The 54,695-nt window shown below is 63.4% G+C and carries 56 protein-coding genes and 1 riboswitch (2 of these 57 cut by a window edge); of the genes, 31 read left to right on the forward strand and 25 right to left on the reverse strand.

What is annotated here, in order from left to right; genetic code table 11:
- Positions 1 to 102: the final stretch of an MBL fold metallo-hydrolase gene (locus tag AAFN84_RS02745; RefSeq protein WP_347512974.1), read on the forward strand. It extends 540 nt beyond the left edge of the window; only the last 102 of its 642 coding nucleotides appear in the window; its start codon lies off the left edge, out of view; the stop codon is at positions 100 to 102.
- A gap of 99 nt (positions 103 to 201) precedes the next feature.
- Here the strand turns inward: AAFN84_RS02745 and AAFN84_RS02750 are convergent, their stop codons facing one another.
- Positions 202 to 414 (reverse strand): cold-shock protein, encoded by a 213-nt coding sequence (locus AAFN84_RS02750; protein ID WP_347512975.1) that lies wholly within the window; start codon positions 412 to 414, stop codon positions 202 to 204.
- Between the two features lie 624 nt (positions 415 to 1,038).
- Between AAFN84_RS02750 and AAFN84_RS02755 the strand changes: the two genes are divergently transcribed.
- The 3 genes from AAFN84_RS02755 to AAFN84_RS02765 all read left to right on the forward strand — a co-directional run bounded on the left by AAFN84_RS02755 (position 1,039) and on the right by AAFN84_RS02765 (position 4,791).
- Positions 1,039 to 1,251 carry a cold-shock protein gene (locus tag AAFN84_RS02755; RefSeq protein ID WP_347512976.1) on the forward strand — a complete coding sequence of 71 codons (213 nt, stop codon included), beginning with the start codon at positions 1,039 to 1,041 and terminating at the stop codon, positions 1,249 to 1,251.
- A 183-nt stretch (positions 1,252 to 1,434) separates the two neighbouring features.
- Positions 1,435 to 4,305: an excinuclease ABC subunit UvrB gene (gene uvrB / locus AAFN84_RS02760; RefSeq protein ID WP_347512977.1), complete on the forward strand. Its 2,871-nt coding sequence runs from the start codon at positions 1,435 to 1,437 to the stop codon at positions 4,303 to 4,305.
- 117 nt (positions 4,306 to 4,422) lie between these two features.
- A complete protein-coding gene (locus AAFN84_RS02765; RefSeq protein ID WP_347512978.1) occupies positions 4,423 to 4,791 on the forward strand; it encodes a hypothetical protein in 369 nt (122 codons plus the stop codon).
- A 57-nt stretch (positions 4,792 to 4,848) separates the two neighbouring features.
- On the opposite strand, the gene AAFN84_RS02770 is transcribed toward AAFN84_RS02765, so the two are convergent.
- From AAFN84_RS02770 to AAFN84_RS02780, 3 genes are all read right to left on the reverse strand, one after another.
- Positions 4,849 to 5,079, reverse strand: coding sequence for a hypothetical protein (locus AAFN84_RS02770; protein WP_347512979.1), 231 nt, complete (start codon positions 5,077 to 5,079; stop codon positions 4,849 to 4,851).
- 204 nt (positions 5,080 to 5,283) lie between these two features.
- A complete protein-coding gene (locus tag AAFN84_RS02775; protein WP_347512980.1) occupies positions 5,284 to 6,501 on the reverse strand; it encodes a mandelate racemase/muconate lactonizing enzyme family protein in 1,218 nt (405 codons plus the stop codon).
- The gene (locus AAFN84_RS02780) at positions 6,498 to 8,114 is read right to left on the reverse strand and encodes a GMC family oxidoreductase N-terminal domain-containing protein (RefSeq protein WP_347512981.1); all 1,617 of its coding nucleotides are present in this window, start codon (positions 8,112 to 8,114) and stop codon (positions 6,498 to 6,500) included. The genes AAFN84_RS02775 and AAFN84_RS02780 overlap by 4 nt, the downstream gene beginning before the upstream one ends.
- Positions 8,115 to 8,254: 140 nt before the next feature.
- On the opposite strand from AAFN84_RS02780, the gene AAFN84_RS02785 reads away from it, so the two are divergent.
- Complete coding sequence (locus AAFN84_RS02785; RefSeq protein WP_347512982.1) at positions 8,255 to 8,650, forward strand: acyl-CoA thioesterase; 396 nt, start codon at positions 8,255 to 8,257, stop codon at positions 8,648 to 8,650.
- A 2-nt stretch (positions 8,651 to 8,652) separates the two neighbouring features.
- Here AAFN84_RS02785 and AAFN84_RS02790 read toward each other — a convergent pair whose 3' ends face one another.
- Positions 8,653 to 9,018, reverse strand: a complete 366-nt coding sequence (locus tag AAFN84_RS02790) for a helix-turn-helix domain-containing protein (protein WP_347512983.1) — start codon at positions 9,016 to 9,018, stop codon at positions 8,653 to 8,655.
- A 111-nt stretch (positions 9,019 to 9,129) separates the two neighbouring features.
- On the opposite strand from AAFN84_RS02790, the gene AAFN84_RS02795 reads away from it, so the two are divergent.
- The gene (locus AAFN84_RS02795; protein ID WP_347512984.1) at positions 9,130 to 9,723 is read left to right on the forward strand and encodes an NAD(P)H-dependent oxidoreductase; all 594 of its coding nucleotides are present in this window, start codon (positions 9,130 to 9,132) and stop codon (positions 9,721 to 9,723) included.
- Positions 9,724 to 9,786: 63 nt separating this feature from the next.
- On the opposite strand, the gene AAFN84_RS02800 is transcribed toward AAFN84_RS02795, so the two are convergent.
- The 4 genes from AAFN84_RS02800 to AAFN84_RS02815 all read right to left on the reverse strand — a co-directional run bounded on the left by AAFN84_RS02800 (position 9,787) and on the right by AAFN84_RS02815 (position 13,266).
- Positions 9,787 to 11,094 (reverse strand): hemolysin family protein, encoded by a 1,308-nt coding sequence (locus AAFN84_RS02800; RefSeq protein WP_347512985.1) that lies wholly within the window; start codon positions 11,092 to 11,094, stop codon positions 9,787 to 9,789.
- 64 nt (positions 11,095 to 11,158) lie between these two features.
- Positions 11,159 to 11,995, reverse strand: coding sequence for an extensin family protein (locus tag AAFN84_RS02805; RefSeq protein WP_347512986.1), 837 nt, complete (start codon positions 11,993 to 11,995; stop codon positions 11,159 to 11,161).
- Between the two features lie 74 nt (positions 11,996 to 12,069).
- Positions 12,070 to 12,711: an extensin family protein gene (locus tag AAFN84_RS02810; RefSeq protein ID WP_347512987.1), complete on the reverse strand. Its 642-nt coding sequence runs from the start codon at positions 12,709 to 12,711 to the stop codon at positions 12,070 to 12,072.
- A gap of 126 nt (positions 12,712 to 12,837) precedes the next feature.
- Entirely contained in the window at positions 12,838 to 13,266 is a 429-nt protein-coding gene (locus AAFN84_RS02815) for a DUF3775 domain-containing protein (RefSeq protein ID WP_347512988.1), read from the reverse strand.
- A gap of 101 nt (positions 13,267 to 13,367) precedes the next feature.
- Between AAFN84_RS02815 and AAFN84_RS02820 the strand changes: the two genes are divergently transcribed.
- The 3 genes from AAFN84_RS02820 to AAFN84_RS02830 all read left to right on the forward strand — a co-directional run bounded on the left by AAFN84_RS02820 (position 13,368) and on the right by AAFN84_RS02830 (position 15,363).
- Positions 13,368 to 13,718 (forward strand): DMT family protein, encoded by a 351-nt coding sequence (locus AAFN84_RS02820; RefSeq protein WP_347513777.1) that lies wholly within the window; start codon positions 13,368 to 13,370, stop codon positions 13,716 to 13,718.
- Between the two features lie 197 nt (positions 13,719 to 13,915).
- Complete coding sequence (greA, locus tag AAFN84_RS02825; protein ID WP_347512989.1) at positions 13,916 to 14,389, forward strand: transcription elongation factor GreA; 474 nt, start codon at positions 13,916 to 13,918, stop codon at positions 14,387 to 14,389.
- Between the two features lie 20 nt (positions 14,390 to 14,409).
- Positions 14,410 to 15,363, forward strand: coding sequence for a hypothetical protein (locus tag AAFN84_RS02830; protein ID WP_347512990.1), 954 nt, complete (start codon positions 14,410 to 14,412; stop codon positions 15,361 to 15,363).
- A gap of 4 nt (positions 15,364 to 15,367) precedes the next feature.
- Here AAFN84_RS02830 and AAFN84_RS02835 read toward each other — a convergent pair whose 3' ends face one another.
- Complete coding sequence (locus AAFN84_RS02835) at positions 15,368 to 16,090, reverse strand: FkbM family methyltransferase (protein ID WP_347512991.1); 723 nt, start codon at positions 16,088 to 16,090, stop codon at positions 15,368 to 15,370.
- Positions 16,091 to 16,179: 89 nt separating this feature from the next.
- A complete protein-coding gene (locus AAFN84_RS02840) occupies positions 16,180 to 16,650 on the reverse strand; it encodes an Lrp/AsnC family transcriptional regulator (protein ID WP_347512992.1) in 471 nt (156 codons plus the stop codon).
- A 270-nt stretch (positions 16,651 to 16,920) separates the two neighbouring features.
- Between AAFN84_RS02840 and trxB the strand changes: the two genes are divergently transcribed.
- The gene (trxB, locus tag AAFN84_RS02845; RefSeq protein ID WP_347512993.1) at positions 16,921 to 17,895 is read left to right on the forward strand and encodes a thioredoxin-disulfide reductase; all 975 of its coding nucleotides are present in this window, start codon (positions 16,921 to 16,923) and stop codon (positions 17,893 to 17,895) included.
- Between the two features lie 32 nt (positions 17,896 to 17,927).
- On the forward strand, positions 17,928 to 18,824 hold the full coding sequence (locus AAFN84_RS02850; RefSeq protein WP_347512994.1) for a LysR family transcriptional regulator: 897 nt from the start codon (positions 17,928 to 17,930) through the stop codon (positions 18,822 to 18,824).
- A gap of 657 nt (positions 18,825 to 19,481) precedes the next feature.
- Here the strand turns inward: AAFN84_RS02850 and AAFN84_RS02855 are convergent.
- The 3 genes from AAFN84_RS02855 to AAFN84_RS02865 form a co-directional block, all read right to left on the reverse strand.
- A complete protein-coding gene (locus AAFN84_RS02855) occupies positions 19,482 to 21,527 on the reverse strand; it encodes an elongation factor G (RefSeq protein WP_347512995.1) in 2,046 nt (681 codons plus the stop codon).
- A gap of 152 nt (positions 21,528 to 21,679) precedes the next feature.
- A complete protein-coding gene (locus AAFN84_RS02860; RefSeq protein ID WP_347512996.1) occupies positions 21,680 to 23,212 on the reverse strand; it encodes a bifunctional diguanylate cyclase/phosphodiesterase in 1,533 nt (510 codons plus the stop codon).
- Between the two features lie 136 nt (positions 23,213 to 23,348).
- The gene (locus AAFN84_RS02865) at positions 23,349 to 24,551 is read right to left on the reverse strand and encodes a pyridoxal phosphate-dependent aminotransferase (RefSeq protein WP_347512997.1); all 1,203 of its coding nucleotides are present in this window, start codon (positions 24,549 to 24,551) and stop codon (positions 23,349 to 23,351) included.
- A gap of 185 nt (positions 24,552 to 24,736) precedes the next feature.
- Here AAFN84_RS02865 and AAFN84_RS02870 point away from each other — a divergent pair, with 185 nt between their 5' ends.
- The 3 genes from AAFN84_RS02870 to AAFN84_RS02880 all read left to right on the forward strand — a co-directional run bounded on the left by AAFN84_RS02870 (position 24,737) and on the right by AAFN84_RS02880 (position 27,195).
- Positions 24,737 to 25,657, forward strand: a complete 921-nt coding sequence (locus AAFN84_RS02870; protein WP_347512998.1) for an EAL domain-containing protein — start codon at positions 24,737 to 24,739, stop codon at positions 25,655 to 25,657.
- A gap of 2 nt (positions 25,658 to 25,659) precedes the next feature.
- On the forward strand, positions 25,660 to 26,505 hold the full coding sequence (locus AAFN84_RS02875; protein ID WP_347512999.1) for an EAL domain-containing protein: 846 nt from the start codon (positions 25,660 to 25,662) through the stop codon (positions 26,503 to 26,505).
- Positions 26,506 to 26,583: 78 nt separating this feature from the next.
- A complete protein-coding gene (locus AAFN84_RS02880; RefSeq protein WP_347513000.1) occupies positions 26,584 to 27,195 on the forward strand; it encodes a glutathione S-transferase family protein in 612 nt (203 codons plus the stop codon).
- A gap of 284 nt (positions 27,196 to 27,479) precedes the next feature.
- Here AAFN84_RS02880 and AAFN84_RS02885 read toward each other — a convergent pair whose 3' ends face one another.
- Together AAFN84_RS02885 and AAFN84_RS02890 are read right to left on the reverse strand one after the other, a co-directional pair.
- Complete coding sequence (locus tag AAFN84_RS02885; protein WP_347513001.1) at positions 27,480 to 27,737, reverse strand: hypothetical protein; 258 nt, start codon at positions 27,735 to 27,737, stop codon at positions 27,480 to 27,482.
- 207 nt (positions 27,738 to 27,944) lie between these two features.
- Complete coding sequence (locus AAFN84_RS02890; RefSeq protein WP_347513002.1) at positions 27,945 to 28,496, reverse strand: methylated-DNA--[protein]-cysteine S-methyltransferase; 552 nt, start codon at positions 28,494 to 28,496, stop codon at positions 27,945 to 27,947.
- A gap of 165 nt (positions 28,497 to 28,661) precedes the next feature.
- Between AAFN84_RS02890 and AAFN84_RS02895 the strand changes: the two genes are divergently transcribed.
- The 4 genes from AAFN84_RS02895 to AAFN84_RS02910 all read left to right on the forward strand — a co-directional run bounded on the left by AAFN84_RS02895 (position 28,662) and on the right by AAFN84_RS02910 (position 31,692).
- Positions 28,662 to 29,333: a lytic transglycosylase domain-containing protein gene (locus AAFN84_RS02895; protein WP_347513003.1), complete on the forward strand. Its 672-nt coding sequence runs from the start codon at positions 28,662 to 28,664 to the stop codon at positions 29,331 to 29,333.
- A 140-nt stretch (positions 29,334 to 29,473) separates the two neighbouring features.
- Complete coding sequence (locus AAFN84_RS02900) at positions 29,474 to 30,439, forward strand: serine hydrolase (RefSeq protein WP_347513778.1); 966 nt, start codon at positions 29,474 to 29,476, stop codon at positions 30,437 to 30,439.
- 24 nt (positions 30,440 to 30,463) lie between these two features.
- Positions 30,464 to 31,003, forward strand: coding sequence for a hypothetical protein (locus AAFN84_RS02905; RefSeq protein ID WP_347513004.1), 540 nt, complete (start codon positions 30,464 to 30,466; stop codon positions 31,001 to 31,003).
- A 224-nt stretch (positions 31,004 to 31,227) separates the two neighbouring features.
- The gene (locus tag AAFN84_RS02910; RefSeq protein ID WP_347513005.1) at positions 31,228 to 31,692 is read left to right on the forward strand and encodes a GFA family protein; all 465 of its coding nucleotides are present in this window, start codon (positions 31,228 to 31,230) and stop codon (positions 31,690 to 31,692) included.
- Positions 31,693 to 32,222: 530 nt separating this feature from the next.
- Here the strand turns inward: AAFN84_RS02910 and AAFN84_RS02915 are convergent.
- Positions 32,223 to 32,438 (reverse strand): DUF2945 domain-containing protein, encoded by a 216-nt coding sequence (locus AAFN84_RS02915; protein WP_347513006.1) that lies wholly within the window; start codon positions 32,436 to 32,438, stop codon positions 32,223 to 32,225.
- A 205-nt stretch (positions 32,439 to 32,643) separates the two neighbouring features.
- Here AAFN84_RS02915 and AAFN84_RS02920 point away from each other — a divergent pair, with 205 nt between their 5' ends.
- Entirely contained in the window at positions 32,644 to 33,099 is a 456-nt protein-coding gene (locus AAFN84_RS02920) for an NUDIX domain-containing protein (RefSeq protein ID WP_347513007.1), read from the forward strand.
- Positions 33,100 to 33,980: 881 nt separating this feature from the next.
- On the opposite strand, the gene carB is transcribed toward AAFN84_RS02920, so the two are convergent.
- Both carB and sugE read right to left on the reverse strand, forming a co-directional pair.
- Complete coding sequence (carB, locus tag AAFN84_RS02925) at positions 33,981 to 37,463, reverse strand: carbamoyl-phosphate synthase large subunit (protein ID WP_347513008.1); 3,483 nt, start codon at positions 37,461 to 37,463, stop codon at positions 33,981 to 33,983.
- A 247-nt stretch (positions 37,464 to 37,710) separates the two neighbouring features.
- Positions 37,711 to 38,031 carry a quaternary ammonium compound efflux SMR transporter SugE gene (gene sugE, locus AAFN84_RS02930; protein ID WP_347513009.1) on the reverse strand — a complete coding sequence of 107 codons (321 nt, stop codon included), beginning with the start codon at positions 38,029 to 38,031 and terminating at the stop codon, positions 37,711 to 37,713.
- A gap of 94 nt (positions 38,032 to 38,125) precedes the next feature.
- Here sugE and AAFN84_RS02935 point away from each other — a divergent pair, with 94 nt between their 5' ends.
- The 6 genes from AAFN84_RS02935 (at position 38,126) to AAFN84_RS02960 (ending at position 40,577) form a co-directional block, all read left to right on the forward strand.
- Positions 38,126 to 38,665: a TetR/AcrR family transcriptional regulator gene (locus tag AAFN84_RS02935; RefSeq protein WP_347513010.1), complete on the forward strand. Its 540-nt coding sequence runs from the start codon at positions 38,126 to 38,128 to the stop codon at positions 38,663 to 38,665.
- 87 nt (positions 38,666 to 38,752) lie between these two features.
- Positions 38,753 to 39,076, forward strand: a complete 324-nt coding sequence (locus AAFN84_RS02940; protein WP_347513011.1) for a metalloregulator ArsR/SmtB family transcription factor — start codon at positions 38,753 to 38,755, stop codon at positions 39,074 to 39,076.
- Entirely contained in the window at positions 39,073 to 39,483 is a 411-nt protein-coding gene (locus AAFN84_RS02945) for an SRPBCC domain-containing protein (RefSeq protein ID WP_347513012.1), read from the forward strand. The genes AAFN84_RS02940 and AAFN84_RS02945 overlap by 4 nt, the downstream gene beginning before the upstream one ends.
- Positions 39,473 to 39,868, forward strand: coding sequence for a DUF1801 domain-containing protein (locus AAFN84_RS02950; RefSeq protein ID WP_347513013.1), 396 nt, complete (start codon positions 39,473 to 39,475; stop codon positions 39,866 to 39,868). The genes AAFN84_RS02945 and AAFN84_RS02950 overlap by 11 nt, the downstream gene beginning before the upstream one ends.
- Positions 39,869 to 39,901: 33 nt before the next feature.
- Positions 39,902 to 40,114 carry a hypothetical protein gene (locus AAFN84_RS02955; RefSeq protein ID WP_347513014.1) on the forward strand — a complete coding sequence of 71 codons (213 nt, stop codon included), beginning with the start codon at positions 39,902 to 39,904 and terminating at the stop codon, positions 40,112 to 40,114.
- Between the two features lie 19 nt (positions 40,115 to 40,133).
- Entirely contained in the window at positions 40,134 to 40,577 is a 444-nt protein-coding gene (locus AAFN84_RS02960; protein WP_347513015.1) for a DUF1801 domain-containing protein, read from the forward strand.
- Positions 40,578 to 40,650: 73 nt separating this feature from the next.
- On the opposite strand, the gene AAFN84_RS02965 is transcribed toward AAFN84_RS02960, so the two are convergent.
- The gene (locus AAFN84_RS02965) at positions 40,651 to 41,085 is read right to left on the reverse strand and encodes a 6,7-dimethyl-8-ribityllumazine synthase (protein WP_347513779.1); all 435 of its coding nucleotides are present in this window, start codon (positions 41,083 to 41,085) and stop codon (positions 40,651 to 40,653) included.
- Between the two features lie 73 nt (positions 41,086 to 41,158).
- A riboswitch (FMN riboswitch) is annotated at positions 41,159 to 41,302 on the reverse strand.
- 156 nt (positions 41,303 to 41,458) lie between these two features.
- On the opposite strand from AAFN84_RS02965, the gene AAFN84_RS02970 reads away from it, so the two are divergent.
- A complete protein-coding gene (locus tag AAFN84_RS02970; RefSeq protein ID WP_347513016.1) occupies positions 41,459 to 42,451 on the forward strand; it encodes a DUF808 domain-containing protein in 993 nt (330 codons plus the stop codon).
- 7 nt (positions 42,452 to 42,458) lie between these two features.
- On the opposite strand, the gene AAFN84_RS02975 is transcribed toward AAFN84_RS02970, so the two are convergent.
- Positions 42,459 to 42,719, reverse strand: a complete 261-nt coding sequence (locus tag AAFN84_RS02975; RefSeq protein WP_347513017.1) for a hypothetical protein — start codon at positions 42,717 to 42,719, stop codon at positions 42,459 to 42,461.
- A 180-nt stretch (positions 42,720 to 42,899) separates the two neighbouring features.
- Between AAFN84_RS02975 and AAFN84_RS02980 the strand changes: the two genes are divergently transcribed.
- Positions 42,900 to 43,805: a neutral zinc metallopeptidase gene (locus AAFN84_RS02980; RefSeq protein WP_347513018.1), complete on the forward strand. Its 906-nt coding sequence runs from the start codon at positions 42,900 to 42,902 to the stop codon at positions 43,803 to 43,805.
- Positions 43,806 to 43,812: 7 nt separating this feature from the next.
- On the opposite strand, the gene AAFN84_RS02985 is transcribed toward AAFN84_RS02980, so the two are convergent.
- Both AAFN84_RS02985 and carA read right to left on the reverse strand, forming a co-directional pair.
- Positions 43,813 to 44,376: a hemerythrin domain-containing protein gene (locus AAFN84_RS02985; RefSeq protein ID WP_347513019.1), complete on the reverse strand. Its 564-nt coding sequence runs from the start codon at positions 44,374 to 44,376 to the stop codon at positions 43,813 to 43,815.
- 183 nt (positions 44,377 to 44,559) lie between these two features.
- Positions 44,560 to 45,777 (reverse strand): glutamine-hydrolyzing carbamoyl-phosphate synthase small subunit, encoded by a 1,218-nt coding sequence (carA, locus tag AAFN84_RS02990; protein WP_347513020.1) that lies wholly within the window; start codon positions 45,775 to 45,777, stop codon positions 44,560 to 44,562.
- A gap of 194 nt (positions 45,778 to 45,971) precedes the next feature.
- Here carA and AAFN84_RS02995 point away from each other — a divergent pair, with 194 nt between their 5' ends.
- Both AAFN84_RS02995 and AAFN84_RS03000 read left to right on the forward strand, forming a co-directional pair.
- Positions 45,972 to 46,424, forward strand: a complete 453-nt coding sequence (locus AAFN84_RS02995; RefSeq protein WP_347513021.1) for a GatB/YqeY domain-containing protein — start codon at positions 45,972 to 45,974, stop codon at positions 46,422 to 46,424.
- 66 nt (positions 46,425 to 46,490) lie between these two features.
- Positions 46,491 to 47,081, forward strand: coding sequence for a 5-formyltetrahydrofolate cyclo-ligase (locus AAFN84_RS03000; RefSeq protein WP_347513022.1), 591 nt, complete (start codon positions 46,491 to 46,493; stop codon positions 47,079 to 47,081).
- An 8-nt stretch (positions 47,082 to 47,089) separates the two neighbouring features.
- Here the strand turns inward: AAFN84_RS03000 and AAFN84_RS03005 are convergent, their stop codons facing one another.
- Together AAFN84_RS03005 and AAFN84_RS03010 are read right to left on the reverse strand one after the other, a co-directional pair.
- On the reverse strand, positions 47,090 to 48,754 hold the full coding sequence (locus AAFN84_RS03005; RefSeq protein WP_347513023.1) for a Na/Pi cotransporter family protein: 1,665 nt from the start codon (positions 48,752 to 48,754) through the stop codon (positions 47,090 to 47,092).
- 155 nt (positions 48,755 to 48,909) lie between these two features.
- Positions 48,910 to 51,285, reverse strand: a complete 2,376-nt coding sequence (locus tag AAFN84_RS03010) for an EAL domain-containing protein (RefSeq protein ID WP_347513024.1) — start codon at positions 51,283 to 51,285, stop codon at positions 48,910 to 48,912.
- Between the two features lie 205 nt (positions 51,286 to 51,490).
- Between AAFN84_RS03010 and dnaG the strand changes: the two genes are divergently transcribed.
- Both dnaG and rpoD read left to right on the forward strand, forming a co-directional pair.
- Complete coding sequence (gene dnaG, locus AAFN84_RS03015; protein WP_347513025.1) at positions 51,491 to 53,437, forward strand: DNA primase; 1,947 nt, start codon at positions 51,491 to 51,493, stop codon at positions 53,435 to 53,437.
- Positions 53,438 to 53,844: 407 nt separating this feature from the next.
- Positions 53,845 to 54,695 carry the 5' end (the start) of an RNA polymerase sigma factor RpoD gene (gene rpoD / locus AAFN84_RS03020; protein ID WP_347513026.1) on the forward strand. The gene runs 1,168 nt beyond the window's last position, so 851 of the gene's 2,019 nt are visible here — the first part of the coding sequence; the start codon lies at positions 53,845 to 53,847; its stop codon lies off the right edge, out of view.

A 54,695-nucleotide genomic window follows, 5' to 3' on the forward strand; every position in this document is an offset into this window, starting at 1 on the left:
GACAAGCTTCTGCCGCTCGGTGACGAGATCGGCTTCATATGTGGCCACGGCCCGGGCGGCCGTTTCGGCGATGAGCGGCGCAGCAATCCATTCCTGGTATGAAGCCGCTTTTCGAGCAGCCAACACCTGCTGGATCACGCTCCACCGGACCAGCGGGGCGTGGGTCGATCGTCAGAATGCCAGCCCGAATGCGCGGTTGCCTTACATTACGGTCAGATTGACCGCCTTCGGGCCTTTTCCACGTTTGTCCGGCTCGGTTTCGAAGCTCACCTTCTGGCCGTCCTCGAGGCCAGTAAGGCCCGATGCCTGCACCGCCGAGATGTGAACGAACACATCCTTCTGGCCGTCATCGGGCGTGATGAAACCGAAACCCTTGGCATGGTTAAAGAATTTTACTGTTCCGCTCTGGGGCATGGGATGCTCCTTATCTCCCACTGGTTATTCTTGCAGGGTCGTCATGCCTGCTTAGTCTCGTGCCTTTACTGGGGGAGAAGAAACAGCTTTCATCGCGCCGGGGTTTTGCCGAAACCCTCTCATTTCGCGGTCGGCCTGGTCAGCGCGGCCTGATGGGGCTTGCTAGTTTGCAGTTGCACCGAGGCATCCTATTCCAGTCTCCGGGCCGGCAAACGCCCGAACGGAGCAAAGTTTCCTTCATTTTTTTTCGCGCGGCAAGCAAAAGATTTGTGACCGCCGCAGCCGCGCCAGCGCGTCAAACTTCCTTAACATGTTACTTTTTGTGGTCTTCCGCGGGCGCCCGTGGCAACGGCCATGACAGAGCATCGAGTCCCTCCGAGACTCGCGCTGTGGCGATGAGCTTGGGCTCGATCAAACTATAGCCGAAGGGGAGACTTTACATCTGGACCAACGGGTCCTTGTACTTGCCCCAGTTCCGTGCGATGAAAGCGATTGTTCGGGCATTTGCTGACCCGGAGACTGGACCGTTGCTGACGCCCTTTCCCCGTACCGTGAACTCTCGACGACCGCGACCCTGCGCATGTCGCGCAGACGCAGCTTACCAAGGGAACAGGAGCTTTCCCCATGGCCCAGACCGGCACCGTTAAATTCTTCAATGCAACCAAGGGCTTCGGCTTTATCACGCCGGACGATGGCGCGAAGGACGTCTTCGTGCACATCTCGGCGGTCGAGCGCTCGGGCATGCGCACGCTCGTTGATGGCCAGAAGGTCACCTTCGACGTCGAGCCTGACCGCATGGGCAAGGGCCCCAAGGCGGTCAACCTCGCCGCGGCCTGATCACGGCTGCGCCGGTCCAATCCGGCGACATTGAACGTTGGGGACGGCGCGAGATATCGCGCCGTTTTCATTTGTAGATTTCGAGGGCCCTCCTGACAGCCTGCTGTCAGCAAGTTGCAGCGGCTTCGTGTGTCCGGTCGTCCGGGGCTTCCCATCGCGCCGGACTCCACCCATATTCCGACCATGGCCAAAACTCCCGAGAAGAAGACCGCGCCGCGCGCGAAAGAAACCGGTTTCGGCGCGCGCACGCGCAAGAGCCCGCTGACCGACTATCTCGACGCCTCCGAACCGCTCCATCCCGGCGGGTTCGATGAGTCACCGCAGGCTGCGTTCGAAGGTGCGCCATTGACCGGATCGGTTTCCGACTGGGCGCGGCAGATTGCCGACGAGGCCGAGAAGCCGGCGACAAAATCGCCTAAGAAGGTTCCTGAAAGATCCGCCGCTCCAACGCGCTCCGCGCGGGGCACCTCGATGGGCGGAGCTGCCTCGCCGAAGGATCGCGCGGCTGCCGGCCTCAACCCGGTCGCCGGGCTGGATATTGCGCTGGAGGATGTCGATAGCCTGTCGTCTTCGGGAGTCACCGCCACGGTGGCGGCCCTGTCCAGGCTCATAGAAGGCGGCGATCCCAATCTCCAGAAGGAGGCATGGGTGCCGCACCGGCCGGCAAGGCCGGACAAGTCGGAGGGTGGCCTTTCCATTCGGATGGAAACCGAGTTCAAGCCCTCGGGCGACCAGCCGACCGCGATTGCCGACCTCGTCTCCGGCGTGAAGGAGCACGACCGGACCCAGGTGCTGCTCGGTGTAACCGGCTCCGGCAAGACCTTCACCATGGCCAAGGTGATCGAGGCAACGCAGCGGCCGGCACTAATCCTGGCGCCAAACAAGACCCTGGCGGCCCAGCTCTATGGCGAGTTCAAGAGTTTCTTCCCCAACAACGCGGTCGAGTATTTCGTCTCCTACTACGATTACTACCAGCCGGAAGCGTATGTTCCGCGCACCGACACCTATATCGAGAAGGAATCGTCGATCAACGAACAGATCGACCGCATGCGCCACTCGGCGACACGTTCGCTGCTTGAACGGGACGACGTGATCATCGTCGCATCCGTGTCGTGCATCTACGGTATCGGATCGGTCGAGACGTATACAGCCATGACCTTCCAGATGGAGGTGGGCGACCGGCTCGACCAGCGCCAGCTTCTCGCCGACCTCGTGGCGCAGCAGTACAAGCGGCAGGACATCAACTTCACGCGCGGCTCGTTCCGCGTGCGCGGCGACACGATCGAACTTTTCCCGGCTCACCTGGACGATCGCGCCTGGCGGATCACGATGTTCGGGGACGAGATCGAGACCATCACCGAATTCGATCCGCTGACCGGCACGAAGACGGGCGACCTCAAGAGCGTCAAGATCTACGCGAATTCGCACTACGTCACGCCGCGGCCGACGCTGAACCAGGCGATCAAGTCGATCAAGGAGGAGCTCAAACATCGCCTCGTCGAACTGGAGAAGGCGGGACGCCTGCTCGAGGCGCAGCGTCTGGAGCAGCGCACGCGGTTCGACCTGGAGATGCTGGAGGCGACAGGTTCGTGCGCCGGCATCGAGAACTATTCGCGCTACTTGACCGGCCGCCGGCCCGGCGATCCGCCTCCGACCCTGTTCGAATACGTGCCCGACAATGCGCTCGTCTTCATTGACGAGAGCCACGTCACGGTGCCGCAGATCGGCGGCATGTATCGTGGCGACTTCCGGCGCAAGGCGACGCTGGCCGAATACGGATTCCGGCTTCCGTCCTGCATGGACAACCGGCCGCTGCGCTTCGAAGAGTGGGACGCGATGCGCCCGCTGACCGTGGCCGTGTCGGCGACGCCCAGCAACTGGGAAATGGAGCAGGCTGGCGGCGTCTTTGCCGAGCAGGTGATCCGACCCACCGGCCTGATCGATCCACCGGTTGAAGTTCGCCCGGCCAAAAGCCAGGTGGACGACGTGCTGGGTGAAATTCGCGAGACGACCGCCAAGGGCTATCGCACCTTATGCACCGTGCTGACCAAGCGAATGGCTGAAGACCTGACGGAGTATCTGCACGAGCAGGGCGTCCGGGTCCGCTACATGCACTCGGACATCGACACGCTGGAGCGCATCGAAATCCTGCGCGACCTCCGTCTCGGAGCATTCGACGTGCTGGTCGGCATCAACCTACTGCGCGAGGGGCTCGACATTCCCGAATGCGGCTTCGTCGCCATTCTCGATGCCGACAAGGAAGGTTTCCTGCGTTCCGAGACATCGCTGATCCAGACGATAGGCCGTGCGGCGCGCAACGTGGATGGCAAGGTCATCCTCTACGCCGATCGGATCACGGGATCGATGGAACGGGCGATGGCGGAAACCGCCCGCCGCCGCGAAAAGCAGCTCGCCTATAACGAAGAACACGGCATCACGCCCGAAAGCATCAAGAAAAACATCGGCGATATTCTCAGCTCCGTCTACGAGCGCGATCACGTCCGCCCCGACATCTCCAACGTCACCAAGGACGGCCAGCTCGTCGGCAACAACCTCAAGGCGCATCTCGAGCACCTGCAGAAAGAAATGCGCGATGCCGCCGCCGATCTCGATTTCGAGCGGGCGGCCAGGTTGCGCGACGAAGTCAAGCGGCTTCGCGAGATGGAACTGGCGATTTCGGACGACCCGCTGGCGCGCGAAGTCGAGATGGAGAGTCCCGATTCAGGGCGGCGCAAGGGCCAGCACAACAAGGGCAAGGCACGCCACCGTACCGCCGACGAGCAATCGCTGTTCGCCAAGCCACACTTGGACGAGATGGGCCGCTCCGGCGATTACGCGACGCCGGCGGGCGCCTCAGGATTCCGCAAGAACACGCTCGACGAGATGACCGTGGGGCGCACGGAAAAGCCAATGCCGGGCAGGGTGCCGACGAAGACCGATGGCGAACCGAAGCCCGTCAAGCGGGAACGCGCCGGGATCGGCTCCTATGAGGAACCCGCTGAGGTGCGCAAGGAATCGAGGCGGTCGAGAAAGACCGGAAGGCCCGGGCGCTGACGCCGCGCGGCGTGAGTAACCCTTAGTTAAGTATACTCGGCCAGGGGGCGGGAAGGGCACATTTCGTGATCCGTGTTCCGGTTGACCTGCCCTGGCACCCGCCCCATCTTCCGGCCCATGAGAACACCGTCCATAGCGCTAGCATTCGTCGCATCCTTCACCGCCGCCTTCATCATCGGGGTCCATGCGATGCCGCCAAACGCGGTCATGTCGGAGGCGGCTGCGTCGGGGAGCATCGTTACTGCACAGGTGCCCGCGCCGCAGGGCTCCAGGTCGCGCGACAGGGACGACCGTTACAGGGATCGTTATGACAACCGCGCAAGGGACCGCTACGATCGGCGGCCGGAACGGCGCCAGTTCGCGGACTGCCATCGCGACGTGCGCACGCATCGCATCAATGGCGCGCTCGTGACGCACCGGCATGTGGGGAGCAATTGTTCGGTAAGGGCCGTGCGGCGCTCGAGCGAGCCCGCTCCACGCCGCTAGCGCGACATGATGTCAAGCGGCCGCAACCTGCCGCGTTCAGGCCGAGGCTTTCACACGCTAGTAGCCCGCATGCTCCGCGAGGCCGGCGCTGACCATATTGAGCGGCAGGCGGCTGCCACGCTTGTATGCGGCCATGATGCGCTCTGCCACGGCATCGCGCCGGGCCTTCTCGCGCATGGTAACACCGAGCTCAATGCACACGGCATCGATCACCGGCTGCATGTCCGCCAGCTCATGCGGAGCAAACACAGCCCGGAGCGCCGGTACGTTCGTTTCAGTAACAGGCATCGTTCGACTCCTCCTGGCTGTGCGACTTCGTCCTGGTCTTTGCCCGGTCAAGTCGCCTCCCTTGATCAGAGTATGTGCAATTGTGGCGACATCAAGCGAATTATCACGCTACGGAAGCAGCAAGACGGGCTTGAAACAATTGTTGATTAATTTCGCGCGGAATCCGGCTACCGGAGTGAGCGGGCAGCTACTCTTTTGAACGCCTCAGGGCATCAACGGCGTCGGTGCCATGTCCAGGTGCAGGTGCGTGCCGTCGTAAGGATGCGCGTCGCACACCGCCTCGTCGAGTTCCACGCCCAGACCCGGCTCGGCCGAGGGAATGACGTTGCCGTCCTGCCACTCGATCTTCTTCTTGAGCAGGGTGGCGTGGAAGCCATCCCACGTCTTCAGCGATTCAAGAATCAGGAAGTTCGGCAATGTAACCGCGAGCTGGATATTGGCCGCGCCTACGATCGGTCCGCAATAGCAGTGCGGGGCGATCTGGATGTGGTAGGCCTCGGCCATCGCGGCGATCTTCTTCGTCTCCAATATACCGCCGGAGCGGCCGAGATCCGGCTGGAGGATGCTCGCCGCACGCAGTTCAATGACGCGGGCGAATTCCCATTTCGTGGTCAGCCGCTCGCCCGTGGCAACGGGGATCGATGTGCCGGCCGCCACCTGCGCCATCACTTCGGGCATGTCCGGCGGAACCGGCTCCTCGAACCAGAGAGGATCGTAGGGCTCGATGGCGCGCGCCATGCGCAGGGCGCCCGACGCGGTGAACTGGCCATGCGTGCCAAACAGGATGTCGGCGCCGGTGCCCACCGCTTCGCGGATCGCGGCGACCATGCGAGCAGATGTGTCGATGTCGATGAGGCGAGGCTGATGGCCGTCAAAGGCGGTGTAGGGTCCCGCAGGATCGAGCTTCACGGCGTTGAAGCCCTGCCGCACATATTCGACCGCGCATTGGGCGGCCAGTTCCGGATCATTGTAGACGTTGCGATCCCTGTCTTCGGCCTCGGCAGGCACGACGCTGCCGGCGTGTGGGTAGAGATAGGTGTAGGAGCGGAGCGTCTCGTGGACCCGGCCGCCGAGCAGCTTGTAGACCGGCTTGCCGGCCTCCTTGCCAATAATGTCCCAGCAGGCGATTTCCAGCGCCGAGACGCACCCCATCATCGAGATGTCCGGGCGTTGCGAGAACCCGGACGAATAGGCGCGCCGAAAGAAGGCTTCGATGTCGTGCGGATCGCGGCCGACGAGATAGCGTTGCGCGCAGTCCTCGATCATCCGCGCCGTGAGGTGCGGACCGAAGGTCGCTGAATAGGCTTCGCCATAGCCGACGACGCCGCCATCGGTCGTCAGCTTCACGAAGATGAAGTAGCGTCCGCCGATGCCGGGGGGCGGGTTCCCGACCACCCATGTCTTCACGTCGGTGATTTTCATCGGTGATCCTCCAGTACCATGTCTGCGCCCTTCCAGCCGGTCATGATCGCTGCGGCGTTGGTGTTTCCGGCGACCACGCTGGGGAACACCGACGCATCGATCACCCGCAACCCGTCCACGCCATGGACCTTCAGGCGCGGCGATACGACCGACGATGCCGGATCGGGTCCCATTCGGCAGGTCGAAACGGGATGATAGACCGTACCCGAGCGTTTGCGGAAATCCTCGATCAGCGCCTCGTCGTTCTGGACGTCAGGGCCGGGGAGGACTTCTCCGTCGATCGCGCTGGCCATGGCGGGCGAGGCGGCGATGCGGCGCAGGAACTTCACTGCGGCCAGCATCTCGTCGACGTCGTGATCGGTCGAAAAGGCATTGGCGACGATCCTCGGATGCTCGCAGGGATCAGCCGATCTGATCGTAATCGAGCCGCGGCTCGTGGGCCGGCAGTTGGAGAGGCCGATCGAGAAGCCCGGCCAGGCGTCGGGTGACAGGATAGGTCGCTCTCCCGGCCTCGGAAGCACGGTCGAGAACGCCTGGAAATAGAGCTGCATGTTGGGACGGGCAAGCGAAGGATCGGTGCGGAAGAAACCGCCTCCCTGGTTCATGCTCATCGACAGCGGACCGTCGCGCGTCAGCAGATAGCGCGCGCCGACCATCAGCTTGCCCCACCAGGGGCGCAGAAGCTGGTTGAGCGTCGCGTTTTTCGCTCTCCACGTGTAGTTGATGCCCTGATGGTCCTGCAGGTTCGCGCCGACATGGTCATTGGCGTGGTGCACTTCGATGCCGTGCTCTTGCAGGAGCGCCGCGGGTCCGATGCCTGAAAGCTGAAGCAATTGCGGCGCGTTGACGGAGCCGGCGGAGACGATGACTTCGCGACCGGCCAGTGCTTGAACGGTCTGCCCGTTGCGCATGTACTCCACGCCAATCGCGCGACGGCCTTCGAACAGTATGCGCGTCGCCAGCGCGCCGGTGACGACATGCAGGTTCGGGCGCTTCATCGCCGGCCGCAGGAAAGCCCTGGCCGCCGACATGCGCCGTCCACCACGCGTGGTAATCTGGTAGACGCCGACGCCCTCCTGGTCCGGACCGTTGAAGTCGGGGTTCAACGGCAGTCCGGCTTCTTGCGCCGCCTTCAGGTAAAGATTGCAAAGCGGATGGACGAAGCGCGTGAGTTCGGTGACATGGACCGGGCCGCCGCGCCCGCGCCACTCGTCCTCGCCGGCGTCGTTGTCTTCCATGGCCCTGAAGATCGGCAGGACATCGCTGTAACCCCAGCCCGGATTGCCTGCTTCTCGCCAGTCGTCAAAGTCGCTCGGATGGCCGCGCACCCACACCATGGCATTGATCGAGCTCGACCCGCCGAGCACCTTGCCACGCGGCCAATGGTCCGCATTGCCGGCTAGGCCCGGATCCGGCTCGGCGCGATAATTCCAGTTCACTGACGGATCGAAGAAGGTCTTGCCGTAGCCCAAGGGCATCTGCACGAAGAAGCGCCGATCGCTGCCGCCAGCTTCGAGCACGAGCACTGAGTGCCGCCCGTTCGCGGAAAGGCGATCGGCCACGACCGAACCGGCCGAACCGGAACCGACCACGATGAAATCGAACTGCTTCATGAAATGACTGCGGGAGCACCTGCCTGTTGTGGGCAGAGCGTAGCGCTCCCAAGACCCATGTGTCTCGACCGCATCGCGTCACCGCTTGTGAAAAATGCGACCGGCCGCTAGGTCAGGTCAGCATCAATGTCGAGGAAGCCATGGCCAAGAGAAACGAAGCGAACCCGGTCGGCGAACTGACCCTGCGCACATTGGCGATGCCTGCCGACGCCAACGCGGCCGGCGACATCTTCGGTGGATGGGTCATGGCGCAGATGGACCTTGCATGCGGTATCCGTGCCGCCGAGCGCGCCAAGGGCAGGGTGGTGACAGCCGCCGTTCAGGAGATGTCGTTTGCCAAGCCGATGAAGATCGGCGACACGCTGTGCATCTATATCGACATCACCAAGGTCGGGCGTACCTCGATGACCCTGCGTGTCGAGGCATGGGCGCAACGCTATCTTTCCGACCTGATGGAGCGTGTCACCCATGCGGATTTCATCATGGTCGCTCTCGACAACGAGGGAAAGCCGTCGCCCGTACCCGCGGAGGCTTGACGTCAGGCCCGATCCGAATCGAAGCGCTGACGGGCGCTATTGATGCGCGTGATGTTCTGTCGTGCCCAGCCTGCAAGCGCCCTGACCGGGATGCGCAACTCGCGCCCCAGTTCCGTCAGCTCATAGTCCACTCTTGGCGGCACTGTGGGGTAGACGGTACGTGTGACCAGTCCGTCGCGTTCAAGCCCGCGCAGCGTCGTGGTCAGCATCTTCTGCGAGATGTTTCCAATCGAACGGCGCAACTCGTTGAAGCGCATTGGCCCGTCACTCAGGAGCTCGACGACGAGAACGGTCCATTTGTCTCCGACGCGCGAAAGAACGTCGCTCACCGCCTGGCAGGCGGTTTCATCGCGGTGACTGAGTGTCAACAAAGTGCCTCCTTGTGCACTGCGAAACCGGGCCCCTATATGCACCGGTATCGAAAGGATACCAAAACGGTTTCTTTCTGATACCCAGTTTGCAGCAAAGGATTCAACCCCATGGCAAAACCAAAGATCGGAGTCATCGTCGGCTCCACGCGTCCGGGCCGTTTCGGTGACAAGCCGGCCGAATGGATCGCCGAGCGCGCGAAGGCAACCGGCGAGTTCGACGTCGAGATCGTCGATCTGCGCGACTTCCCGCTGCCGTTCTTCGACGAGCAGGCCTCTCCGGCGTGGGCGCCTTCACAGGCCGAGGGTGCGAAGGCCTGGCAGGACAAGGTCGCCAGCCTCGACGGCTACATCTTCACCGCGGCGGAGTACAACCGCAGCCCCACCGGCGTCCTCAAGAACGCGCTCGACTACGCCTACAACGAGTGGAACAACAAGCCGGCGGCCTTCGTCGGATATGGTGGCGTCGGCGGCGCGCGCGCGGTCGAGCAGCTTCGGCTGATCGCGATCGAGCTCCAGATGGCGCCGATCCGCAATGGCGTTCACATCGTGTGGGCCGATTATGCGCAGGTCGCATCCGGCGACAAGAAGCTTGGCGATTTCGCCCACCTCAACCAGGCGGCCGACGATCTTCTCAAGCAGTTCGGCTGGTGGGCAAAGGCACTGAAGTCCGCCCGCGCGGAAGCAGCGGCCAAGGCCGCCTGAGACCACACCATCCGTGTTTCCTGAAGTGGCGTCCCGTGATCGATGCGGGGCGCCTTTTTCGTGTCAGGCAGCGCGGTGTGTCGGCTTGGGCTTCGACTTTGATGCGAGCACCTTGTCGATGCGCCGGCCGTCCAGGTCGACGACTTCGAACCGCCATCCGAGCGCCTCGACATATTCGCCCACCTCGGGCAAGCGATGCATGTGCGACAGGATGAAGCCCGCCAGCGTCTCGTAATCGCGCTTTTCCGGCAAGACGACGCCAAGAATGTCGGCCATCTCGTCCGTCGGCACATATCCTGCCAGCAACCAAGATCCATCCTCGCGTTGCACGGCTGCCGGGTCGTCGACGTCGGCATCGGATTTGAACACGCCGACGATCGTCTCGAGGATGTCGGCCGGTGTCACCACGCCTTCGAAGTCGCCGTATTCGTCATGGACCAGCGCCATGGGAATGTCGGCTTCCTTAAGTGTTGCCAGCACGTCCAGCGCGTCGGCGTTGTCATGAACGATGGGGGCAGAACGGACATGGGTCTCGACGTCGAAAGCCTGGCGTTCGAGCAGCGCTGCCAGTGCTTCCCGCGTGCGGATCACGCCCACGACCTGGTCGACGCTGCCATTGCCGGCTGGCAGCACGGAATGGGTGGTCTCCATCAGCCGCTTGCGCATGTTGGCCCTCGACTCCGAGACGTCGATCCAGTCGACGTCGGTGCGCGGTGTCATGATCGCCCTGACACTCCGGTCTGCCAGTCGCATGACGCCGGCGATCATCTTGCGCTCGTCGCTCTCGACCACACCGTGGCTTTCGGCCTCGGCGATGAGGCTGGTGATCTCCTCATCGGTAACTTTGGTGTCGTTGCCGCCACCCTGCCCGAGCAATTTGAGGACGATCTTGCCGGAAACATCGAGCAGCCAGACCAGCGGCGCGGCAATGATCGACAGCCACCGCATGAGCGGGGCAACGCGACAGGCCACCCCCTCGGGGTTGCGCAGCGCGATCTGCTTCGGCACCAGCTCACCGATGATGAGGGAGCCATAGGTGATCGCCGCGACTACCGAGCCGACGCCGAGGGGGTCAGCGATCGATTCGGGAACGCCATTGGCAATGAGCCAGGCGTTGAGCCGCAGGCCGAGGGTTGCGCCGGAGAATGCGCCTGACAGCACGCCAACGAGCGTGATGCCGATCTGGACGGTCGACAGGAACCGCCCCGGGTCGGCGGCGAGTTTCATTGCCGTGGCGGCGCCTGCGACATTGCGGTCTGCCATGGCGCTGAGACGCGAGGGTCGGGAAGAAACGACTGCAAGTTCAGACATGGCCAGCACGCCGTTGATGCAGATCAACAGAATGACGGTGACGATTTCAATCGTGAGCATGGGGATGCAATAGCATCGCATTTGCCGTCATGCGACGGAAAAAACGGTCCGCCCGCATTGCGGTTTAGCGGCAGGCGACATACCCGTTGCGACGGTTCTTGATGTCGAAATGAAAGTGGTCGGCGTGGGCGGCGTTGTAGCCCGGACCGAGAACGGTGCTGAAATACTCGCATCCGCCTGCCCGGACATTGTTGAGCAGGCCGCGCTCGCGGAAACTGAACCAGCCGGGCTTGCGAACGTCGATGTCCTTGCCGTTGCGCAGTTCGATGCGCATCACGTCGAGCGCGTTGCCTTTGGAATGTTCCGATGCGACGGACGTGCCTGCGATCCTGCGGCACGAATAGCTCGACCCTTGATGGATGGTCTTGACGCCGGAGAGATAGCGCCAGCGCGCGGCAGGTGTCAGTTCGTCGCTCGCCCAACTGGCGAACGCCAGCGCCATGTCGCAGGTCAGCGTCGCAGCCGGTTTCATCGCGACGTTGCCCGACAGACCGGAAACCTGGACCGGATGGTCGATCCGGCAGGAACCGCCATCGTTGATTGGCGTCAGGTCGCGAAACGTGACGCCGAGACGCTGCAACTGGCGCCGGCATTCGACTTCGCTCGAAGGCAGGACATTCTGCGGTTCGGCCAGTGGCCGCGAGATTTGCGGGTAGGCAGCCATCAACGCGTCAGGCGGCGCCAGCCGTGCAAGGCCGCGCTGTGGCTGGGGTGCCATGGCCGGAGCCACGGACGCCGTCTGGAAGCCGACGTCGACCTTCGGCACCAGCACGTCGGTGACGGAACAGGAGGTGAAGGCGAGCGCGGCGATGGCGGCCGATGCCGCGGTGAGCGCGACGCGCGCCGGCCAAGCGGCAACAGCATCAGGCTTCGCTGCCCCTTTACGCAATACTTTGGGCATGTCGATTTCCGTTTGGCGGTCTGGCCGACACGGTAAACGCGAAGGGTAAACAAAATCTCAGCGGGAGGTGGAGGCTACCGGCACCAGGTGCCGCCGTTGCGTCGCTCGGCCATGTCGAAGTGGAAATGGTCGGCATGGTCGGCATCCGTGCCCGGGCCGAGCACGGTCTTGAACGGGCCGCAGGCGGCTTTCCGCAGCTCCGCCATCAGCCTTGCCCTGCGGGGCTCCGACCGGCGGTAGTGCCGCACGGCGATCGTGGTTCCGTCCGTCAGTTCGACGCTGCCCCAGTCGAGCGCGTTGGCGAAGGCGTGTTCGGACAATGTGCTGGTGCCGGCGCGCGGCCGGCAGACATAGGCCGAAACCTGATTGACGGCGGCAATGCCCTCTTCGAATACTTCGCGGGCCAGCGGCTCGGCGTGGTCGGTGACGAAGTCTGCCGTCGCCTCGGCCATCGCGCAGGTCATGACGGCCTCGGGACGGAGGTCGACGTCTCCCGGCAGCCGTGTGACTGTGAGGGGCCAAGGTGCGGAGCATCCTGACGCATCGGATAGCGGCTCGTGTTCCTTGAAGACCGTTCCGGTGGCAAGCAGTCTTCGCCTGCACGCGGCTTCTTCTGCCGGCATCTTTTCGGCCGTGGACTGCAGCACAGTCTGGTCAGGAGCCTTGGTAGCCGGGGCGTCGGGGCGGGACGAGGGGATTTCGATTTCCTCTGGCAAGGTCTGCGATTGTTCTGATTCCTGGGCCAGCAGGGCGGCGGGCAGGACCAGAAGCAAAAATGCGTAAAGGAGTGCGTATCTGTTCACGTCAGGGAATATGGTGCGCGGCTTGAAGGCGGCAACATTTCACGCGCCAATCGCTTCGAGACCTTCCTCGAGCCAGTCGCCCAGCATCGGCAGTCCGAGCAGATATTTGGAAGCGCGGCGTCCGTGTCCACGTTGCCGGGCCTCGCTGACCGCGTCGTCCCATTCGGCGGTATCGAAATCGCCGCGCCCTACCCAGGCGATGGCGATGAGTTCCGCGGCTTCGTCGACGTTGAGGTCGTTGATCAGCGCGCGCAGTTCGCGCTCGGTGAGATCTTCCGATTCTTCTTCTGCCAGGCCGTCATGGTGATGCGCATCGCGCGACTGATCGTCGAGTTCGATCTCGTGTTCCCCGCCGGCCTCATAGTCGTGGTTGAGGGCGGCGCTGATCGCCTTTGCCTTGAGCACGAACAGACGAACGGTTTCGGGATCGATGGTCAGATCCCATTCCTTTTCGACGGGCTTCTGCACAGTTTCCTCCACGCAACGAGGCTCATCATAGCGGAATTTGCGTGATTTTGGCGAGGTGGATGTGCGATCGAGCGAAGTCCCTGATTTCTTCGCGAGTGATTCTGATGTGGTTGCTGTCGCCCAAGGTGCTGCCGATCCTGCTGCTCGTGGCATCCAACGTCTTCATGACCTTTGCCTGGTACGGACATCTCAAGTTCAAGTCGGCCCCGCTTTATGCAGTCGTGATGATAAGCTGGACGATCGCACTGGCGGAATACTGGCTGGCGGTGCCGGCCAACCGGATCGGCCATGCGGTCTATTCCGCGGCCGAACTCAAGACCATCCAGGAAGTGATCACGCTCGCCGTGTTCGTCGTCTTTTCGGTCTTCTACCTCCGTGAAGCGATCACCTGGAACCACGTGGCGGGCTTCGTGTTGATTGCGGCGGGTGCGGCGCTGATCTTTCGGGCCTGAACTGCACCAGATCGACCGAACCTGCAGTTCCAGGAAGCGTGACGCCAAGATTCTTCGTGAAAATTGGACTGGAATTGCTATATTTAGACGGACAAACGTTGGACGGTTCGCTGGCCGAGGCTACCGGACCGTCTTCTTTTTGTGTCTCGCAATGCTGCGCGGGGGCAAAAAACGAAAGGACAGAAAGGTCGATTGACATGAACAAGGTCCCGATGACGGTCCGGGGTTTCGAAACGCTGAAGGAAGAGTTGCGCTGGCGCCAGCAGGAAGAGCGTCCGCGCATCATCGAGGCGATCTCGGAAGCGCGTGCGCATGGCGACCTGTCGGAAAACGCCGAGTACCATGCCGCCAAGGAATCGCAGAGCCTGAACGAAGGCCGCGTCAACGAGCTCGAGGACTTTATCGCGCGGGCAGACGTGATCGATGTATCGAAGCTGTCGGGCGAAAAGATCAAGTTCGGCGCCACCGTCGTTCTCGTCGATGACGATACCGAGGAAGAAAAGACCTACCAGATCGTCGGCGACCAGGAAGCAGACGTGAAGGCCGGCCGCATCTCCATCTCCTCGCCGATCGCGCGGGCTCTGATCGGCAAGGAAGTCGGCGACGAGATCGAGGTCAACGCACCCGGCGGCGCGCGCGGCTACGAGATCGTCGAACTGCGCTGGGTCTGAACGCGGACCCGGCCCCGCGCGTGGAAACCGTCACCGGCTACGTCTTCGAGCCCGGAGATCTGCGCGCGGGGGAGCGCCCGCCGGGCGTGAGCGCCTTCATGCGCATCCGCAACGGCGCGGATTTCCTCGAAGCGACTATCCGCACCCATATCGATGCGTTCGACGAGATCGTGGCCGTGCACAACCAGTGCACAGATGCGACGCCCGACATCCTTGCCCGCCTCGCGCAGGAATACGGGCCAAAGCTGCGCGTCTTTCACTATCTCGATCGCGTCCATCCGCCGGGCAGCGCTGCCCATGCGGCGGAGCCCGCCAATTCGCCCCACAGCCTGGTGAACTACTACAATTTCGCGCTGTCGCGTACGCGCTACGCCTATGCGACCAAGCTCGACGACGACCATCTGGCGATCACCGAACTGTTGCGTGGCCTGTGCGATAGTCTTCGCACCATGCCCGCTGGCAGCGATGGGGTCATGCACTGCTTTTCCGGGCTGAATCTTGCTCGCGACACGGCCGGGACGCTGGTCACCCCTGCAACTTCCACGATCTCTGGCACGGGGGACATCGGCTTCTTCCAGGTCTCGCCGGACACCTGGTTCCGCCATGACAGGCGCTACGAGCGCTTTCATCGCGGAGGCTTGAAGCGGGAGTTTTCCGGCTTCCTCTACTGGCACCTGAAATACCTCAAGCAAGGCGAGGGGTTCGCCAATTACGAACTCGAGAGCAATCCGGATGGCCGGTACTGGCGTCAGCTCGGGCGATTGCGCGCTTCGCCCATGCTTAGCCTGCCGCAGCTTCGCGCCACGATGCGGCCGACGTTCAAGGACCGCGTGTTGGCGGCGGTGAGCGAGAAGCGGCGGGTTGTCGCCGATGCCCGCGCCTCAGTTCCGCTCCGTTTCCCGCAGGGCAGTTTCGAACAGGCGCTCGACGCGACCAGTCCCGGATGGCGCACTTGGTTAGACGTCCTGGGCTGATCGGCTAGTCGCGCCGGTACAGCCGGTGGCGCAGGCGCGAGAAGGCGCCGCGCAGCGGGCGTTCCAGATGGTATTTGCGGAAGAGTTGCAGTCGTCCGTAGAGTGACACGGGGAAATCCGTCGCGGCGGGCACATACCAGCCGTTTGCACCGCTGCGGCGCACGACCTTGTATCCGTTTGCGGTCATGTAGTCGTGAATCCGAAGGTCGCGCACGCGATCCTCGATGAGGATGAAAGCGGGGCGGTAGCGTTCCACGGAAAAGCCGTCGAGAACCTGCAGTTCGTAGCCTTCGACGTCCAGCGAGAGAAAATCGATCCTGTCGATTCCATGCTTTTCAAGAAGAGAGTCCAGCGTCATGACCCGCACGGCGCGGACTTCCTGCTCCGATACACGGTGGTTGATGAATTCGTCGGCAAGGGTGCTGGCGACCCCGGCCACCTTGAAGTTCATCAGTGTGTCGTGCTTGTCGCGCGGTCCGCAGGCGACCTCTTCGACATGGGCCTTGCGGACACGTCGCAGGTCTGCCGCGTGTTCGCGCAGCGGTTCGACGAGAAGACCATGCCAGCCATTCTGTTCCAGCCGCAGGGTCTGCGAACCGTCTTCGGGATCGTTGGCGCCGACTTCGACGAATATCCCGGCCGGCGTGCGGGCCAGAAACTCGAAAACCAGATCGCCTTCCTGAGCATGGCGATAGATCGCCGGCTGGAGCAAGTCTTTGGCAGCCATGATCCCCCCAAGGCCCATCACCCGATTACGTTCGCCTTGATAGAGCAGATGCACGTCGCCGGCCAGAGTGCGTTGCGCGGCGGCGCATCTCAGATGGCGATGAGACCTTCATCCTTGACCTGGCGGATCGTCAATGCCGTGCGCACCGTGTCGACATTTCGTGTCGATGTCAGTTCCTCGATCACGAAGGTCTGGAAGGTCGACAGGTCGCTCGCGACGCAGTGAAGGATGAAATCGGATTCGCCGGAGACCATCCAAGAGCGGCGGACAATCGTCCAGTTGCGCGTCTGTTCGGCGAACGCCTTGAGTTCGGCATCTGACTGATGGTGGAGGCCGATCAGGCAGAACGCGACGACGTCGAGCCCGAGTTCGCGTGCATTGAGAAGTGCGCGGTAGCCACGGATGATGCCGGCGTCCTCGAGCCGCTTGACCCGGCGCAGGCATGGCGGAGCCGAAATGCCGACGCGGCGCGAAAGTTCGACATTCGTCATCCGCCCGTCGTCCTGAAGTTCCTTTAGAATTTTCCAGTCTATGGCGTCGAGGTCGGCCTTCAGCGTCATGTCTTTGGTTCCGGGGGCGGGCGCTAGAATCTCTGATCTTTGGCGCGCGACGCTACCGGATATTCGACGGCCATCCAAAGCATTTCGGGCAGCGGGGTCGGGATTGCTCGCGACTCTTCGCGATGGAGCAGACTTCTCCCCAGCCTTTGCGCACCGCAGCAATTCGTCGCCTTGCAACCGCCATGTCACAACACCTAAATTGAGCGCGATATATTCTTACAGTTTCAGGCGATGCGCCGCTGCGCGTCCCGACAGTCGAAAGGCAGGACCATGACCGCGAGACACGCGCCCGTCATCATCATCGGTTCGGGGCCCGCGGGCTATACCGCGGCCATCTACGCGGCCCGTGCGATGCTTGAGCCGGTGCTGATTTCGGGGCTCGAGCAGGGTGGCCAGCTTACCATCACGACAGACGTCGAAAACTATCCAGGCTTTGCGGAACCCATCCAGGGACCGTGGCTGATGGAGCAGATGCGCGCCCAGGCCGAGCATGTCGGCACCGAGATCCTCACGGACCTGGTGACAAGGGTGGACATCGATGTCAGGCCATTCCGGATCAAGACCGATTCAGGCGCTGAATTTACCTGCGATGCGCTGATCGTGGCGACCGGTGCGCAGGCGAAGTGGCTCGGCCTGCCGAGCGAGGAGACCTTCATGGGCTTCGGCGTGTCGGCCTGCGCCACTTGCGACGGCTTCTTCTATCGAGGGAAGGATGTGGTGGTGGTCGGCGGCGGCAACACCGCCGTCGAGGAAGCGCTGTACCTTTCCAACCTGGCGAACAGCGTCACGGTGGTGCATCGACGCGACGAGTTTCGCGCCGAACGCATTCTCCAGGAGCGTCTCTTCAAGAAGGAAAATGTGAAGGTGCTGTGGGACCACGCGGTTGACGAGATTGTGGGCGACATACGCAAGGCACCGCTTCCGCCATCCGTGACCGGTCTCAAGCTGCGCAACACGAACACCGGAGAGATCACCGAAATGTCGACCCATGGGCTGTTCGTGGCCATCGGCCACGCTCCGGCCGTCGACCTTTTCGCGGGAAAGCTGAAGCAGAAGCCGAACGGCTATCTCTGGACGGCTCCCGATTCAACGGCCACGGACGTGCCCGGCGTGTTTGCCGCAGGCGACGTCACCGACGACATCTATCGACAAGCGGTTACTGCCGCAGGCATGGGTTGCATGGCAGCGCTGGAAGCGGAGCGCTACATCGCCGAAATGGACGCACACAGGGAAGCGGCTGAATAGTCGCGATCTGCTGGCTGAGGGGAACGGGTCCGATGGCTCTCGATTGGGACAAGCTGCGCGTATTCCACGCCGCTGCGGAGGCAGGCTCTTTCACGCACGCCGCCGAGACCTTGCGCCTGTCGCAGTCCGCCATATCCCGGCAGGTCAGCGCGCTGGAGCAGGATGTCGGCGTGCCCCTGTTTCACCGGCATGCGCGCGGCCTGGTGCTGACGGAGCAGGGAGAGACGCTCTACCACACGGCACATGAGGTGCTGATGAAGCTGGAGAGCGTCAAGGCGCGCCTGACGGAGGCCAAGGACAGGCCGTCCGGACCACTGCGTGTCACCACGACCGTCGGGCTCGGCTCTGGCTGGCTGACGGAGCGTGTGCAGGAGTTCCTCGATCTCTATCCCGAGATCCAGTTGCAGTTGCTGCTCGCCAACGAGGAACTCGACCTGACAATGCGCCAGGCGGATTGCGCGATCCGGCTTCGCCAGCCGCAACAGCCGGACCTCATCCAGCGCAGGCTGTTCACGGTGCATTTCCACCTTTATGCTTCCCCGTCCTACGTGAACAAGCATGGCAAGCCGCGCATTATCGACGAACTCGACCAGCACAGGATCGTCAGTTTCGGCGAGCCGGTGCCGTCGCATCTGGCCGACATGAACTGGTTGGAGACAGCCGGCCGGCCGGAGGGATCGAAACGCTCTGCCTCGCTGCAGATCAACAACATCATGTCGATCAAGGTCGCCGTCCAAAAGGGCGCGGGCATCGCCATGCTGCCGGACTACATGGTGGAAAAGGATTCGGGGCTCGTCCAACTCATGCCCGAGACCGAAGTGCCGTCGTTCGACACCTATTTCTGCTATCCCGACGCGATGAAGAGCCAGGTCAAGCTGCACGTCTTCCGGGATTTCCTGATCGCGAAGGCGCGAAGCTGGTCATACTGACATGCGCATTTTTTGTGCGGTGCACACGCCCTGCATAGTCAAAGTGCACCCTCTTTGAGCCATGCAACGCTCGCATAGGTGCAATGCAAAATACCTTGCTTGCTATTTGAGCAGATAGAGCCCATATCCTAATCATCTCCCGGGCGCGTTCCTCCTCCCATTAGCGCCCGCGAGTGTTCCCCTCTGGAGGTTTAGCCTAACGGCACTTCCAACGACTCAGCCGGATCTTTCAGATCCGGCTTTTTTTCTTTTAGCTCCCGCTCATCAACTGAATTTGGCGCCGGTCCAACCTGGACGGCGGGTAACCCTGCTTTGCTCTGCTTCAGGAGCGGAGCTGGTGACAGGGGAAGCCTGAGAGCGCGATCTGGCTTTGTTGCAGTGCAGTACCGGTCATGTAACGGTGACACGTAACCCCACGTAACCTGCACGCGAGGCCAGAACACCCCTATGTACGGCTCAGGGCGCGGTGAGGCATGCAGGCATTGCGAGATGGGGGCATCTCTCTTTGCCTGTCACGCTCACTGCGTCCATGAGTTTCCGCCGGCCACCCGCCGGCATCATTGCGGCGGACCTGCCGAGATCGTTTCATCCGATCGTGGTCTGCATCAAACGGCGCCGGTCCAAGACCCGGCGCCGTTTGCGTTTTCGGCCCCCGCCTCAGGCAGCCTTTCCCTGGGCGTTCATGATGTCGTCGGCAATTCGCCCCGTCAGTTCGGCCATGTGATCGAAGCGGGTCACGTAGGTTGCGACACCCGCGGTTGCCGAGCGCAATTCGACGATGAGGTTGCCGATCTCCGCTTGCGGCATCATGGCTTCAACGACGTCCCAACCATCCCATCCCGGCCTACCGTCGAAGCCGAGAATCTGGCCACGGCGCTGCGGGACGAGTGCCGTGACTTTCGCGGTCGTATCCGAAGGCGTGTAGATTTCGACCCTGAGGATGGGCTCCAGAAGGACGGGCGAACAGGCGGCCATTCCTTCCTTCATGCCCAGGCGCGCGGCCTGCTGGAACGCCATGTCGGAGGAGTCGACAGTGTGGTACGAGCCGTCCGCGAGGTTGACGCCGACATCGACCACGGGAAAGCCGAGCGGGCCGGCCCTCAGATAGTCCCTGACGCCCGCCTCGACCGAAGGTATGTACTGCTTGGGGACGACCCCGCCGGTTATGGTGTCCGTAAACTCGAATCCGGAGCCGCGGGGCAGGGGCTTAATGTCAAGGACGACATCGCCGAACTGGCCATGTCCGCCGGACTGCTTCTTGTGTCGACCGCGCTGGGTGACCGATTTGCGGATGGTTTCGCGATAGGGCACCTGGGGCGCATGCGAGTCGATCGCGATCTGGTATTTCCCTTCGAGGCGCTCGACGGTGACCCGCAGATGCATCTCGCCATGTCCCGAGATGATCGTCTCGCCGGTTTCCTGGTTCTGTTCCATCGACAGCGACGGGTCCTCTTGGACCAGCTTCTGCAATCCGGCGGAGAGCTTGACGTCATCCTTGCGCTCGCGTGGTCGCAGGGCAGCGACATAGACCGGCGACGGCGGCTGCAGCGTGACGAGCGGGGCGACGCTGCCCCCCATCTTCAGCGTGTCGCCGGTCGCGATGGCGTCGAGCTTGCCGAGCGCCACGGTCTCGCCCTCACCGGTACTTGCGAGCTTGTTCTGGTCCTTGCCGAGCATCTGATACAGACCGGATACCTTGCCGGAAGCACCGCTCGACGATGTCACTTCCTTGCCGTCTGCCACCTGGCCAGCGAGAACGCGGGCGATCGACAGCTTGCCGCCATGCGCGGTGTGGAGCGTCTTCATCACCTGCATCAGCGGCTTGTCGCCATCAGCACCCAGCCTGGCACGCGTGGCTTCGACATCGGGTGCATCATGCCGGATCGCCTTGAGCAACCTCAGGACGCCATTTCCCTTCTCCGCCGCGCCGATGAGGACCGGCGTGATCGCCCCGTCGCGAAGATCGGCCGACAGGTCGTCGAAGATCGCGTCGCGCGGCGGTTCGATCTCTTCCAGCAATTGCTCCATGAGACCGTCGTCGTGATCGGCCAGGGCCTCGAGCATCGAGAAGCGCGCCTCGATCTCGCGTGCCTTTTCGTCGTCGGGAATGTCCGCGATCGTGCTCTCCGCGTGCTCGCGGTAGATATAGGCGCGCTCCAGGGCCAAGTCGATCGAGCCGACCACGATCCCGTCCTGGCGCAGCGGTATCTGGCGCAGCATGAGCGGCGTCGTGCTGGCCGGCTGCAACAGTTTCAGCGTGTCTCTCACACCGGCCGACGCGCGGTCGATCTTGTTGAGGAATAGCATGCGCGGCACACCCATTTCGTCGAGTTGCCGCATGATGAGTTGCAGGGCGGGAAACTTCTTCTCGTCCGGTTCCGCAACGACGATCGCGATGTCGCACGCAGCCAGTATCGGCTGGGTCTCGAATGCGAATTCGATCGATCCGGGACAATCGACGAAGGTGATGCTCTCGCCCATGAATTCGGTGGTCGCGAACGTCGCCTCGACGCTCATCTGGTGGGCGCGTGCCTCCGGCGAGTTGTCGCCGACGGTGCCGCCCGCAGATACCGCGTTTTGTCTTGGAATGGCGCCCGTTCGCGCCAGCAGTGCTTCAAGAAGCGTTGTCTTCCCGCTCGCAAAGGGACCGACGATGGCTACGCATTTCGGTCCCTTGCGTCGTTCTCCGGCTCTTTTACCCATGATGACCTGACCTCCCTCTCACGCGTTTCCTCATGAGCGGCGGCCGGCCTTCGACCGTCGCAGGGCCTCAACGGCCCTACGGCCGTCCCGGGCCATATATCATCGTCCCACGAGTGCGGGATCAGGGCAAGAGGAGAGAGTCCGGTTGCCAGTCAGCTCGCAAGGGCGCGTTCAGGCTGCTGCAGGCTTTCGAAGAAGGCCTGCAACTGTTTCTTCGGTGCGGGGCGCGCGATGTGAAAGCCCTGGAAGCGATTGCAGCCGGCGGCCTTCGCCAGCGCCAGATCGGTTTCGGTCTCGACCCCTTCCGCGACGATCACCAGTTGCTGGATGCTGGCGATCTGCGTCAGTGCGGAGACGAAGACGCGCGCGACTTCGTCCTCAGCGAGGCTCTGGATGTAGCTCCTGTCGATCTTGATCGCGTCGATCGGCAGCGATTTGAGGTAGTTGAAGCCGCAGAAGCCGGTGCCGAAATCGTCCAGGGCGACGCGGAAGCCCATGGCGCGTGCGGTTTCCAGCCGTCGGAGGATTTCCGGCGTCGCGCTGGTGGCCGCCGTTTCGGTGATCTCGAGCACGAAGCGGCTGGCGGATTGTCCGGTCTCGCGCAGGACGCGACCAAGCATCGCGACGAACTCGTCGCGCTTGAGCTGTTCGGCCGAGACATTGATGCTGATGCGGCAGACGGGCAGATCATCGATGTCGAGGCAGGCGCGGCGAAACACCCAGGCGCCGAGCGTGTCGATGAGGTTTGTTTCCTCGGCGATCGGCACGAATTCGCTCGGCGGTATCAGGCCGCGCACCGAGTGGCGCCAGCGCACCAGCCCCTCGACCGCATAAAGGGTACCGTCGGCATTGATCACCGGCTGATAGTGCAGCTCAAGCTCGTTGAGGTAGATCGCTGCGCGCAATTCCCGTTCGATGAAGCGCCGATGGCGCTTGTGCGCGGAAAATGCCGTGTCGTAGACCGTCAGGCGCCCCCGGCCGGCCGCCTTGCTTTCGTAAAGCGCGAGGTCGGCAAGCAGCATCAGTTCCTTCGACTGGGATGCGTGGAGGGGTGCCAGCGCCGCGCCGATCGAGGCGCTCAGCGAGACCACGTGATTGTCGTAGGTGACGCCGTTGCGCAAGATTTCTTCCAGGCGATGGGCGCGGATCGTGGTGCTGGGCACATCGCAGTTATTGAGCAGGATGGCGAACTCGTCGCCGCCGAGCCGGCCGACCAGACCATCGGGAAAAAGTCGCTGGATCGTCCGCACGAGATGCACGAGCACCGTGTCGCCGAATGGGTGCCCGAAGCTGTCGTTCAGTTGCTTGAAGTGGTCGAGGTCAACGAGGACCAGTGTCGCCTGCTTCGGCGCCAGCGCGCGGCCGAGTGCCCTTTGCACCTCTTCGAGGAACGGCCCACGCATCATCGCGCCGGTGAGCGCATCCGTGCGCATCATCCGCACCGTCTCCTCCTCAATGGCCGACGCGTCTTTCAGGCGGCGACGGATCGATCGTTGAAGCAGGACAAATCCAACGATCGCGAGAAGATTTGCGGCGAGGCAGAACGCCAGCGCCCAGGCGAGGAACCCGGCGCCGCCAATCGCCCAGATCGAGCTTGCCAGCGTCAGTGCGGATGCGATGAAGAGGATCTGCAACGCGTGGTAGCCGCGTTTGCTGTGATTGCTGATGCTGGTAAAGATGCTCATGCCCCGCCGCCCGATATCCGCGCTTATCGGCTGCAATCTAGGGTGGGGTCTTTAAAGACCGGTTGCTCGTATATGAAAGTTTTGTGACGCACGGCGTTTTCGCCGCGCGTCTTTCTAGCGGATCGGGCGCTTCATCTCAGACGAGCGAGCCTGCAAAGCGCTGGATCCGCGTGCATGCTTCTTCCAACGCTTCGTCAGACGCCGCGTAGGAAATCCGGAAATTGGGTCCGAGCCCGAAGGCCGAGCCGTGAACTACCGCGACGCCTTCGGCTTCGAGCAGTTCTGTAATGAAGTCCTCGTCGGTCTCGATCACCTTGCCCGACGGGGACGTCTTGCCGATCAGGCCGGCACATGACGGATAGACGTAGAACGCGCCCTCCGGCGTGGGGCAGGTGATGCCGCGCGCCTGGTTGAGCATGCCGACGACGAGATCGCGACGGCCCTGGAAGACCGCCTTGTTGGTGGCGATGAAGTCCTGCGGACCGTTGAGCGCTTCGACCGATGCCCATTGCGCGATGGTGCAGGCCCCTGATGTCTGCTGCCCCTGGATCATGTCCATCGCCTTGATGAGCTGGACGGGACCGGCTGCGTACCCGATGCGCCAGCCGGTCATGGCATAGGCCTTGGAAACCCCGTTCATCGTCAGCGTGCGGTCGTAGAGCGCCGGTTCGACCTCTGCGATCGTCTTGAAGACGAAGTCGCCATAAGTCAGATGCTCGTACATGTCGTCAGTGAGCGTCCAGACATGCGGGTGCTTCATGAGCACATCGGCGAGCGCGCGGAGCTCGGCCTCCGTATAGGCCGCACCCGACGGATTTGACGGCGAGTTCATCAGCAACCACTTCGTCTTCGGCGTGATCGCTTGCTCCAGCACCGCCGCCGTCAACTTGAAACCGTTGTCGATCGACGTGTCGGCAAAGACCGAGGTGCCGCCGCAGATGGCGACCATCTCGGGATAGCTGACCCAGTAGGGACGCGGGATGATGACCTCGTCGCCGGGGTTGAGCGTCGCCATGAAGGCGTTGAACAGGATCTGCTTGCCGCCCGTGCCGACGATGGTCTGTTCGGGCTTGTAGTCAAGATTGTTCTCGCGCTTGAACTTGGCGGCGATTGCCTCGCGCAGAGGCGCGATGCCGGAGACCGGCGGATACTTGGTTTCGCCGCGCCTGATCGCCTCGACAGCAGCGTCCTTGATGTTATCCGGCGTGTCGAAATCCGGCTCTCCAGCGCCGAGGGAGATCACATTCCGCCCTTTTGCCTTCAAGTCGCGCGCTTTCTGCGTCACCGCGATCGTGGCGGAGGGCTTTACGCGTGAAAGGGCGTCGGCGAGGAAGGCCATCTTGAAATCTCCATTCGGGAATGACCGCCTTGGTGCGGCCGGCTGCTTAATGTCGCATCGGACCGCGAATCGCAAGCGCGGATGCTGTCGACGATGCCCCCGCGCGGGCTTTTAAATCTTAACAGATGATAAAGTGTTGGATGGGATCATGCGCCCAGCGAGCGGGGCGCTATGAGGAAAGAGCAATGTCACGCGGCGCCGAACAAGTTCACATCGCTGAGCAGGAAGACGGCACCTTTCAGGCTCTGTGGGGACCGTTCGTCTTGCGTTCGGCGTTCCAGCCGATTTTTCGGTTTGTCGAGGGCAGGCTTGAAATTCGAGCATTCGAGGGGCTGATCCGCCCGTTCAGGGACGGGCAGGATGTTTCTCCCCCGGTCTTCTTCCGTTCGATCCCGGCAGGCGATCGCTTGCATGTGGAAACGTTGACGCGAAACCTGCACCTGCTTAACGCCGGGCGATTCCTCGACCCGGCAACGATGCTGTTCGTCAATTTCGATCCGTCGGTTTTTCTCGATCGCGAGATGACGATGATCGCCCTGCGCGAGATGCGCAAGACGCTGCATCGCTCGGGCATCGATGCCCGCCGCGTGGTCTGCGAGGTGACAGAGCAGAAATCCGCGTCCGAGGCCGCGCTAGCCGCCTTCGTCGGCGCGTTGCGTGATCACGGGTTCCAGATCGCGGTCGACGATTACGGCGCCGAGGATTCCGACATGGAGCGGGTGGCCGCCCTGAAGCCGGACATCGTGAAATTCGACGCACAGTGGATCTCGCGCCTGATGGATACCAGGCCAGGCGTGGCGCTGCTTTCGGTGATGGTCGGCGACTTCGCGGGACGCGGCATCACCGTCGTCTTCGAGGGTCTGGAAGAGCCGTGGCAGCTCGAACTGGCCGAGCAGGTTGGCGCTCACATGGTGCAGGGCTACGTCCTCGCGAGGCCCGAACTTGCGCCGACCAGCTTCTCGGCCTTTCTCGCCCGGGGCGGCGATGGTTCGATGTTGGTATCCCCAGCGCCGGACCCTGCTCGCGCATACGGTGGCCTTGCCAAGGACGCGCCGCGTCGTGTTATGCAGGGCGCCAAGCCGTTTGGCCGCCGCTTCTCGACATGACCATGATGACATCTATCGACCTGGCAATCTCCGCAGACGAAATCGGCATCCGCAGTGCCCGCCACGGTGAAATGCTGTTGCGGAGCGCCTTTCAGCTCATCTACCGCACGTCCGATGATACTTTCGAGGGGATCGCCGCAGAAGGTTTCGTCCGCATTTTCCGAAGCGGCCAGACCGTTGAACCACTGTCCTACCTCGACCATTTGCCGGCACAGGATCATGTCTTCGCGACGCGTCTGGCGACGGCACTCCACATCGCCAACCATGGCAATATCGGCATAGACGGGCTCGACCACATCCTGGCGATCAGATCTCCCGTCGGGCTGATTTCGCCGGAGGCCGTGTCGCATCTGTTGACGGAGACGGGCATGGATGCCTCGCGGCTCATCTGTCTGGTGCGGGACGCGGTTTCGCTCCAATCCCATGAAATCCGGACGATTGCAGACGAGTTCAGGTCTCTTGGCGCGCGCATCGCAATGGCTTCCAGCGGCCAGCCCGACCTTCAGGCGATCCGGTCCGGCAGGCCGGACATTGTCAGCATCGATGGCGCCTGGTTCAGGCGGGTCTGTCTCAATGTGAGCGCGATGCGCCTTCTGTGCAGCTTTGTGGGAGGGCTGCGGGCCGACGGCATCACCGTGCTGATCGACGGTATCGAGACGCGTTCGCAACTGCGCGCCGCCGTCGACACGGGAGCCGACCTTCTGCGCGGCTATCTGTTCGGCCGGCCACAACTGGCTGGAACCGTACCGCCCGATGCGGTTCTCGACCGGGCCAAACTGCTCTCCGGCGGCGGCGGGGTGGTGTCGCTGTTCGATGCCGGTGTCCGCCGCACCCATCAAGCCGGCTGAAGCAGGCAACAATTCTTGTCATTGGAGCGGAACCGCGTCAGCGACTAGGGTCGCGCCAGAATATTGGAGGCGATCGCGATGCTTACGCTCTACGGAATGCCAGACAGCGGCAACTGCTACAAGCCGAGATTGCTGCTTGCGAAGCTCGGCAGACCGTTCCGCCACGTCCAGGTCAATTCGGTGAGCGGCGAAACCCGCACGGCCGCCTATCTCGCCAAGAATCCGAACGGAAAGGTCCCGCTGCTCGAACTGGACGATGGAAGGCGCCTGGCGGAATCGAACGCGATCCTGCTTCATCTTTCGGAGGGGACCCGCTACCTTCCTACCGATGCATATCAAAGGGCGCTGGTGTTCCAGTGGCTGTTCTTCGAACAGTACAGCCATGAGCCATACATCGCGGTGCGCCGCGCCTTGCTGAAATACCCGGCCCGGGCGGATCAAGCGACGCCCGACCGCATGGCACATCTCCTCGATGCCGGACACGGCGCACTTGGCGTGATGGAAACGCAGCTCAGAGTGTCGCGGTTCATCGCGGGGGATGCGCTGACCGTGGCCGACATCGCGCTGTTCGCCTACACGCAGGATGCCGCTTTCGCAGGGTATGAGATAGCGCGCTTCCCAGGCGTGACGGCATGGCTCGATCGCGTCCGTGCCGACGAGGGGCACGTGCCGCTCGACTGGTTGCCGTGAGGCAACCGCACGTGGAGTAACAAGGAGTGCGGCGAGCCGCAGGCGGATGCGTGTTCAAATGGCTGGTGACCCGCACAGCCCCGGTCAGCCGCGCAATCGGCAATCGGCTGGCCGCGCGTCGCGCGGCTGCCAGTACATCCGTGACTTGCCGCGTTTAGTCGACCCAAGTCGACGCCGCATACAGCCAGCCGTTATTGCCGAAGGCCCCCGACCAGCGCGAGCGCTGCCTTACTGAAAAGGAAGGATCAAGCGTGTCACCTTCGCGATCCACGTCGGGTTGATCGTTAAGTGGGAGTGCGCTGGTGCCGATTCAAGAGGCGGTGGCCAGCGTGGACGCGCCACTCCAGACCGCAGGGGCGCTCTTTTGCGAGGGTTGCGACCACGTCGTTCAGTTCGTCGACGTCGACGTAATAGAAGCGCGAAAGCTGCACCGCGATCTCGTCATGTTCGAACCCTCGCGCCATGAGAAATTCGGCTGCAACGACAAGCTCGGCACGCTCGGTCAGTCGGCGCTTGGCGGAGTCATCAGATGGAAGCAGCATGGTGTTGTTCCCCCGTCGCTCTTTTGTCATGTCGCATGACAGATTTGCCCGAACCTTGCGGAACCCGGAACACAGACGATAACTGGGAAAAACTCATTCGAATCGCAAATGCAACCGAATCGAGAGCATCAGTATGACATGGACTGGAATATTCACAACATTCCCTCATTGCCTAAAGGGAAGACGCAACGGCAGGATGGCGTGGATTCAGAACGGAAAGGCTGCCTGCGCAGGTGCGGGAGCTTGCAGCAGGATACCTTCGTGAGCCAGCAGGCGCTCTTTTGTCGCTGCGCCACCGGGCGCTGAAAAGCCACCGATCTTGCCACCCGCCGCAAGGATGCGGTGACAGGGAATGACGAGGGGCAGCGGGTTGCGGCCGAGCGCCTGGCCGGTCTCCCGCGCCATCTTCGGAAAACCAGCGCGCTCCGCCAGTTCCCCATAGGTGGTAACTTCACCCTGACGCAGCTTCAGTGCCGCGGCATAGATCGACCTTCTGAACGGATCTATGCCGGAGAGGTCGAAGGGCAGGGTGGAAAAGTCGACGGTTGCGCCGTCCGCATAAGAACGCACGAGCCTCATCGCCTCTTCGACGAAGGGCGCGCGCGGCGCTTCCGCGTCCGCAGTGTCGGTCCATTTCGCCGCGAGCCGTTCCGCAGCCCCTCGCGAAGCCTGCGGCAGCGCGAGGCGCGTCAGCCCCGTGTCGCTCCACGCCAGCGCGACGAACCCCAGCGCCGTATCGAAGACCAGCCGTCCGGCCATGATTTTCTCCCGTCGATCGAACCCTAACATGAGACCGCCGCCGAACGAAAGGGGAACGTTGCGCGTGCTGACAGCCGAATTCGGATGACGGGTTGCAGGCGGCGGGGCGACATTGTATGGCTCGCGAAGGGTGGGGAGTGTTGATCGACGAAGGAAGAGGGCGTCTTGCCTCGATTGCGTCCCGACATAGCGCTGAGCGCGCTTCTTGCCGCAGGCATGCTGTCGGCCTGCAGCACATCCAGTGCGGGCCTTGGCGAGCAGCTTGCGCTTGCCGCCGAACAGGAAGCCGCCGATCCGGCGCTGCCCGATACCGTCTCCATCATGCCCAGCCCCTCCGGCATCGAGGCCAAAGCTGCCGCGCTCGCGGCGATCACGCCCTCTGCCTATGCCGGCTCGACGCCCAGCGATCCCGCCGCGCTTGCGATTTCATCCGGCACGAAAGTGGCGGCGCGGAGCCCCGAGCTCGACGCGCTGATCGCGCGATACGCGGCGCACCACGAGATTCCCGAGTCGCTCTTGCGGCGGGTCGTAAACCGGGAAAGCACCTTCAACCCGGCAGCGCGCAACGGACCCTACTGGGGGCTCATGCAGATCCTGCCGGCCACCGCGCGCACCATGGGTTATCGCGGCTCACCCGAAGGGCTGCTCGATGCCGAGACCAACCTGATGTACGCCGGCAAGTACCTGCGCGGCGCCTACATGACGGCCGACGGCAACCATGACCTTGCCGTGCGCTTCTATTCGCGCGGCTATTATTACGACGCCAAGCGCAAGGGCCTGCTGGAAGCGACCGGCCTGCGGCCATCTCGCACGCGGATGGCATCCGGGTCACTTTGACGTGAATCGCGGCGGCTGCCGGTGATTTTGCCGCAGAACCCGTTTAGCTGCGGATCATGACCAAGATCGACCGACGCACAATTCTCGCCCTGCCTTTCCTGATCGGCCTTGCCGGCTCCGCGCGCAGCGAGGAGACCGAGATGATGGCCGAGCGCATCGCAGACCTTCTCGACCGCGCCGAGGCGCTTGAACAGTTGCAGACGGTGCTGGTCAGCCTCGACGGGCGCCTCATCGCCGAGCGCGGCTTTCGCGGCCATTCGGCGGGCACGCCCACCAACATCAAGTCGGCGTCGAAGTCCGTCGTTTCGGCGATGGTCGGCATGGCGATCGACAAGGGCTTGCTCGACGGCCCGGACCAGGCGATCGCGCCGATCCTGCGCGCCGAGCTGCCAGCCGATCCCGACCCGCGCATCAACGAGATCACCATCGGCAATCTTCTGTCGATGCAGGCGGGGCTGGGGCGCACGTCGGGACCGAATTACGGCCGCTGGATCGCCAGCAGCAACTGGGTGCGCGAGGCGCTCGCCATGCCGTTCGATGACGACCCCGGCGGGCGCATGCTCTATTCCACCGGTTCGACGCATCTCCTGTCAGCAATCCTGACGCGGGTGAGCGGACGGCCAATGCTGGAGCTGGCCAATGACTGGTTCGACCCGCTCGAGGGCTTCCGCATCGGCGGCTGGCATCGCGACCCGCAGGGCATCTACATGGGCGGCAACCAGATGGCGATGAGCCCGCGCTCGCTGTTGGCCTTCGGCGAACTCTACCGGCGCGGCGGCGTCACGCCCGACGGTACACGGCTCATACCGACCGACTGGATCGAGCAGTCGTGGCAGCCGCGCACGAGTTCGCCATTCAACGGCTATCGCTACGGCTATGGCTGGTTCATGCACGGCATCGGCGGGCGCGACGTGCATTTCGCCTGGGGGCATGGCGGGCAGATGCTCTACATCGTGCCGGAGCTGAAGCTCACGGTGGCGATGACGTCGGACGAGAACCAGCGCTCGGCGGCGAACGGCTACCGCAACCGGCTGAACCAGTTGATGGCCGACATCATGGCGGCGGTGGAAGACCACGTCGAGGCGGGCGCGCTTACCCGAAATTAAGGGCTGGCGTGTTTTAACGCCTCCATGAGCAAGAAACCGGATACGACCCCCGCCGCCGCAACGGACGCGCCCAAGAAGCGCTCCAAGGTCAAGCTCGCTTTGTTCGCCATGGCGCCGCTGGTGCTGGCGGGCGCCGGCTATGGCGGCTGGATGTTCTACAGCGGCGGCCATGCGGAAGCAGCCGTCGACGAGCACGCGGCAGAGCCGGTGCCGGTGTCCGCGGTGCCGACCGAGATCGCGGCCGAGACCTCATTCACCCACTCCTTCGCGCTTGCCACCATCATCGCCTCGCAATGCGGCAAGGCGCGCGTGCCGGCGCTGCAGGTTGCCAGCGACGCGGAAGCCCATGCCGACGGCATGCTGGTCAACCTGTCGTGGCAGGCGGCTGCCCGCCGCACCCTGACCCTCGACGAAGGCAATTGCCGCCGCTTCCTCAACGAGGTGCGTGGCGCCGAGCGCAAGGCGATGGAACTGGCGGAAGCCAAGGCCGGCGGCGGCGGACATGGCGGCAAGGGCGGCGGCGACCACGGCGCCAAGCCGGCCGCAAAACCCGCGCATCACTGACGCGGCGTCGCCGCACATCGCTCCATCACCCGTTTGCAGTCTGGCGACTGTCCAACACCGCTGGACCTGCGCATGGCAAGACGAGCACGCGCGCCGTCATGACAGGCGTTTCCATGCAAGGGTAGGGCAGGCCCTCCCACATCGATCTGCGCGGAAACCTTGCTGGCCCAAGACGGCGCGGCCGCGCTGCGCTACTGTCGCCTCGACCATCTGAGGAGCATTCCATGCCGGCCATTTCGCTTCCACTCGACGGTTCGTGCCGCTGCGGGCGGGTTCACATCCGCCTCACCAGCGCGCCGATCTGCACCGCCGCTTGCCATTGCCGCGGCTGCCAGAAGATGGCGGCAAGCGCCTATTCGCTGACCGCCATGGTGCCCGTCGACGCGCTGGAGGTGACCAGCGGCGATACCGTGATCGGCGGCATGCACGCGCCGGAGCTGCAGCATCATTTCTGCGCCCACTGCATGAGCTGGATATTCACCCGCCCTGTCGGCATGCCCTTCGTTAACGTCCGCCCGACGATGTTCGAGGACACGCGCTGGTTCTGGCCGTACATCGAGACCCATGCCAGCGCCCGGCTGCCCTTCGCGCAGACCGGCGCGGTGAAGAGCTTCGAGAAATTTCCGGCGATGAGCGAGATGGAAGGCCTGCTGAAGGGCTATGCGGAGTGGTCGGCGCAGGCGGTTTAGCGCCCGCTTTCCGCCCCGTCGTCCCCGGGCCTGACCCGGAACAGCTTGCTCACAATGGCGCCCGCTTCTCCCCCTCGTCATCCTCGGGCCTGACCCGAGGATCCATGCCGGACCGGTCCATGCCGCACGCGGCGTTGCCGACGTTCGTTCTTCGCCCACCGCCTCACGCTTCCGATGTGTTCAGGCATGGACCCCCGGGTCTGCGCCTCCGCTTCGCTGCGGCTTCGCCCGAGGATGACGAAGGTGGGGGATATGCGCGATGGTAGTGTGCCCGGTCAGTCGTGGCGCAATGAAACAGCTTGCCCACAATGGCGCCCGCTTCTCCGCCTCGTCGTCCTCGGGCCTGACCCGAGGATCCATGCCGGACCGGTCCGTGCCGCACGCAGCGTTGCCGACGTTCGTTCTTCGCCCACCGCCTCACGCTTCCGATGTGTTCACGCATGGATCCCCGGGTCTGCGCCTCCGCTTCGCTGCGGCTTCGCCCGAGGATGACGAAGGTGGGGATATGCGCGATGGTAGTTGGGGGCCGGTCAGTCGTTGCGGCGTTCGATTTCCGAACGGCTCTTCAGCACCTGATCGCCGTCCTCCTGCACGATCAGATAGGCCGGCTCGTCCTTCGACGCCTTGCGCTTGATCGTCTCGCCCTTGATCGTGCGGGTGACGTTGCTGGTGAATGTCTCTGCGATCTTGCCCTCGGCGCGATGCGCACCCCATTTCCATGTCACTGCCGTGCCCTTGCGAAACATCGCCGGTCTCCTTTGCCGGAGAAATGCGGGGAGCGAGGGAGGGGTTCCGGGGTAGGGCAGGGAGCGCTCAGCATCTACTGGCGTGAGCCAAGATTCACCGCAGGATAGATAGCCCGAACGCTGAATAGCGATCGGGTGGTCGAGACGGGGACATTTCTGCGTGTTGTGTTACTGTTGGGCATTCCGGCCTAGAGTTATATATGAAATGTCTAATCGCGTCCGCTACCAGCTCTCAGCTTCTGTCTTTGTTGCCTTACGCAATAGTGACCAAGTCCTTATGCTACGCAGGAAGGGAACGGGTTGGATGGACGGCTCCTTTAGCCTTCCCGCTGGTGGCCTTGATGCCGGAGAAACCATTTCCCAAGCTGCTATTCGGGAAGCTTATGAGGAGATCGGAATAGGCCTATCGCCTGGTGATCTTGTCTATGCTCATACGCTTCATAGCCTTACCGAGGGCCAGAATTGGATGGGCCATTTCTTCATCGCCACAAGATGGGAAGGCACCCCCAAGTTGGTCGAACTGGATAAGCACTCTGATATCGGCTGGTGGCCAATGGGATCGCTACCGTCGCGGACAATCCCTTATGTTCGACAAGCGTTGCTAAACATCGGCAAGGCGATACCGTATTCAGAATACGGATGGGGTGAAGCTGAAAGGTAGCGCCACGTCTGCAATGGTTGGAAAGGCGCTATCCGCCTCTTTCGGCCGGTCTAATGATCATAGGCGGGCATCATCTTGGTGGGTGTTTGTTTTGCGGACTGGCAGGTTTAGGGCCTTGCATATTGTATGCTGACGATAGGATTCACCAAAATGGAAGTGACCAGTCATCAATGCGCAATATCGCAACTCTTTTCCTCGGCCTTATTACATACCTGGTACTGACGACAATGCTGTTCGGTGGTCCATTCCACGGGCCCTTTCTGCTGCTCTCTCGCTCGGATCATCTCGGCATTACAGGGTGGCTTGTGCAGGCCATCGCCATAGTAGGCGGGTTGGCCTGGATGTTCTATGGGCCAATGGCCCGATGCGTCCAACCACCTTTTCGTCTCTCCGTTTTCATAGCCGGAGCTATAGTTATCCCGACAATCTACCTCGTCCTTGTTGCGGATTGGAAACGAACACGAATAATCGCTGAGTTCGAGGCAGATTACGTAGAGCAGAACTCGCTTCTAACATCGCTCAGCAGAGCGCCCGCAGAATATCAGTTCTACCTGCATGCCGTGGCACTCAAGAACTGCCAGCCTTATGCGTGGAGCTACAGGATGATGGGATTTTACACCTTAGGCCCGAACGTTTCGGTGAACGTCATCCCGCAAGCTTGGGTCAAAATGTGCGGGATCACGAGAGATTAGTAAGTGGACCTCGGCTTAGGAGCGACCATCCGCCTTTATTATCGGCGTGTGTCTGAGCGACGGCAATGAGGGTGTAACCCGACCATCCTGCCGCGCCTCCAAGCAACAGCCATCCTCTCTCCAGACTCCTGATCTGACCGCGCTTGGCCAAGCCACCTTCTCCCACGAAGGGAGGACGAAGCCCGCACCCTACGCGAAATACGCCTGCAGCGGCCGCACTTCCAGGCTCCCTGCCTTCAGCGCGGCGATGGCTTCGGCGGCGGCGGCTGCACCCGCCATGGTGGTGAAGTAGGGCACCTTGTGCATCAGGGTGGCGCGGCGGAGCGACTTCGAGTCGGAGACGGCCTTCTGGCTGTCGGTTGTGTTGAAGACGAGCTGGACCTGGCGGTTGCGGATGGCGTCCTCGATGTGGGGACGGCCCTCGAGCACCTTGTTGACCTTTTCCGCCGCGACGCCGTTTTCTGCGAGGAAGCGCTGGGTGCCGCCGGTTGCGAGCACGCGGAAGCCGAGGTCGGCGAGGCGCTTCACCGAGGGCAGGATCTTGACCTTGTCCTCGTCGCGCACCGAGACGAAGAGCGAGCCGGAGCGCGGCAGCTCGACGCCGGCGCCGAGCTGGCTCTTGGCGAAGGCGAGCGCGAAGTCGGTGTCGAGGCCCATGACCTCGCCGGTGGATTTCATCTCGGGCCCCAGCAGCGTGTCGACGCCCGGGAAACGGGCGAAGGGGAAGACGGCTTCCTTGACCGCGACGTGCTTCAGCTCCGACAGCACCGGCTTGTCGCCATAGTGGCCGAAGGCCGCGTCGAGCGTCTCGCCGGCCATGATGCGGGCAGCGATTTTTGCGATGGGGCGCCCGATGGTCTTGGCGACGAAGGGCACCGTTCGCGAGGCGCGCGGGTTGACCTCCAGCACGTAGATGTCGCCGTTCTTGATGGCGTACTGCACGTTCATCAGGCCGCCGACGTGAAGCCCCCTGGCGAGGGCCGCCGTCTGGCGCTCGAGCTCGGCGACGGTGTCCGGCGACAGCGAACGCACGGGCAGCGAGCAGGCCGAGTCGCCCGAATGGATGCCGGCCTCCTCGATGTGCTCCATGATGCCGGAGACGTAGACGGCGTCGCCGTCGCACAGCGCGTCGACGTCGACCTCGATGGCTTCCGACAGATAGGTGTCGAACAGCAGCGGGTTCTTGCCGAGCAGCGTGTTGATCTGGCCGGTCTTGTCGTTGGGGTATTTCTGCTTGATGTCTTCCGGCACGAGACCGGGCACGGTGTCGAGCAGGTAGGTCTGCAGCATGCTCTCGTCATGGATGATCTGCATGGCGCGGCCGCCCAGCACGTAGGACGGGCGCACGACCAGCGGGAAGCCGAGTTCGGAGGCGACGGTGCGGGCCTGCTCGACGGAAAACGCGATGCCGTTCTTGGGCTGCTTGAGGTCGAGCTTCTTGAGCAGCTTCTGGAAGCGGTCGCGGTCTTCGGCGAGGTCGATCATGTCGGGCGCGGTGCCGAGGATCGGGATGCCGGCCTTTTCCAGCGCTTCGGCGAGCTTGAGCGGCGTCTGACCGCCGAACTGGACGATGACGCCATGCAGCGTGCCGGCCTTCTGTTCGGCGCGCAGGATTTCCAGCACGTCCTCCGGCGTGAGCGGCTCGAAATAGAGCCGGTCGGAGGTGTCGTAGTCGGTGGAGACGGTCTCGGGGTTGCAGTTGATCATGATCGACTCGTAGCCGGCCTCGGCCAGCGCGTAGCAGGCATGGCAGCAGCAATAGTCGAACTCGATGCCCTGGCCGATCCGGTTGGGGCCGCCGCCGAGGATGACGACCTTCTTCTTGTCGGAAACCTTGGCCTCGTCGGCAAGCGCGCCGGCGAACGGCACCTCGTAGGTCGAATACATGTAGGCGGTCGGGGAGGCGAACTCGGCGGCGCAGGTGTCGATGCGCTTGTAGACGGGATGGACGTCGAGCTTTTCGCGAATCTTCTGAACGTCTTCGACGTCCTTCCTGACAAGCGAGGCGAGGCGGGCGTCGGCAAAGCCCATGGCTTTCAGCATGCGCAGGTTCTCAGCGTCTTCCGGCAGGCCGTGCTCGCGGATGCGGGCCTCCATCTGGATGATGCCCTCGATCTGCTCGAGGAACCACGGGTCGATCTTGCACATGGCGTGCACGTCTTCCAGCGACGTGCCTGTCCGGATCGCCTGGGCGACCATGCGCAGCCGGTCGGGCGTCGGCGTACCTAGGGCGGCGCGGATGGCGTTCTTGTCGTCGCCGGAGCCGAGGCCGGGGATTTCGATCTCGTCGAGGCCGTTCAAGCCGGTTTCGAGACCGCGCAGCGCCTTCTGCAGCGATTCCTGGAAGGTGCGGCCGATCGCCATCACCTCGCCGACCGACTTCATCGCGGTGGTCAGCGTCGGCTCCGCGCCGGGGAATTTCTCGAAGGCAAAGCGCGGGATCTTGGTGACGACGTAGTCGATGGACGGCTCGAAGGAGGCGGGCGTCGCGCCACCGGTGATGTCGTTGTCGAGCTCGTCCAGCGTGTAGCCCACGGCAAGGCGGGCCGCGACCTTGGCGATCGGGAAGCCGGTGGCCTTGGAGGCAAGGGCGGAGGAACGCGACACGCGCGGGTTCATCTCGATGACGACGAGACGGCCATCAGCCGGGTTGACGGCGAACTGGACGTTCGAGCCGCCGGTCTCCACCCCGATCTCGCGCAGCACCGCGATCGAGGCGTTGCGCATCATCTGGTATTCCTTGTCGGTGAGCGTCAGCGCCGGCGCGACGGTAATCGAATCGCCGGTGTGCACGCCCATCGGGTCGAGGTTCTCGATCGAGCAGATGATGATGCAGTTGTCCGCCTTGTCGCGGACGACCTCCATCTCGTACTCCTTCCAGCCGAGCACGGATTCCTCGATGAGCACCTCGGTGGTCGGCGAGGCGTCAAGGCCCGACGAGATGATGTCGAAGAACTCGGCGCGGTTGTACGCGATGCCGCCGCCGGTGCCGCCCATGGTGAAGGACGGGCGGATGATGGCGGGCAGGCCGACATGGTCGAGCGCCTGGGCGGCGATGCCCATGGCGTGGGCGATGTAGCGCTGCTTGCGGTCGCCTTCGCCGAGGTTCCATTCGGTCTCGAGTGCGTCGAGCGCGGCGTCGAGATCGGCCGGGTTGGACGCCTTGACCTCGGCGCGGCGCGCCTCGTGCTGCTTGCGGTCGGCATTTTTCGCTTCAGTGGCATTGGCCAGCATTGAACGCGGCGTCTCGAGGCCGATCTTGGCCATCGCCTCGCGGAACAGGGCGCGGTCCTCGGCCTTGTCGATGGCCTCGGCATTGGCGCCGATCATCTCGACATTGTAGCGCTCGAGCACGCCCATGCGGCGGAGCGACAGCGCGGTGTTGAGCGCCGTCTGGCCGCCCATCGTCGGCAACAGCGCGTCGGGGCGCTCCTTGGCGATGATCTTGGCGACGACTTCAGGCGTGATCGGCTCGATATAGGTGGCGTCGGCCAGCTCCGGATCGGTCATGATGGTGGCCGGGTTGGAGTTGACGAGAATGATGCGGTAGCCCTCGGCCTTGAGCGCCTTGCAGGCCTGCGTACCGGAATAGTCGAACTCGCAAGCCTGGCCGATGACGATGGGGCCGGCCCCGATGATAAGGATCGACTTGATATCGGTACGTTTTGGCATGGAGGCGTCCGTCGGTTCGGCTTGCGCAAGTCCCGGAACGGGGTGCTCCATCTGGCGCTGACGCGCGCGGAGGCCCGGCCGGTTCGGCACAATCTGGATTCTGTAGGCTAGGCGCGCCTTATAGGGTAAGGATCGGAGGTAGGGAACCCCGGAAATCACCCCTGGCGGCATTGCCCACGCAAAGCTGCCCTACGGCGACTGCATACCAGGTCGCGCCGGCGTTCATCGCGCGAGACGCCAGGGCGTTTCAGTGGCCGGAAGAGAGCTTGAGGCCGACCATCCCCGCGACGATGAGGGCCACGCTGGCGATCCTGCCGGCGGTGGCCGCTTCTCCCATGACGACGATGCCGACGACGAACGCGCCGACCGCGCCAATGCCTGTCCAGATCGCATAGGCCGTGCCAAGAGGAAGGGTGCGCATGGCGATCGCGAGAAGCCAAACAGACCCTGCCATCGCCACGACGGTCACGAGCGTCGGGCCAAGCCGCGTGAAGCCGGCCGAATGCTTCATGGTCGTTGCCCAGATGATTTCGAGCAGTCCTGCGAGCGAAAGATAGATCCAGGCCATGGCGACACCCATCCGTTCCGATCGGCACGCCGCGTGACGCGCCCTTGATGGTATGCTATATATATCCGTCCAGACGGTTTTAAAAGAGGCAGATATGGGGCGCAAGAAGACGATAGATCGCGACGCCGTGCTCGATGCGGCCGAAGCCATCGTGATGGAGCTTGGGACCGGCCGGCTCACCTTCGACGAGATCGCGAAGCGCGCCTGCGTCAGCAAGGGCGGCGTGCTTTACTGTTTTGCGTCCAAGCAGGACCTCGTCGCCGCCATGGTGCGCCGTGACCTGGATCGGTTCTCCGACGATGTGGCAAGGCATCGCGACGAGGCTGGCCATGCCGACGACCTGAAGGCGCATCTGGCCGCGACCCGGCATGAGAGCGATGTGCTGGCGGCCCGCGCGGCCAGCCTGATGGCGGTGCTGGCCGAGACGCCCGAGCATGCCGCGCCGGTGCGCGAGTATTACCGGGGCTGGTTCGCCCGCTTCGATCCGAACAGCGAATCGGGCCGGCGGGCGCGGATGGCGTTTCTCGCCGCGGAAGGAGCGTTCCTGCTGCGCGGCATGGGAATGATGGATTTCAGCGAAGACGAATGGCGCGACATGTTCGTGCAGATGGAGAATTTCGCCAGCGGCAGTTAGCCGTGCCGGCAGTGGCGAAGCCGGGTTGACGAACGCATAACTGTACGGTTATTCAATGATCGATAGCTTAGCGGTTATGGATTCCAGATGCTGCAACCACACGATATCCTGTTCAAGACGCTGGCCGATCCGACGCGGCGGGCGATCTTCGAACGGTTGTGCCGGGATGGCGACCAGACGGTGCGGGCGCTGACCGTTGGCGCGGGAATCTCTCAGCCTGCCGTATCGAAGCACCTGGCGCTGCTCAAGCAGGCGGGGCTGGTCCGCGATCGGCCCGATGGAAGGCTGACACATTACAGCGCGCAACTGGACGCCCTTGCACCGCTCGCCGAATGGACAAGCCGGATGAACAGCTTCTGGCAGGGCCGCTTCGACGATCTTGAAAATCTGCTCGACAGGATGGACCAATGACTGATCAGACCGCCGAGACGCTTTCCGTCGTCGTCGAGCGAGAGATCCCGCACCCACCGGAAAAGATATGGCGTGCCCTGACGCAGCCGCACCTGATCGAGGCGTGGCTGATGAAGAACGCCTTCAAGCCGGTGGTGGGACACCGCTTCGACCTGACCGCCGAATGGGGCAAGGTCGATTGCGAGGTCCGTACAGTCGAGCCGCATCGAACCCTGTCCTACAGTTGGGGCGACCACGATCTCGACAGTGTGGTGACCTGGACGCTTACGCCGATCGCCAACGGCACGCGCCTGCGCATGGAGCAGGCGGGGTTCCGGCGCGACCAACCGCGCTATTTTGGAGGTGCCAAGGCGGGCTGGCCGCGATTCTTCGAGCAACTCGAGAAGGTACTGGCGAATGAAGACTGAAGCATCAGCGCTCATTGATTCGAGGATCTCCGAACTTGCCGACTGGCGCGGGCAGATGCTTGCGCGTTTGCGGGCCGTGATCCATCAGGCGGACCCCGAGATCGTCGAGGAATGGAAGTGGCGCGGTGTTCCCGTCTGGTCGCATGAGGGGATCGTCTGCACCGGCGAAAGCTACAAGGCTGCGGTAAAGATGACCCTCGCCAAGGGCGCTTCGCTGGAAGACCCCTCCGGACTTTTCAACGCCAGCCTCGAAGGCAATGCGAGACGCGCCATCGATTTCCATGAAGGTGACGACATCGACGAGACGGCGCTGGCCGAACTCATCCGGGCGGCAGTGGCGCTGAACGTCGCGTCGACCGGCAAGCGCGGCCGGAAGAAGACCTAGAGCTTCGGCGACCTTGGCCACAGGAGATAACGTATGAACTGGAACAGAGTGATCCGACAGGGGCATCGCTGGCTGTCCGTAGCCTTCACCGCAGCCGTCGTCATCAATATTGCCGCCATGGCGATGGCGGAGCCGCCGATGTGGGTGGGACTGCTTGCCCTAGCGCCCTTGGTGCTGCTGTTGCTGAGCGGCCTCTATCTGTTCGCGCTGCCCTATGTGGCGAGATCGCGCGGCGGCAAGGCGTGATCTCACAGGAGCACGGATGATGGTTGACAAGACCACGGAAGGAGCCGCCAAGACGTTGGGGGCGCCCAAGCTCCTCTCGGGCGGCAATCCGCAGATACCGAAGGGTGATGGGGACGCGCCCGTGCAGGCCTATATCGCGGCGATGCCGGGCTGGAAGAGCCAGGCGGGGCGCGAGGTAGACACCCTGATCGAGCGCACGTTTCCCGAGGTGCGCAAGGCGGTGAAGTGGAATTCGCCGTTTTATGGGGTCGAAGGCAAGGGCTGGTTTCTGAGCTTTCACTGCTTCGACAAATACATCAAGGTCGCGTTTTTCAAGGGCGCGGCACTCGATCCTCTCCCGCCCGTGGCATCCAAGGATCCGAATACGCGCTATCTGCATATCCACGAAGGCGAGGGGATCGACGAGGGTGTATTCGCCGGCTGGGTTCGGCAGGCAAGTGAAATTCCAGGCTGGGTGCCGTAGCAGAGCGCTGTCACCATCGGAGGGAAGGTGTCGCGTCAGGTGCTACGGCAGCGAAGATGGGCGCCCACCGCGCTCAAGCCGCCAGCGCGGCTCTCGCCTTGCCGATCATCAACGCCGCCTGCGCTGCCTCGCGGCCCTTCTGCACGAAATGAGCGCGGAAGATGTCGCGGTGGTGATCGGTTTCCTGGAAATTGTGCGGGGTGAGGGAGACCGAGAGAACCGGCACGCCGGTGTCGAGACCGGCTCGCATCAGCCCGTCGACCACGGCCTGAGCGACGAAGTCGTGGCGATAGATGCCGCCGTCGACGACCAGCGCCGCCGCGGCAACGGCCGCGTAGCGTCCGCTCGCGGCAAGGTCGCGGGCCAGAAGCGGCATCTCGAAGGCGCCTGGAACGTCGAAGACGTCGACCTGCGCGGCGGGAATCAGTTCGTGGAAACCGTCAAGCGCGCGGCTGACGATGTCGGCATGCCAATTGGCCTTGATGAAGGCATAGCGGGCGGGTGTCATCATGATCTCCATAGGTTGCGACACTTCACCCAAGGCGATCACGTGCGGCGAGGGTGCATTGGCACCACAGACCACCCGTCCTCTTCCATCCGGACTATGACCGTCGGCTCAGGCCTCTCACCTGATCTGCTGACCCTTCCCGAGGGAAGGCGCTCGCGGGCTCGCAAAAAGGTTGCATACCGCCGGTGGGGATTTTCACCCCGCCCTGAGAACGAATTGACATTAGAATGTTGATGATGGTGCTGGCAACCTCGCTTTCGAAGCGGCCTGTGCAATGCCGGCACTTTTTCCTTTGCGTGCGCGCACGCGCCGCGATGCGCTAAAGTCGATGATGCCGCGGCGCGGCGATTCTGAGTGAATGACGGATGATCCGATGAGTGGTCTGCTTGCCCTTCTGGACGACATCGCCGCGCTGGCCAAGCTGGCCGCCGTGCAGGTGGACGACATTGCCGCGCAGGCCTCGCGGGTCGGCGTCAAGGTCGCAGCCTCGGTGATCGACGACACGGCCAAGGCCGGAGCGAAAGCCGCCGGTGTGGTGATCGACGATACCGCTGTGACGCCGAAATACGTCCAGCACCTGCCTGCGGCGCGCGAGTTGCCGATCGTCTGGAAGATCGCGCGCGGCTCGGTGTTCAACAAGCTGGTGATCCTGCTGCCGGTGGCGATGCTGCTGGACAATTTCGCGCCGTGGCTGATGACGCCACTGCTCATGCTGGGCGGCATGTATCTGTGCTTCGAGGGGGCGGAGAAGGTTGTCCATGTCTTTTCAGCCCATGATTCCGGCCATCCTGAGCCTCAGACGCTCGATGCTGCACGCTTGGAAGAGGAGCGCGTGGCCGGTGCGATCAAGACGGATTTCATCCTCTCGGCCGAGATCATGACCATCACGCTGGCGGCGATCGAGGCCCAAGGCGTCTTCACGCGCGGCCTGGTGCTGGCGCTCGTGGCGATCGGCATCACCGCGCTCGTCTATGGCGCCGTTGCGCTGCTGGTAAAGGCGGACGATCTGGGGTTGAAGATGGCCCAGGCAGGACGCCTGAAGACAACGAGGGCGCTTGGGCGGGGCATCGTCAAGGGCATGCCGGCGGTGATGACAACGATCTCTACGATCGGCACCGCCGCGATGCTGTGGGTCGGAGGGTCGATCGTCCTGCACGGGCTGGAGGCGTTCGGGGCAGGCGGCATCAGCCACTGGATCGAGGCGGTCGCTGCTTCTGCCGCACACGCGCTGCCGGCTGCCGAGTCTGCCGTCGAATGGATCGTCACCGCGGCGCTCGATGGCGTCTTTGGGCTGGCGCTCGGCCTGGTGCTGGTGCCGCTGGTGGGCCGCGTCGCCGTGCCGCTCCTGCGGGTGGTGTGGAAGTGACGTCCGCCTAACGGACTGCGCCGGTCATGCGTGGTGCCTGCGGGCCGCCCGGCCATGCGTAGAGCCGCGCTTCCGGCGAGGGGTGGGGCAGGGTGCAGATGATGCGGGCCTCGGCGCGCGCCTGCACGCCGAACGGGCTCAGGCCGAAACCTGGCTGGCGCTGCCCTGCCTCGCGTCCGGTACGCGTGACATAGCCCTGGCCCACGCGGAAGAAGAGATCGAGGCTCTTCTGCGTTGCCAGTTCGATCAGCGGTGTCAGGCTCGCCATCAGGATGTTTCGCCGGCCTCTGCGGACAATGGGCGCACGCTAGAGCGGAGAGGGTTAACGCACGGTTAACCATGTCTACCTGTGCCCAAGTCATCAGAAAGGCCGTGACCGCGTGCAACCGTTGGGCTAGCTTTCCGTTTGGGGAAGCCCGATCGACCAATTTTCCCTGTGAGGATCGCCATGCGCTGGAGAGGCCGCCGTCAGAGCAGCAACGTCGAGGATCGACGCGGCCAAAGCCGCATACCGGGCGGCTTCGGCCGTAGCGGCCGGCCGATGCAGATCCCGATCGGGCGCGGTCTTGGCGGTGGCGGGCTGTCAGGAATCGTCATTCTCGTCATCGTGTTCTTTGCGCTACGCGCGTGCGGCATCGATCCGTTCCAGATTCTGGAGGGCGGAGGTCCATCCAGCCCGCAGGTAAGCGAACAGAGCGCACCGGGAGCACAGCCGACGGACGAGGAGGCGCAGTTTGTGTCGGTGGTTCTGGCCGAGACGGAAGACGTGTGGAACGGCATCTTCCAGGCCGAGGGTGAGACCTATACCGAGCCGCGCATGGTGCTGTTTTCCGACCAGGTCCAGTCGGCGTGCGGCTTCGCCTCGTCGGCATCGGGGCCGTTCTACTGTCCCGGCGATTCACAGCTTTACATCGACCTTGGCTTCTTCCGCGAGTTGTCGCAGCGCTTCGGCGCCTCCGGCGACTTCGCCCAGGCCTATGTGGTGGCGCACGAAGTCGGCCACCATGTCCAGAACCTGATCGGGGTGCTGCCGGAGTTCAACCGACAGCGCCAGTCGATGAGCGAGACGGATGCCAACGAGATGTCGGTGCGCGTCGAACTGCAGGCGGATTGCTTCGCCGGCATATGGGCGCACTTCACGGCACAGAAAGGGTTGTTGGAAGACGGCGACATCGAAGAGGCGCTGAATGCCGCGCACCAGATCGGCGACGACACCATTCAGCGCCGAACCCAGGGCTACGTGGTGCCGGAAAGCTTCAACCACGGCACCTCGGAGCAGCGCGCGACGTGGTTCGGCAATGGCTTGCGAAACGGCCGGCTGGCGGATTGCGACACCTTCAACAATCCGGTGTGAGCGAACATCACAGATCGATTTCGTAAAAGCCCAGCGCTTCTTCGAGTTCTTCCTGCTCATAGCCGAAATGCGAGATGACGAATTTCTCCAGGCGCTCGAACGCTTCGCGGAGGTCGGCGAAGGTCTGGGGACCGGGCGCTTCGATTGCAGCGCCCGCGGCGACTTCCATCTTCTCGATATAGTCGTGGACGATGCCGTGCTCGGCGACCAGCCTGTCGACGACCTTGCGCAGGCCGTCATTGTCCTGCGCGGCGAGCGCTGGGAAGAGATAGCGGTCCTCGATGCCATGATGGGCGCTGAGCATACCGCATTCGCGGCCACAGACATTTCCGAAGACGCGATAGTTGTGGCGCATGTCGAGGTCGGACAACGCCTCGTCGAGCGCCGCCACCCTGGCCTCGCCGGCCGCGACCTGTTCCATCACGTGGCGGACATGCGCCATCTGGCGCAGGTGCATCTCGTGGATCATCGCAAGCCGGCGGCCCTGCAGCCGATGGGCATGGGTGGCGCCTTCGATCGGTGGCGCCTTGGGTCTCGTCGCAGGATCGAGAAGGTCGATAGTGAAGCTCATGCGTGTCGGGTCCCTGGCTGTTGTGGCTGGGGGCGACGGACTGGTCGCCGGTATCTGTTGGAAACTGCCCGCAATCTAGGTGGCGGCGACCATGACGCAAGAAGGCACCCGCAGGTAACCGCAAAAGCTCCAAACGAGAACGGGCGCCTCGCGGCGCCCGTCGTGATGGATGAGACGAGCGTTCTAACGCTCGGCAAGGGCCGGTTCGCCCTTGCGCTCGCGGATCAGGTTGGCAAAGCGGCGGAAGAGGTAGTGCGAATCCTGCGGGCCGGGCGACGCTTCCGGATGATGCTGTACGGAGAAGACCGGCTTGCCGTTGAGCGCGATGCCGCAATTCGAATTGTCGAACAGGGAAACGTGAGTCTCTTCAACGCCTTCCGGCAGCGACTTCGAATCCACCGCGAAGCCGTGGTTCATCGACACGATCTCGACCTTGCCGGTGGTGTGATCCTTCACCGGGTGGTTGGCGCCGTGGTGGCCCTGGTGCATCTTAACGGTCTTGCCGCCGGCGGCCAGCGCCAGCATCTGGTGGCCGAGGCAGATGCCGAAGACCGGGAGGTCGGCGTCGACGAGTTCGCGGATCACCGGGACGGCATACTCGCCCGTGGCCGCCGGATCGCCCGGCCCGTTCGAAAGGAAGATACCGTCGGGATTCATCGCCAGGATGGTGGACGCATCGGTCTTCGCCGGGACGACGGTGACCTTCGCGCCAAGACCGGCGAGCAGCCGCAGGATGTTGCGCTTCACGCCATAGTCGATGGCGACGATGTTCATCTCCGGTTCGCCGGTCCGCTCGCCATGGCCTTCGTTCCATACCCACGGGGTCTCGGTCCATACGGAGGACTGGCCCGACGTCACGTCCTTTGCGAGGTCAAGGCCGAGAAGGCCCGACCATGCGGCGGCTTCCTTCTTGAGCGCCTCGATATCGAACTGGCCGTCCGGTGCATGGGCGATGACGGCGTTGGGCGCGCCCTTTTCGCGGATGAGGGCGGTGAGCGCACGGGTGTCGATGCCCGACAGTGCGATGATGCCGCGCTTCTTCAGCCATCCGTCGAGATGGCCGGCGGAGCGGTAGTTCGATGGATCGGTGATGTCGGCCTTGAAAATCGCGCCAACCGCACCGGCGCGAGCCGCAGGGTTCAAATCCTCGATGTCGTCGTCATTGGCGCCGACATTGCCGATATGCGGGAACGTGAAGGTCACGATCTGCCCGGCATAGGACGGGTCGGTGAGGATTTCCTGGTAGCCGGTCAGGGCGGTGTTGAAGCAGACTTCCGCGACCACCTTGCCGGTCGCACCGAGGCCGAAACCTTCGATGACGGTCCCGTCGGCCAGCACGAGCACGGCGGTGGGTGTCTTCTTCGTCCAGGGGGCGGTGTGCTTTTCGTTCGTCTCGGCCATCGCCGTTCTCCGTTCGTGAAAGCCGCGCTTGTATTCGCCCCGCGAGCAGGACATATCGCGCATGCGTATGCGCGGCGGGGAGCCGGGAGCTTCAGTCGCGCATCATTCAGATAGTATCGCCCGGTCCATAGGTGAAGGCATCGACGCGGTCAATGTTCGGCATGAGCCGGCCAGAGAAAGAAAAGGGACAAGTCATGCGCGATCAGGTGAGCCAGGCACTCAAGGACGCCCAGAAGAGCCAGGACAAGCAGCGTGTGTCGACGCTGCGGCTGATTAACGCCGCGATCCAGGACCGCGACATCGCCAATCGCGGATCGGGCAAGGGGCAGGCCGGCGACGACGAGATCCTGCAGATCCTGACCAAGATGGTGAAGCAGCGCGAGGAATCGGCCAAGGCCTTCGATGATGGCGGCAGGCCCGAACTCGCTGAAAAGGAGCGGTCTGAGATCGAGATCGTTCGCGAGTTCCTGCCAAGCCAGATGGACGAGGACGAAACCCGCGCCGCGATCGCACAGGCGGTGAGCGAAAGCGGAGCGGAGAGCGTGCGCGACATGGGCAAGGTGATGGCGATCCTGAAGGAGCGTCATACCGGCCGCATCGACTTCTCGCGCGCCAGCGGCATCATCAAGGAGATGCTGAGCAGGTAGCATGTCGCTTTTCGCGCATCCCTCATGGCCGGCACTGATAGGATCGTGGGAGGGAGGAGCATCACGATGCGGATTGCCGACAACGCGAACGAGCCGGGGCAGACTGCCGACATCAAGGGGTGGCGCAGAGCCGAGCGAGAACGACTGATCGCGGCGAGGCTCGCCCTGTCCGCCGACGAACGCGCAGCCCATGCAGCTTGCATCGCGCGGAAGCTGGATGCCGCCGCCGGAGATGTAAGCGGGAAGATCGTGGCGATCTACTGGCCGTTCCGGGGCGAGCCCGATTTGCGCGGTTGGGCCACGAGCGTCATCGACCGTGGCGGGCGCATGGCCCTGCCGGTGGTGGTCGCCAAGGCGGCGCCTCTCATCTTTCGCCTCTGGCAACCTGGAGACCGGCTCGAAAAAGGTGTCTGGAACATCCCCATACCGGCTGAAGGCGAAGCGGTTCTGCCCGATGTCGTGGTGTCGCCGGTGGTTGGCTTCGACGGCGGCAATTTTCGGCTGGGCTATGGCGGCGGCTTCTACGACCGCACGCTTGCCTCGCTGGCGAGGAAACCGAAAGTCTTTGGCGTCGGCTACGCGATGCAGCGCATCGCGACCATTCATCCGCAGGTCTACGACATTCCGATGGACATGGTCCTGACCGAGGAGGGGTAGGCGGCCTTCTACTCCGCCGCCTTCAGCCGCGTGGCGCCGAGCAGGCCCTTTTCCTCCAGGACCGGATAGGCGATCGAGGCGAGCAGCGAGTTGATCTGCTTGAGGTCGCGGATCGTGTCGAGGTGCAGCGTGCTGGTCTCCAGGCTCTTGCGCGCGCCTTCGCGGAGCCTGTCGAAATGGCGTTGGCTCGTGTCGCGTTCGAGATCGCGCAACCGGTCCTTCTCGCGCACGAGCTGGAGGGCCGCCGCCGCGTCCCGCGTGATGAGGACATTGAATGCTAGCCGGGCATTGTCGAGCACCGAGGCGTGCAGGTTTGAAAGCTCGCGCCAGCCCTCGGGGGTGAAGTTGAGGCCCCGGTCGAGCTTCTTCTTCACATGAACGAGCATGTTGCGCACGATGATGTCGCCGACCTGTTCGAGCTTGACGCAGGCGTCGAGCAATTCGCCGGTGCGGCGTTCTTCTTCGTCGTTCATCGCTTCAGGCGAAATCCGGGCGAGATAGAGCTTGATCGCGACATGCTTGCGGTCGACGCGGTCGTCGAGGGCGGCCAGCGCGTCCATGCGCGGGCGATCGGCTTCCTCGTAAAGCTCGATGATGTTTTTGAGCATGACCTCGATGGTCTCACAGACGCCGACCACGGAGCGCATGACGTTCGCCAGCGCGCGCGATGGAGTACCCAGTGCTTCTGGGTCGAGCGCGCTGGCCTCCTTGTCCTCGAGCGTAAACGCGCGCGCCGGCGCCGTATAGGCGATCATCGCCTCGACACCGCGATTGACGATGCCCGCGAATGGCATGCCGACGATCGCCAAAGCCAGGTTGAACGCGATGTGCGCGTGGATGATCTGGAGTGGCGCGGAAGAACCGAGCATGTCGAGCGGCGGCGAGAAGATCGCCATAGCGGCCAGAACGATGATGGCGCCGATGGCCCGCATTACCAGATTTCCGAACGGCACCGTGCGGCTCGGTGCGGGCATCGCCCGCGACAGGATCGCTGCGATCAGCCCCCCGCCGAGGTTGGCGCCCAGCACCAGCACCACGCCGAGCTCGGCGGGAACGAGGCCCCGCGACGCTAGGGCGACGATCAGCAGGATGAAGGCGACGCTTGAATGAAACAGCCAGGTGGCGATGGCGGCGATGAGAAAGGCGGTCACCGGATCGCCCGACAGGTAATTGACGACGACCGGCAGGATGCGGCTTTCGCGCAGCGGCTCCGATGCCTGTCCGATGAGCTGGAGCGACAGGATCAACAGCCCGACACCGACGAGAATACGGCCGAACTGCCGCCAGGACCGCCGCTCGGTGGCGAGGAAGATGGCGGTCCCTGCAAACAGCGCGATCGGAACGACCAGAGAGAGGTTGAAGCTCAGCAGCTTGACGACGATAGCCGAGCCGAGATCTGCGCCCAGCACCGCGACGAGGCCTGACGCACCGGAGACGATTCCGGAACCGGCGAAGGATCCAACGAGCAGTGAGACCGCTGTCGCACTCTGCAGGCAGATGGCGAGCAGGGCGCCGGCGAGCACCGCGAGAAGCGGGTTCTTGAGGGTTCCACGAAGCTTGCGGCGCAGGACGTCGCCATAGGCGCGCTCGACGCCGGTGCGTACCATGCGTGTCGCCCAAAGGAGCAACGCGACTGCGCCCGCCAGGTGGATGAGCACCACGGAACCGGTCATCGGGTCGCCCCGTCGAACGGCTCGCTGCAGGTGATTGGGAGGAATGAAATCATGGTCGGCAAATCACTGAATCGCGGAAAGGTTCACGCGATTCTATATTAGCCGATTAATCTTTGCATGCGCTATTTGCGCCGCTCGTGCGAGCGGCGCATGGGTCAGGCAGCGCTTGCTGCGACGGCTGCCCGGCCGCTGGACAGCGTTTCCTCCACGCCATCGAGCGGGGCTGGCCGTCCCAGCAGGTACCCCTGGCCGATCTGGCAGAATTCCTGCGACAGGAAAGCCAGTTCCTCGGAGGTCTCCACGCCTTCGGCGAGAACCGGCAGTCCCAGGCCGCGGCCGATGCCGAGGACGGCCTTCACGATGGTCGCAGCCTGCTGGTTGGTATCGACCGATCGGATGAACGAGGCGTCGATCTTGATCTTGTCGAAGGGGAAGGCGCGCAGGTTGGACAGCGACGAGTAGCCGGTGCCGAAATCGTCCATGGCGACCTTCACGCCGAGCGCCTTGATGCGCCGCAGCGTGGCCAGCGCACGGTTCATGTCGCGCACCAGGGCGGTCTCGGTGATCTCCAGTTCGAGACGGCTCGGCGCGAGGCCCGACTTGAGAAGAATGCCATGCACAGTCTGGGCGAAATCGCGGGTGTGCAACTGGACGGCCGAGACGTTGACCGCGACGATGACGTCTTCCGACCACCGTGCGGCGTCCATGCAGGCTTTGTCTAGCACCCATTCTCCGATCGGCACGATGGTGCCGTTTTCCTCCGCGATCGGGATGAACACTGCCGGCGAGATGTTTCCGCGCTCGGGGTGGTTCCAGCGCAGCAGTGCCTCGAAACCGATGGTCTCGCCGGTGTCGAGCTTCTTTTGCGGCTGGTAGGCGAGGCTGAGCTCGTTGCGGGAGATTGCGTGGCGCAGCTCGTGCTCCATAATCCGCCGCGAGCGGACCTCCTGGCCCATGCTGTTGTCGAACTGGCGCCAGGTGTTGCGTCCGTCGGATTTGGCACAGTAGAGCGCGGTGTCGGCATAGCTGACCAGCGTCTCGCCATCGGTCGCATCGTCGGGGCAGACGGCGACGCCGATGCTGGTCGACATCAGGCCTTCATTGTTGGCGTCGACGTTGCGTTCGTGGAAGGCGCACAGGATCGCCTGTGCGATCTGGGTGGCCTGGGCAGCCTCAGCAAGATTGGGCAGGATGATGGCGAACTCGTCTCCTCCCAGGCGCGCGAGCATCTGGTCACGCTTCAGGACGGAACCGGCGCATGCGGCGACCTTCTGCAGCATCGCATCTCCGGCGGCGTGGCCGAACAGGTCGTTGACCTCCTTGAAGCGGTCCAGATCGAGGCACAGCAGGGCAAGATGGCGACCGGACGAACCGCGATGGGCCTCGATCTCCAGTTCCAGCCGCTCGTTGAAGGCGCGGCGGTTGGGCAGGTCGGTCAACGCATCGTGCATCGCAAGATGGCGGATGTCGGCCTCCGCCTTGCGGCGCTCGCGCAGGTCACGCACGGCATAGACCATGTGCGGCGTGCCGTCATAGTCGATCTCCCGCTCGATGACCTCGACGGGCAGGCGTGTGGCGTCCGCGCGGACGATGGAGGCTTCCACTGCCTTGTTGGGGATTGCGAGTGCGTCGAGAGCCACGATTGCTCCGAAGCGCAGGCCGGTCATGTCCGCAAGCGGAATCCCGGCCATCGAGATGAAGCTGGCATTGGCGGTGACGACAATGCCGTCGCGGCATACGACCAGTCCTTCGACCGCGGCGTTGACGAGATCGCGCATACGCTGCTCTTCGTCGCGTGAGCGGCGAAGGTCGCGAATGTCGATCCACAGTGCGATGGCCGAAAACAGAAGGATGGTGAAGGCTGCGCAGGCAACGCCGAACGCAAGCCAGGTCGATGAAATGGACGAGGCGGGGATGGAGGCGAGCGCGTCGGGCTGGATGGTGACGGCGGCCATGGCGGTGAAGTGCAGACCGCAGATCGCCAGCGTGAGGACCAGCGCGGCGGTGAGATGACGGGTGCGGTGACGACGGGCGAGCGCGACGTGCAGGGCCAGGGCGCCGAGCGCAACCGCCACGACGAGCGCGACGGCTACGAAACGCTGATCCCAGACCAAGGCGCCGGGAACCTCGAATGCCGCCATGCCGATGAAATGCATGGAGGCGATGCCGGCGCCGATGATGGAGCCGCCGACCAGGTGATGGTCCCTGGTGTCGCGCGACGTGGCGACGGCGACGCCCACGCCGGTGATGACCACGGCGACGGCCAGCGAGAGAATTGTGAGAACCGCATCGTAGGCGGTCGGAAGGGCGGGAGCGAACGCCAGCATCGCGACGAAGTGGGTGGCCCATATGCCGAAGCCAATGGATGCCGCCGTCAGGCCGATCCAGCTATAGCGCGCCTTTCGACTGGCGTGGCGCACATGGTCGAGCAGCTTGACGGCTGTGAGGGCGGAAATGGCGCAGATGATCGCGGCCAGAAACACGAGCTTGAGGTCGTGGTCGTTCACGACGCAATTGTAGATGGTCAGCATGCGACCCTGATCCCCGCGAAAAGTTCATTCCCTTGAGTCGGTTGCAACGCATACTTCGTCCAAATTGAAAATTGCTTAAGTTCAACCGTGGGTGTCGAAGGTTTCCGATGCGTCACGCATATGTGAATAGCGGGGGTGGAGTGGATGAGTGGTCGCGCGCGGCGTCGTTCGTGCTTATATGCGAGCCTGACGAGGCTAACCCCAGATGCGCTTTACGCCCTCCTTTCTCGATGAGATACGCGACCGCGTGCCGATATCTTCGGTCGTCGGCCAGCGCGTGACGTGGGACAAGCGCAAGACCAACACGTCGCGTGGCGACTGGTGGGCCTGCTGCCCGTTCCATGGAGAGAAGTCTCCGTCGTTTCATTGCGAGGATCGCAAGGGCCGATACCATTGCTTCGGCTGCGGGGTTTCCGGCGACCACTTCAAGTTCCTGAGCGAACTGGACGGCCTGAGCTTTCCCGAAGCGGTCGAGCGGGTCGCGGAAATGGCCGGCGTCCCGCTGCCGGCACGCGACGAGCAGATGGAGCGGCGCGAAAAGGAGCGGGCGACGCTTACCGACGTGATGGAGATGGCAACCGCCTTCTTCCAGGAGCGCCTGCAGTCGGCCGACGGCGCGAAGGCACGCGCCTACTTGCGCGAACGCGGGCTGACGTCGATCACCCAGCAGTCCTTCCGGCTCGGCTACGCCCCGGAAGGCCGCAACGCGCTCAAGGAGTTCCTGGCTGGCAAAGGCGTGTCACGCGAGCAGATCGAGGCGTGCGGCCTCGTCGTCCACGGCGCCGATATACCTGTTTCGTACGATCGTTTCCGCGACAGGGTGATGTTTCCGATCGAGGATTCCCGTGGCCGCGTGATCGCCTTCGGTGGCCGGGCGCTGTCCAAGGACGTGCCGGCGAAGTATCTCAACTCCAACGACACCGAACTCTTCCACAAGGGCAACGTGCTCTACAATTTCGCCCGGGCACGGCGCGCGCAGGCGAAGGGCGGCACGATCATCGCCGTCGAAGGCTACATGGACGTCATCGCGCTGGCGCAGGCCGGATTTGAAAACGCGGTGGCACCGTTGGGCACCGCCCTGACGGAAAGCCAGCTCGACCTTTTGTGGCGCATGAGCGGAGAGCCGGTGCTGTGTTTTGACGGCGACCAGGCTGGGCTGAAGGCTGCATGGCGGGCGGCCGACCTGGCGCTGCCGCTGATCCAGGCCGGGCGAACGCTGCGCTTCGCACTGCTTCCTGAAGGGCAGGACCCCGACGACGTCGTCAGGAATGGCGGACCGGACGCTTTCCGCGAAGTGCTGGGACAGGCGCGGCCGCTGGCCGAGCTTCTGTGGCTTCGCGAAACGTCGGGCGGGGTCTTCGATACGCCCGAACGGCGCGCCGAGCTCGAGAAGACGTTGCGTGAAATGACCGGCCGCATCCGGGACGAAAGCGTGCGGCGTCATTACAGCCAGGACATGCGCGAGCGCGTGCAGGCCTTCTTTGGCCGAGACCGCAACAACAGCCAGCAGGGCCGCTTCGGCGGCAACGAACGCGGCGGCTATGGGGGGCGGGGCAAGGGCGGCCCGGCTGGCGGGCGCTTTGCCGTGAGCGAAAGCCTGGCCCGCTCGGCGATGGTGCGTACCACCGGCGGGCTGCTGCCGTTGCGCGAGACGGCGATGCTGGTGGCAATGGTAAACCACCCGCCGCTGCTCGAAGAGTATTTCGAGGCCTTCGAACACATGAACCTGCCGCATCCGGAATTGAAGCGGCTGCATGGCGCCGTCCTCGATGCGATGGCGCATGGCGTGGCGCATGAGCGCACCGCGATGATCGAGGCGATCGCCGGGGCCGGCTTCGCCGATCACTGGGAGCGTGCTGTCGCGCTGGTGCGCAAGGCACGCATGTGGCCAGCGCTCGAGGATGCGGCACTCGACGACGTGCGCGAGGCGTTCGGTCAGGCTGCCGCCCTCTACAGCCGTGCGAGGGAACTGCGTCAGCAACGGGCCAGTGTGCAGCAAGCTCTCGCGGAAGCGACGGAGAGCGGCGAGGAACAGTCGTGCCAGCATCTGCTGCATGTGCTCAACACGATCAGCATCGACATTGCCAACCTGGAGCGGCTGGAGGCGCTGGTCGACGGGTTTGGCGTGTCATCGGGCAGGGCGCAGGGCTGAGCCGGCCCTTGTAGTCGTGCCCCATCGATCTACATAAGCGTGGCGACGACGGGATCTTGCGGGATGCCGGGTCGCCACGAAGCGGCCCTTCGAGGACAATGCGAGCAATTGATTCGCTTTTTTGTGCCGAATCAGCTCTGTGCCGCTTGACCTTCCGCATGAATGACGGAATCAGAACGTTCGCAGTTTTCCGGGGCGTCTTGGACGTGACTGGTACACAAAAGACACAGCCGAAAGTTGGACGGGAAGGGGAACCCGCCATACATAGAGGCAGATGATGTCAGGGTTAATCGAGATTTAAGGCTCAGGCAGCTATCGCGACTGGACCGCGAGTGAAACCGCTTTCGGCGCGCACGCGGGATTTGACCGTCCCGACGGATGCCACCGCCGCTTGGAGAAAATACGACATGGCGACAAAAGAGAAGGAAGAGGTCGAAAACGAACGCGAGGGTACGGCCGACGGCCCCCTCCTCGACCTTTCCGACGACGCTGTCAAGAAGATGATAAAGGTCGCCAAGAAGCGCGGCTATGTCACCATGGACGAGCTCAATGCCGTGCTGCCTTCGGAGGAAGTGACCTCCGAGCAGATCGAAGACACGATGGCGATGCTGTCCGATATGGGCATCAACGTGGTCGAGGACGACGAGACCGGCGAAGAGGCGGAAAAAGAGGAAGGCGACACCGAAGAGGACGCCAACGAACTCGCCGAGCAGACCGGTACGGCCGTTGCCGCAACGCCGGCCAAGAAGGAACCGACAGATCGCACGGACGATCCCGTGCGGATGTACCTGCGCGAGATGGGTTCGGTCGAGCTGCTCTCCCGAGAGGGCGAGATCGCGATTGCCAAGCGCATCGAGGCCGGTCGCGAGACGATGATCGCGGGGCTTTGCGAAAGCCCGTTGACCTTCCAAGCGATCATCATCTGGCGCGACGAGCTCAACGAAGCCAAGATCCTGCTGCGCGAGATCATCGATCTTGAGGCGACCTATGCGGGCCCGGAAGCCAAGCAGGCGCCTGTCGTCGAACGGCCCGGCGAGGACGAGAACAAGGCGAAGGCCGACGATAAGCAGCGGCGTGGCCGCGAGGACGACGACATCACCAATGTCGGCGGCGAAAGCCGCGGCGAGGAAGAGGAAGACGAGGAGGACGAGGCCAACCTGTCGCTCGCCGCGATGGAAGCCGAACTCCGTCCGCAGGTGATGGAGACGCTCGACGTCATCGCGTCGACCTACAAGAAGCTGCGCAAGCTGCAGGACCA

The organism is Mesorhizobium sp. CAU 1741, from assembly GCF_039839275.1.
GTDB lineage: Bacteria > Pseudomonadota > Alphaproteobacteria > Rhizobiales > Rhizobiaceae > Aerobium.

Excerpts from the sequence above, each read along its gene's own strand:
- AAFN84_RS02870 (WP_347512998.1), top strand. The coding sequence starts at position 24,737 with ATGTCACGCGGCGCCGAACAAGTTCACATCGCTGAGCAGGAAGACGGC.
- AAFN84_RS02860 (WP_347512996.1), bottom strand. The coding sequence starts at position 23,212 with ATGAGCATCTTTACCAGCATCAGCAATCACAGCAAACGCGGCTACCAC.
- AAFN84_RS02865 (WP_347512997.1), bottom strand. The coding sequence starts at position 24,551 with ATGGCCTTCCTCGCCGACGCCCTTTCACGCGTAAAGCCCTCCGCCACG.
- AAFN84_RS03010 (WP_347513024.1), bottom strand. The coding sequence starts at position 51,285 with ATGCTGACCATCTACAATTGCGTCGTGAACGACCACGACCTCAAGCTC.
- sugE (WP_347513009.1), bottom strand. The coding sequence starts at position 38,031 with ATGGCCTGGATCTATCTTTCGCTCGCAGGACTGCTCGAAATCATCTGG.
- AAFN84_RS02835 (WP_347512991.1), bottom strand. The coding sequence starts at position 16,090 with ATGGCTGCCAAAGACTTGCTCCAGCCGGCGATCTATCGCCATGCTCAG.
- AAFN84_RS02955 (WP_347513014.1), top strand. The coding sequence starts at position 39,902 with ATGAACTGGAACAGAGTGATCCGACAGGGGCATCGCTGGCTGTCCGTA.
- AAFN84_RS02755 (WP_347512976.1), top strand. The coding sequence starts at position 1,039 with ATGGCCCAGACCGGCACCGTTAAATTCTTCAATGCAACCAAGGGCTTC.
- AAFN84_RS02885 (WP_347513001.1), bottom strand. The coding sequence starts at position 27,737 with ATGCTGCTTCCATCTGATGACTCCGCCAAGCGCCGACTGACCGAGCGT.
- AAFN84_RS02770 (WP_347512979.1), bottom strand. The coding sequence starts at position 5,079 with ATGCCTGTTACTGAAACGAACGTACCGGCGCTCCGGGCTGTGTTTGCT.
- AAFN84_RS02970 (WP_347513016.1), top strand. The coding sequence starts at position 41,459 with ATGAGTGGTCTGCTTGCCCTTCTGGACGACATCGCCGCGCTGGCCAAG.
- AAFN84_RS02750 (WP_347512975.1), bottom strand. The coding sequence starts at position 414 with ATGCCCCAGAGCGGAACAGTAAAATTCTTTAACCATGCCAAGGGTTTC.
- AAFN84_RS02920 (WP_347513007.1), top strand. The coding sequence starts at position 32,644 with ATGTCTAATCGCGTCCGCTACCAGCTCTCAGCTTCTGTCTTTGTTGCC.
- AAFN84_RS02840 (WP_347512992.1), bottom strand. The coding sequence starts at position 16,650 with ATGACGCTGAAGGCCGACCTCGACGCCATAGACTGGAAAATTCTAAAG.
- greA (WP_347512989.1), top strand. The coding sequence starts at position 13,916 with ATGAACAAGGTCCCGATGACGGTCCGGGGTTTCGAAACGCTGAAGGAA.
- AAFN84_RS02855 (WP_347512995.1), bottom strand. The coding sequence starts at position 21,527 with ATGGGTAAAAGAGCCGGAGAACGACGCAAGGGACCGAAATGCGTAGCC.
- AAFN84_RS02960 (WP_347513015.1), top strand. The coding sequence starts at position 40,134 with ATGGTTGACAAGACCACGGAAGGAGCCGCCAAGACGTTGGGGGCGCCC.
- AAFN84_RS02980 (WP_347513018.1), top strand. The coding sequence starts at position 42,900 with ATGCGCTGGAGAGGCCGCCGTCAGAGCAGCAACGTCGAGGATCGACGC.
- carA (WP_347513020.1), bottom strand. The coding sequence starts at position 45,777 with ATGGCCGAGACGAACGAAAAGCACACCGCCCCCTGGACGAAGAAGACA.
- uvrB (WP_347512977.1), top strand. The coding sequence starts at position 1,435 with ATGGCCAAAACTCCCGAGAAGAAGACCGCGCCGCGCGCGAAAGAAACC.
- AAFN84_RS02900 (WP_347513778.1), top strand. The coding sequence starts at position 29,474 with ATGATGGCCGAGCGCATCGCAGACCTTCTCGACCGCGCCGAGGCGCTT.
- AAFN84_RS03000 (WP_347513022.1), top strand. The coding sequence starts at position 46,491 with ATGCGGATTGCCGACAACGCGAACGAGCCGGGGCAGACTGCCGACATC.
- AAFN84_RS02975 (WP_347513017.1), bottom strand. The coding sequence starts at position 42,719 with ATGGCGAGCCTGACACCGCTGATCGAACTGGCAACGCAGAAGAGCCTC.
- carB (WP_347513008.1), bottom strand. The coding sequence starts at position 37,463 with ATGCCAAAACGTACCGATATCAAGTCGATCCTTATCATCGGGGCCGGC.
- AAFN84_RS02995 (WP_347513021.1), top strand. The coding sequence starts at position 45,972 with ATGCGCGATCAGGTGAGCCAGGCACTCAAGGACGCCCAGAAGAGCCAG.
- AAFN84_RS02910 (WP_347513005.1), top strand. The coding sequence starts at position 31,228 with ATGCCGGCCATTTCGCTTCCACTCGACGGTTCGTGCCGCTGCGGGCGG.
- AAFN84_RS02765 (WP_347512978.1), top strand. The coding sequence starts at position 4,423 with ATGAGAACACCGTCCATAGCGCTAGCATTCGTCGCATCCTTCACCGCC.
- AAFN84_RS02965 (WP_347513779.1), bottom strand. The coding sequence starts at position 41,085 with ATGACACCCGCCCGCTATGCCTTCATCAAGGCCAATTGGCATGCCGAC.
- AAFN84_RS02780 (WP_347512981.1), bottom strand. The coding sequence starts at position 8,114 with ATGAAGCAGTTCGATTTCATCGTGGTCGGTTCCGGTTCGGCCGGTTCG.
- AAFN84_RS02985 (WP_347513019.1), bottom strand. The coding sequence starts at position 44,376 with ATGAGCTTCACTATCGACCTTCTCGATCCTGCGACGAGACCCAAGGCG.
- dnaG (WP_347513025.1), top strand. The coding sequence starts at position 51,491 with ATGCGCTTTACGCCCTCCTTTCTCGATGAGATACGCGACCGCGTGCCG.
- AAFN84_RS03005 (WP_347513023.1), bottom strand. The coding sequence starts at position 48,754 with ATGACCGGTTCCGTGGTGCTCATCCACCTGGCGGGCGCAGTCGCGTTG.
- AAFN84_RS02940 (WP_347513011.1), top strand. The coding sequence starts at position 38,753 with ATGCTGCAACCACACGATATCCTGTTCAAGACGCTGGCCGATCCGACG.
- AAFN84_RS02915 (WP_347513006.1), bottom strand. The coding sequence starts at position 32,438 with ATGTTTCGCAAGGGCACGGCAGTGACATGGAAATGGGGTGCGCATCGC.
- AAFN84_RS02890 (WP_347513002.1), bottom strand. The coding sequence starts at position 28,496 with ATGGCCGGACGGCTGGTCTTCGATACGGCGCTGGGGTTCGTCGCGCTG.
- AAFN84_RS02880 (WP_347513000.1), top strand. The coding sequence starts at position 26,584 with ATGCTTACGCTCTACGGAATGCCAGACAGCGGCAACTGCTACAAGCCG.
- AAFN84_RS02775 (WP_347512980.1), bottom strand. The coding sequence starts at position 6,501 with ATGAAAATCACCGACGTGAAGACATGGGTGGTCGGGAACCCGCCCCCC.
- AAFN84_RS02950 (WP_347513013.1), top strand. The coding sequence starts at position 39,473 with ATGAAGACTGAAGCATCAGCGCTCATTGATTCGAGGATCTCCGAACTT.
- AAFN84_RS02785 (WP_347512982.1), top strand. The coding sequence starts at position 8,255 with ATGGCCAAGAGAAACGAAGCGAACCCGGTCGGCGAACTGACCCTGCGC.
- AAFN84_RS02800 (WP_347512985.1), bottom strand. The coding sequence starts at position 11,094 with ATGCTCACGATTGAAATCGTCACCGTCATTCTGTTGATCTGCATCAAC.
- AAFN84_RS02935 (WP_347513010.1), top strand. The coding sequence starts at position 38,126 with ATGGGGCGCAAGAAGACGATAGATCGCGACGCCGTGCTCGATGCGGCC.
- trxB (WP_347512993.1), top strand. The coding sequence starts at position 16,921 with ATGACCGCGAGACACGCGCCCGTCATCATCATCGGTTCGGGGCCCGCG.
- AAFN84_RS02905 (WP_347513004.1), top strand. The coding sequence starts at position 30,464 with ATGAGCAAGAAACCGGATACGACCCCCGCCGCCGCAACGGACGCGCCC.
- AAFN84_RS02875 (WP_347512999.1), top strand. The coding sequence starts at position 25,660 with ATGATGACATCTATCGACCTGGCAATCTCCGCAGACGAAATCGGCATC.
- AAFN84_RS02850 (WP_347512994.1), top strand. The coding sequence starts at position 17,928 with ATGGCTCTCGATTGGGACAAGCTGCGCGTATTCCACGCCGCTGCGGAG.
- AAFN84_RS02945 (WP_347513012.1), top strand. The coding sequence starts at position 39,073 with ATGACTGATCAGACCGCCGAGACGCTTTCCGTCGTCGTCGAGCGAGAG.
- AAFN84_RS02795 (WP_347512984.1), top strand. The coding sequence starts at position 9,130 with ATGGCAAAACCAAAGATCGGAGTCATCGTCGGCTCCACGCGTCCGGGC.
- AAFN84_RS02805 (WP_347512986.1), bottom strand. The coding sequence starts at position 11,995 with ATGCCCAAAGTATTGCGTAAAGGGGCAGCGAAGCCTGATGCTGTTGCC.